At 65.3% G+C, this 56,726-nt stretch carries 47 protein-coding genes, 1 tRNA gene, 6 pseudogenes and 1 riboswitch (1 of these 55 only partly in view); of the genes and pseudogenes, 18 read left to right on the plus strand and 36 right to left on the minus strand.

Annotated elements, in window-relative coordinates; all coding sequences use genetic code 11:
• Positions 1-163 precede the first annotated feature (163 nt).
• Entirely contained in the window at positions 164-751 is a 588-nt protein-coding gene (locus tag ACTGJ9_RS03320; protein WP_456675914.1) for a PadR family transcriptional regulator, read from the plus strand.
• Positions 752-1,090: 339 nt separating this feature from the next.
• Positions 1,091-4,592 (plus strand): annotated as a pseudogene (locus ACTGJ9_RS03325) (tetratricopeptide repeat protein).
• A gap of 129 nt (positions 4,593-4,721) precedes the next feature.
• Here ACTGJ9_RS03325 and ACTGJ9_RS03330 read toward each other — a convergent pair.
• Both ACTGJ9_RS03330 and ACTGJ9_RS03335 read right to left on the minus strand, forming a co-directional pair.
• Positions 4,722-5,495, minus strand: coding sequence for an MBL fold metallo-hydrolase (locus ACTGJ9_RS03330; RefSeq protein WP_456675915.1), 774 nt, complete (start codon positions 5,493-5,495; stop codon positions 4,722-4,724).
• Between the two features lie 13 nt (positions 5,496-5,508).
• Complete coding sequence (locus ACTGJ9_RS03335) at positions 5,509-6,417, minus strand: DMT family transporter (protein WP_456675916.1); 909 nt, start codon at positions 6,415-6,417, stop codon at positions 5,509-5,511.
• A gap of 99 nt (positions 6,418-6,516) precedes the next feature.
• Here ACTGJ9_RS03335 and ACTGJ9_RS03340 point away from each other — a divergent pair, with 99 nt between their 5' ends.
• On the plus strand, positions 6,517-7,377 hold the full coding sequence (locus tag ACTGJ9_RS03340) for a LysR family transcriptional regulator (RefSeq protein WP_456675917.1): 861 nt from the start codon (positions 6,517-6,519) through the stop codon (positions 7,375-7,377).
• Positions 7,378-7,418: 41 nt separating this feature from the next.
• Here ACTGJ9_RS03340 and ACTGJ9_RS03345 read toward each other — a convergent pair whose 3' ends face one another.
• The 5 genes and pseudogenes from ACTGJ9_RS03345 to ACTGJ9_RS03365 form a co-directional block, all read right to left on the minus strand.
• The gene (locus tag ACTGJ9_RS03345) at positions 7,419-8,849 is read right to left on the minus strand and encodes an IS110 family RNA-guided transposase (RefSeq protein ID WP_456675918.1); all 1,431 of its coding nucleotides are present in this window, start codon (positions 8,847-8,849) and stop codon (positions 7,419-7,421) included.
• 321 nt (positions 8,850-9,170) lie between these two features.
• Entirely contained in the window at positions 9,171-9,842 is a 672-nt protein-coding gene (gene pdeM, locus ACTGJ9_RS03350) for a ligase-associated DNA damage response endonuclease PdeM (RefSeq protein ID WP_456675919.1), read from the minus strand.
• A gap of 53 nt (positions 9,843-9,895) precedes the next feature.
• Positions 9,896-12,459 (minus strand): annotated as a pseudogene (locus tag ACTGJ9_RS03355) (ligase-associated DNA damage response DEXH box helicase).
• A gap of 172 nt (positions 12,460-12,631) precedes the next feature.
• Entirely contained in the window at positions 12,632-13,861 is a 1,230-nt protein-coding gene (locus ACTGJ9_RS03360) for an ABC transporter substrate-binding protein (RefSeq protein WP_456675920.1), read from the minus strand.
• A gap of 118 nt (positions 13,862-13,979) precedes the next feature.
• Positions 13,980-14,906: a methyltransferase domain-containing protein gene (locus ACTGJ9_RS03365; protein ID WP_456675921.1), complete on the minus strand. Its 927-nt coding sequence runs from the start codon at positions 14,904-14,906 to the stop codon at positions 13,980-13,982.
• Between the two features lie 64 nt (positions 14,907-14,970).
• Here ACTGJ9_RS03365 and ACTGJ9_RS03370 point away from each other — a divergent pair.
• The 4 genes and pseudogenes from ACTGJ9_RS03370 to ACTGJ9_RS03385 all read left to right on the plus strand — a co-directional run bounded on the left by ACTGJ9_RS03370 (position 14,971) and on the right by ACTGJ9_RS03385 (position 19,594).
• Positions 14,971-16,007 (plus strand): annotated as a pseudogene (locus tag ACTGJ9_RS03370) (ligase-associated DNA damage response exonuclease).
• Positions 16,004-17,665 carry an ATP-dependent DNA ligase gene (locus tag ACTGJ9_RS03375; RefSeq protein ID WP_456675922.1) on the plus strand — a complete coding sequence of 554 codons (1,662 nt, stop codon included), beginning with the start codon at positions 16,004-16,006 and terminating at the stop codon, positions 17,663-17,665. The pseudogene ACTGJ9_RS03370 and the gene ACTGJ9_RS03375 overlap by 4 nt, the downstream one beginning before the upstream one ends.
• A 219-nt stretch (positions 17,666-17,884) precedes the next feature.
• The gene (locus ACTGJ9_RS03380) at positions 17,885-18,187 is read left to right on the plus strand and encodes a DUF6460 domain-containing protein (RefSeq protein ID WP_456675923.1); all 303 of its coding nucleotides are present in this window, start codon (positions 17,885-17,887) and stop codon (positions 18,185-18,187) included.
• Positions 18,188-18,268: 81 nt separating this feature from the next.
• Positions 18,269-19,594: an MATE family efflux transporter gene (locus tag ACTGJ9_RS03385; RefSeq protein WP_456675924.1), complete on the plus strand. Its 1,326-nt coding sequence runs from the start codon at positions 18,269-18,271 to the stop codon at positions 19,592-19,594.
• 101 nt (positions 19,595-19,695) lie between these two features.
• On the opposite strand, the gene ACTGJ9_RS03390 is transcribed toward ACTGJ9_RS03385, so the two are convergent.
• Both ACTGJ9_RS03390 and ACTGJ9_RS03395 read right to left on the minus strand, forming a co-directional pair.
• Entirely contained in the window at positions 19,696-20,793 is a 1,098-nt protein-coding gene (locus ACTGJ9_RS03390; RefSeq protein ID WP_456675925.1) for a quinone-dependent dihydroorotate dehydrogenase, read from the minus strand.
• Complete coding sequence (locus tag ACTGJ9_RS03395; RefSeq protein WP_456675926.1) at positions 20,790-21,134, minus strand: DUF952 domain-containing protein; 345 nt, start codon at positions 21,132-21,134, stop codon at positions 20,790-20,792. The genes ACTGJ9_RS03390 and ACTGJ9_RS03395 overlap by 4 nt, the downstream gene beginning before the upstream one ends.
• A gap of 281 nt (positions 21,135-21,415) precedes the next feature.
• On the opposite strand from ACTGJ9_RS03395, the gene ACTGJ9_RS03400 reads away from it, so the two are divergent.
• Positions 21,416-22,069, plus strand: a complete 654-nt coding sequence (locus ACTGJ9_RS03400; RefSeq protein WP_456675927.1) for a S24 family peptidase — start codon at positions 21,416-21,418, stop codon at positions 22,067-22,069.
• Between the two features lie 148 nt (positions 22,070-22,217).
• Here ACTGJ9_RS03400 and ACTGJ9_RS03405 read toward each other — a convergent pair whose 3' ends face one another.
• The 5 genes from ACTGJ9_RS03405 to ACTGJ9_RS03425 all read right to left on the minus strand — a co-directional run bounded on the left by ACTGJ9_RS03405 (position 22,218) and on the right by ACTGJ9_RS03425 (position 26,521).
• Positions 22,218-23,861 (minus strand): lysine--tRNA ligase, encoded by a 1,644-nt coding sequence (locus ACTGJ9_RS03405; protein WP_456675928.1) that lies wholly within the window; start codon positions 23,859-23,861, stop codon positions 22,218-22,220.
• A 190-nt stretch (positions 23,862-24,051) separates the two neighbouring features.
• Positions 24,052-24,954: a transporter substrate-binding domain-containing protein gene (locus ACTGJ9_RS03410; RefSeq protein ID WP_456678430.1), complete on the minus strand. Its 903-nt coding sequence runs from the start codon at positions 24,952-24,954 to the stop codon at positions 24,052-24,054.
• Between the two features lie 124 nt (positions 24,955-25,078).
• Entirely contained in the window at positions 25,079-25,669 is a 591-nt protein-coding gene (locus tag ACTGJ9_RS03415) for an SCO family protein (RefSeq protein ID WP_456675929.1), read from the minus strand.
• 24 nt (positions 25,670-25,693) lie between these two features.
• Positions 25,694-25,888: a hypothetical protein gene (locus ACTGJ9_RS03420; RefSeq protein ID WP_456675930.1), complete on the minus strand. Its 195-nt coding sequence runs from the start codon at positions 25,886-25,888 to the stop codon at positions 25,694-25,696.
• Positions 25,889-25,999: 111 nt separating this feature from the next.
• Positions 26,000-26,521 carry a hypothetical protein gene (locus ACTGJ9_RS03425; RefSeq protein ID WP_456675931.1) on the minus strand — a complete coding sequence of 174 codons (522 nt, stop codon included), beginning with the start codon at positions 26,519-26,521 and terminating at the stop codon, positions 26,000-26,002.
• 251 nt (positions 26,522-26,772) lie between these two features.
• Between ACTGJ9_RS03425 and ACTGJ9_RS03430 the strand changes: the two genes are divergently transcribed.
• The 3 genes from ACTGJ9_RS03430 to ACTGJ9_RS03440 all read left to right on the plus strand — a co-directional run bounded on the left by ACTGJ9_RS03430 (position 26,773) and on the right by ACTGJ9_RS03440 (position 29,504).
• Entirely contained in the window at positions 26,773-28,443 is a 1,671-nt protein-coding gene (locus tag ACTGJ9_RS03430) for an FAD-binding dehydrogenase (RefSeq protein ID WP_456675932.1), read from the plus strand.
• Between the two features lie 187 nt (positions 28,444-28,630).
• Positions 28,631-28,981, plus strand: a complete 351-nt coding sequence (locus ACTGJ9_RS03435; RefSeq protein ID WP_092289080.1) for a RidA family protein — start codon at positions 28,631-28,633, stop codon at positions 28,979-28,981.
• Between the two features lie 157 nt (positions 28,982-29,138).
• Positions 29,139-29,504, plus strand: a complete 366-nt coding sequence (locus ACTGJ9_RS03440; RefSeq protein WP_456675933.1) for a nuclear transport factor 2 family protein — start codon at positions 29,139-29,141, stop codon at positions 29,502-29,504.
• A 102-nt stretch (positions 29,505-29,606) separates the two neighbouring features.
• Here ACTGJ9_RS03440 and ACTGJ9_RS03445 read toward each other — a convergent pair whose 3' ends face one another.
• From ACTGJ9_RS03445 to ACTGJ9_RS03515, 15 genes and pseudogenes are all read right to left on the minus strand, one after another.
• The gene (locus ACTGJ9_RS03445; protein ID WP_456675934.1) at positions 29,607-30,455 is read right to left on the minus strand and encodes an amidohydrolase family protein; all 849 of its coding nucleotides are present in this window, start codon (positions 30,453-30,455) and stop codon (positions 29,607-29,609) included.
• Between the two features lie 187 nt (positions 30,456-30,642).
• Positions 30,643-31,575, minus strand: coding sequence for a sugar-binding protein (locus tag ACTGJ9_RS03450; RefSeq protein WP_456675935.1), 933 nt, complete (start codon positions 31,573-31,575; stop codon positions 30,643-30,645).
• A gap of 93 nt (positions 31,576-31,668) precedes the next feature.
• Positions 31,669-32,739 carry an ABC transporter permease gene (locus ACTGJ9_RS03455; RefSeq protein WP_456675936.1) on the minus strand — a complete coding sequence of 357 codons (1,071 nt, stop codon included), beginning with the start codon at positions 32,737-32,739 and terminating at the stop codon, positions 31,669-31,671.
• Positions 32,739-33,497 carry an ATP-binding cassette domain-containing protein gene (locus ACTGJ9_RS03460; protein ID WP_456675937.1) on the minus strand — a complete coding sequence of 253 codons (759 nt, stop codon included), beginning with the start codon at positions 33,495-33,497 and terminating at the stop codon, positions 32,739-32,741. Before ACTGJ9_RS03460 ends, ACTGJ9_RS03455 begins: the two co-directional genes overlap by 1 nt.
• Positions 33,498-33,505: 8 nt before the next feature.
• On the minus strand, positions 33,506-34,828 hold the full coding sequence (xylA, locus tag ACTGJ9_RS03465) for a xylose isomerase (protein WP_456675938.1): 1,323 nt from the start codon (positions 34,826-34,828) through the stop codon (positions 33,506-33,508).
• Positions 34,829-36,283, minus strand: a complete 1,455-nt coding sequence (gene xylB, locus ACTGJ9_RS03470; RefSeq protein ID WP_456675939.1) for a xylulokinase — start codon at positions 36,281-36,283, stop codon at positions 34,829-34,831. It abuts the gene before it with no gap.
• A gap of 123 nt (positions 36,284-36,406) precedes the next feature.
• Positions 36,407-37,450, minus strand: coding sequence for a LacI family DNA-binding transcriptional regulator (locus ACTGJ9_RS03475; protein ID WP_456675940.1), 1,044 nt, complete (start codon positions 37,448-37,450; stop codon positions 36,407-36,409).
• An 85-nt stretch (positions 37,451-37,535) separates the two neighbouring features.
• Complete coding sequence (locus ACTGJ9_RS03480) at positions 37,536-38,000, minus strand: GNAT family N-acetyltransferase (protein WP_456675941.1); 465 nt, start codon at positions 37,998-38,000, stop codon at positions 37,536-37,538.
• A gap of 2 nt (positions 38,001-38,002) precedes the next feature.
• Entirely contained in the window at positions 38,003-38,515 is a 513-nt protein-coding gene (locus tag ACTGJ9_RS03485) for an N-acetyltransferase family protein (RefSeq protein WP_456678431.1), read from the minus strand.
• Positions 38,515-38,799: a cupin domain-containing protein gene (locus ACTGJ9_RS03490; protein ID WP_456678787.1), complete on the minus strand. Its 285-nt coding sequence runs from the start codon at positions 38,797-38,799 to the stop codon at positions 38,515-38,517. The genes ACTGJ9_RS03485 and ACTGJ9_RS03490 overlap by 1 nt, the downstream gene beginning before the upstream one ends.
• Positions 38,800-38,941: 142 nt before the next feature.
• Positions 38,942-39,250 (minus strand): annotated as a pseudogene (locus ACTGJ9_RS03495) (helix-turn-helix domain-containing protein); the annotation flags it as partial.
• Positions 39,247-39,636, minus strand: a complete 390-nt coding sequence (locus ACTGJ9_RS03500) for a hypothetical protein (RefSeq protein WP_456675942.1) — start codon at positions 39,634-39,636, stop codon at positions 39,247-39,249. The pseudogene ACTGJ9_RS03495 and the gene ACTGJ9_RS03500, both read right to left, overlap by 4 nt.
• A 418-nt stretch (positions 39,637-40,054) precedes the next feature.
• Positions 40,055-41,118, minus strand: a pseudogene (locus ACTGJ9_RS03505) (TAXI family TRAP transporter solute-binding subunit).
• A gap of 25 nt (positions 41,119-41,143) precedes the next feature.
• Positions 41,144-41,598, minus strand: a pseudogene (locus ACTGJ9_RS03510) (DsrE family protein).
• A 366-nt stretch (positions 41,599-41,964) separates the two neighbouring features.
• Positions 41,965-42,037: transfer RNA gene (locus ACTGJ9_RS03515), tRNA-Gly, on the minus strand.
• Positions 42,038-42,212: 175 nt separating this feature from the next.
• On the opposite strand from ACTGJ9_RS03515, the gene ACTGJ9_RS03520 reads away from it, so the two are divergent.
• From ACTGJ9_RS03520 to ACTGJ9_RS03540, 5 genes are all read left to right on the plus strand, one after another.
• Positions 42,213-42,791 carry a methylated-DNA--[protein]-cysteine S-methyltransferase gene (locus ACTGJ9_RS03520; RefSeq protein ID WP_456675943.1) on the plus strand — a complete coding sequence of 193 codons (579 nt, stop codon included), beginning with the start codon at positions 42,213-42,215 and terminating at the stop codon, positions 42,789-42,791.
• Positions 42,792-42,800: 9 nt separating this feature from the next.
• Positions 42,801-43,640, plus strand: a complete 840-nt coding sequence (locus ACTGJ9_RS03525) for a helix-turn-helix transcriptional regulator (RefSeq protein ID WP_456675944.1) — start codon at positions 42,801-42,803, stop codon at positions 43,638-43,640.
• A 56-nt stretch (positions 43,641-43,696) separates the two neighbouring features.
• Positions 43,697-44,056 carry a VOC family protein gene (locus ACTGJ9_RS03530; protein WP_456675945.1) on the plus strand — a complete coding sequence of 120 codons (360 nt, stop codon included), beginning with the start codon at positions 43,697-43,699 and terminating at the stop codon, positions 44,054-44,056.
• A gap of 118 nt (positions 44,057-44,174) precedes the next feature.
• Positions 44,175-45,338 carry an IS110 family RNA-guided transposase gene (locus ACTGJ9_RS03535; protein WP_456675946.1) on the plus strand — a complete coding sequence of 388 codons (1,164 nt, stop codon included), beginning with the start codon at positions 44,175-44,177 and terminating at the stop codon, positions 45,336-45,338.
• A gap of 598 nt (positions 45,339-45,936) precedes the next feature.
• Entirely contained in the window at positions 45,937-46,338 is a 402-nt protein-coding gene (locus tag ACTGJ9_RS03540; protein WP_456678432.1) for an SRPBCC family protein, read from the plus strand.
• Between the two features lie 105 nt (positions 46,339-46,443).
• Here ACTGJ9_RS03540 and ACTGJ9_RS03545 read toward each other — a convergent pair whose 3' ends face one another.
• The 3 genes from ACTGJ9_RS03545 to ACTGJ9_RS03555 all read right to left on the minus strand — a co-directional run bounded on the left by ACTGJ9_RS03545 (position 46,444) and on the right by ACTGJ9_RS03555 (position 50,432).
• Positions 46,444-47,883, minus strand: coding sequence for an MATE family efflux transporter (locus tag ACTGJ9_RS03545; protein WP_456675947.1), 1,440 nt, complete (start codon positions 47,881-47,883; stop codon positions 46,444-46,446).
• 165 nt (positions 47,884-48,048) lie between these two features.
• Positions 48,049-49,098, minus strand: coding sequence for a hypothetical protein (locus ACTGJ9_RS03550; protein ID WP_456675948.1), 1,050 nt, complete (start codon positions 49,096-49,098; stop codon positions 48,049-48,051).
• A gap of 197 nt (positions 49,099-49,295) precedes the next feature.
• Entirely contained in the window at positions 49,296-50,432 is a 1,137-nt protein-coding gene (locus ACTGJ9_RS03555; RefSeq protein WP_456675949.1) for a 2'-deoxycytidine 5'-triphosphate deaminase, read from the minus strand.
• 79 nt (positions 50,433-50,511) lie between these two features.
• Positions 50,512-50,591, plus strand: a riboswitch (SAM riboswitch).
• 70 nt (positions 50,592-50,661) lie between these two features.
• Here ACTGJ9_RS03555 and ACTGJ9_RS03560 point away from each other — a divergent pair.
• A complete protein-coding gene (locus ACTGJ9_RS03560; protein ID WP_456675950.1) occupies positions 50,662-51,858 on the plus strand; it encodes an O-succinylhomoserine sulfhydrylase in 1,197 nt (398 codons plus the stop codon).
• A gap of 123 nt (positions 51,859-51,981) precedes the next feature.
• Here the strand turns inward: ACTGJ9_RS03560 and ACTGJ9_RS03565 are convergent, their stop codons facing one another.
• From ACTGJ9_RS03565 to ACTGJ9_RS03575, 3 genes are read right to left on the minus strand one after another with little or no spacing between them, the layout of a single operon-like run.
• A complete protein-coding gene (locus ACTGJ9_RS03565) occupies positions 51,982-52,983 on the minus strand; it encodes an SGNH/GDSL hydrolase family protein (protein ID WP_456675951.1) in 1,002 nt (333 codons plus the stop codon).
• Between the two features lie 12 nt (positions 52,984-52,995).
• The gene (locus ACTGJ9_RS03570; RefSeq protein WP_456675952.1) at positions 52,996-53,766 is read right to left on the minus strand and encodes an SGNH/GDSL hydrolase family protein; all 771 of its coding nucleotides are present in this window, start codon (positions 53,764-53,766) and stop codon (positions 52,996-52,998) included.
• Complete coding sequence (locus tag ACTGJ9_RS03575; protein WP_456675953.1) at positions 53,766-55,016, minus strand: OpgC domain-containing protein; 1,251 nt, start codon at positions 55,014-55,016, stop codon at positions 53,766-53,768. Before ACTGJ9_RS03575 ends, ACTGJ9_RS03570 begins: the two co-directional genes overlap by 1 nt.
• A gap of 195 nt (positions 55,017-55,211) precedes the next feature.
• On the opposite strand from ACTGJ9_RS03575, the gene apaG reads away from it, so the two are divergent.
• Positions 55,212-55,604 carry a Co2+/Mg2+ efflux protein ApaG gene (apaG, locus tag ACTGJ9_RS03580; RefSeq protein ID WP_456678433.1) on the plus strand — a complete coding sequence of 131 codons (393 nt, stop codon included), beginning with the start codon at positions 55,212-55,214 and terminating at the stop codon, positions 55,602-55,604.
• 138 nt (positions 55,605-55,742) lie between these two features.
• Here apaG and ACTGJ9_RS03585 read toward each other — a convergent pair whose 3' ends face one another.
• Positions 55,743-56,726 carry the 3' portion of an Hsp33 family molecular chaperone gene (locus ACTGJ9_RS03585; RefSeq protein WP_456675954.1) on the minus strand. It continues 24 nt past the right edge of the window, so 984 of the gene's 1,008 nt are visible here — the last part of the coding sequence; its start codon lies off the right edge, out of view; its stop codon occupies positions 55,743-55,745.

Consider the following 56,726-nt stretch of genomic DNA (forward strand, 5'->3'; position numbering starts at 1 on the left):
ACTCGAAAACAACCCCATGCACAGTAGCGAGGAGTTGATTCCGCTGGCTTTTCCGGTCGGTTCTGCGTCCCGACCCTGGATCGTCGCATATGCACATTGACGCATATGCGTCGATACGCATAAAGTCAAGCTGCTTGGTTAAAGTCACAGGGAGGCAAGTCACATGGCGCTGGGCGACGCGATCCTCGCATGCCTGACGGAACGTCCGATGACGGGCTACGAGCTCGCCAAGACGTTCGATTCCTCGATCGGCTTCTTCTGGAAGGCCGACCACCAGCAGATCTATCGCGAGCTCTCCAAGCTGCGCGACCGCGGCTACATCCAGGGCCGCGAGGTCGTCCAATCCGGCAAGCCCAATAAACTCATCTATACGCTCACTTCCGAAGGCCGAACAGCGCTGCGGCACTGGGCCGCGCGGCCGAGCACCCCGCCCTCGATCAAGGACGACCTGCTGGTGCGGCTGCATGCGCTCGACAGCCTCGACATCGAGCCAATCCGCACCGATCTGATGGACCGCCTGGAGCATCACCGCGACCGGCACGAGAATTACGAGCGGATCCTGAAAAAGCGTTTTCCCGAAGGGACGGCGTCCGATGTGCTCGACCTCGGCAATCTGCTGCTGCTCCGGCTCGGCGCGCGGCATGAGCAGATGGTGGCCGATTTCTGCGAGGAAGCGCTCGAGGCACTGTCGTCGATGAGCGGCAAGGGCACGGTGGTCCCGCTGGACGACAGCAAGCGGGAGAAGAGCTGAGGGGCCCAACCCTGCGCGAGCTCTCGCCATTTCCTCCGCTGTCATCGCCCGCGAAAGCGGGCGATCCAGTATTCCAGAGGCGGCGCGACTAGAGCCGGGGAGCCGCGGCGTACTGGATGCCCCGCTTTCGCGGAGCATGACACCGGTGGGCGCTCGCCGGTCCCCCCGCCCAACTTTAAGACACCGGGACTGCGTTCCTTAACCCGTTATTTACCGTAACGGACAAAAGTCGGTTTTCGAGGCAGACGACCCGCGCCGAATTCGATTGTCTTGCAACCGGGACGCGTGGGGAGACTGGAGGCGTCGGGTGGGGCGCCGGAGTCGGAACCGGACAGAGTCATGAATTCGCGCGTATCGTGGAGTGTGGACGGCATCGATCCATCCGTCAGGGAGCGGGCCGAGGCTGCTGCGCGTCGTGCCGGCATGTCACTCAACGATTGGCTGAATTCCACGCTCGGCGAAACTGCCCCGCCGAACTTTCGCGGGCCTTACGAGCAGCGCCAGGACCAACGTCAGGATCATTGTCCCGATCCGCGCGCGCAGCAGATGCCGGGCCAGGGATCGAGCCAGGAGAGCCGCGAAGTCGCCGATATCCATCAGCGCCTCGACGCGATCACCCAGCAGATCGAGCGGATTTCAAAGCCCGCCGCCCCGCGCCAAGAGGCTTCACGACAAGACGCTTCACGACAGGACGTGTCGCGCGAGCAGGGCGTCGCCCGCCAGCTCAATGACGCGATCTCGCGGCTCGATGCCCGCCTGTCGCAGATCTCGCGGCCTCCTCAGGCGCAGCCGCCGCAGCCACAGCGCGCCGCACCGGTCGAGACGCGCCAGCGCCAGGCCGACGCGGTCGAGCGCGCCGCCGCACAAGTCTATCGCAGCTCGCCGCCCCTGAGCCCCGCGTCGTTCGACGTCGCCGTCGCCGAGATCACCGCACGGCAGAGCGAGCTCGACGGCTTCACGCCGCGGCAGATGCCGCCGCGCGCCGCGCCGTCGATTGCGCCCTCGGCAGCTCCCCATGCGCCACCGATGGCGCCGCCCGCGCCTGCCTATGCTCCGCCGCCACCGCAGCCGGGGCCGGATTTTTCGTCGCTCGAACGCCATCTGCTCAAGATCACGAGCCAGATCGAATCGCTGCAGCGTCCTGACAATACCGAGCAGGCGATCAACGGCTTCCGCGCGGAGCTCGCCGAGATCCGCAACGCCATCACCGAGGCGATGCCGCGCCGCGCGATCGAATCGATCGAGAACGAGATCCGCTCGCTGCACCGTCGCATCGACGAGACCCGCTCCAACGGCACCGACGTCCAGGTGCTCTCAGGCATCGAGCGCGCGCTCGCCGACATCAAAGAGGTGCTGCGCACGCTGACGCCGGCCGAGCAGCTCACCGGCTACGACGAGGCGATCCGCAATCTCGGCGCCAAGCTCGATCTGATCCTGCGCGCCAATGACGACCCCTCGACCGTGCGCCAGCTCGAAGGCGCGATCTCGGCGCTGCGCGGCATCGTTTCGAACGTCGCCTCCAATGAAGCGCTGGCACGGCTTTCCGAGGACGTGCAGCTGTTGTCGTCCAAGGTCGACCAGGTCAATCGCTCCTCGGACCGCGGCGACAGCTTTGCCGTGCTGGAGCAGCGCATCGCCGCGCTCACCGCTGCGCTGGAAACGCGCGAGCGGCCGCAACCGGCCGAGAGCACCGAACATCTGGAAAGCGCGATCCGCGCGCTGTCCGACCGTTTCGACCGCATGTCGGTCGGCAACGACTCGGCCTCGACCTTCGCGCATCTCGAGCAGCGGGTCTCCTATCTGCTGGAGCGGATCGAGAGCAATTCCGATACGCGCGGCGGCAATCTGAGCCGTGTCGAGGACGGGCTGCACGACATCCTGCGGCACCTGGAACGGCAGCAGGCGACCTATTCCGCGCTCGCCGAGAGCCGAAACCCGGCGCCGTCTCCCGATTCCGGAATGGTCGATCTCGTCAAGCGCGAGCTGTCCGACATCCGCTACAGCCAGGCCGAAACCAACCGCAGCACCCAGGATTCGCTGGAAGCCGTCCACAACACGCTCGGCCATGTCGTCGATCGTCTCTCGATGATCGAGGGCGATCTGCGCGCCGTGCGTACCGCGCCGCCAGCCCCTGCGCCGATGCCGATGGCCGCGCCCATGCAGATGGCGGCGCCGGTCGAGCCGGCGCCGATGGCGCTGGAGCAGCGGCCGCCGCAGCAGCCGAAATACGATCCGAAACCCGAGCTGCCGAATCCCGCCGCCGCGCAGCAGCCGGCGCACTCCACCTTCGTCGCCGCGCCGCGTGAATTCCATGCCGCCGCGCCCGCAGCGCCGCCGGTGCCGATGGCGCCGGTGCCGCCGCGTGCGATCAGCGAGATCCTCGAGCCGCACACGGCGCCTGCCCGCGCCGCGATCGCGCCCGAACTGCCGCCGGATCATCCGCTTGAGCCCGGCACGCGTCCGAACGGCCGCCCCGCCACGCCGTCCGAGCGTATTGCCGCGTCCGAGAGCGCGATCAGCGAAATTCCCGCCGCGCCGAAGGAGCCGGTGTCATCGTCGAGCTTCATCGCGGCCGCACGCCGGGCCGCGCAAGCTGCCGCCGCGCAGCCGCCGGAGAAGCCCGCCCGCGGCGTCAAGGCCGCGATCGCCGCCCGCACCAAGGACAAGGGCCAGGAAAGGGACAAGCACAGGCACAAGCCCAGCAAGGCGCCTCGACGATCACCTCGAAGATCCGCTCCCTGCTGGTCGGCGCAAGCGTGGTCGTGATCGTGCTCGGCACCTTCAAGATGGCGATGAACCTGCTCGAAGGCGGCAGCGCGCCGCCGGCGCCGCAGGCGATGGAAAATTCGTCGAGCCAGCCCGCGCCGCAGGCGCCGCCGCCGGTCGAGAACAAGTCCGCCGCGCCCGAGCAGGTCACGCCGTCGATGACCTCGCCGACGCCGATCGGGAAGCAGTCCCTGAACAATGCCGCACCGGCGCCTGCGACGAGCTCCGGCAACACGGCTTCAGTCGAAATTCCGCCCGCTCCCGCCGCAGCGCCGACCCGCCCGCTTCCTCCAGCGACGTCACCGGCGCGCTGTCTGGCATGAGCCGCGCACGGCTCGGCACGGTCCAGGTGCCGCCGAGCGAGAAGCTGCCTGACGGCATCGGCGGCCCGGGCCTGCGCACCGCCGCGATGAAAGGCGATGCGACCGCGGCCTACGAGATCGGGGTGCGCTTTGCCGAGGGCAAGGGCGTGGCCGCGAACTACGACGAAGCGGCGAAGTGGTACGATCGCGCGGCCCAGGCCGGCGTGGTGCCCGCGACCTTCCGTCTCGGCACGCTCTACGAAAAGGGCCTGGGCGTGAAGAAAGACGCCGACATCGCCCGCCGCTACTACACGCAGGCCGCCGAGCGCGGCAGCGCCAAGGCGATGCACAATCTCGCCGTGCTCGACGCCGACGGCGGCGGACGCGGCGCCAACTACAAGAGCGCGGCGCAGTGGTTCCGCAAAGCGGCCGACCGCGGCGTCGCCGACAGCCAGTTCAACCTCGGCATCCTCTATGCCCGCGGCATCGGCGTCGAACAGAACCTCGCCGAGTCCTACAAATGGTTCACCCTCGCGGCCGGACAGGGCGACGCGGACGCAGCGACCAAGCGTGACGACGTCGCCAAGCGCCTCGACCCGCAATCGCTCGCCGCCGCCAAGCTCGCGATCCAGACCTTCAGCGCCGAGCCGCAGCCCGACGACGCCGTCAACGTTCCGGCCCCGAACGGCGGCTGGGACACCGCACCGCAGGCGAACGGCAAACCCGCGCCGAAGCCGGTCGCGACGAAGAAGTCGGCGTCGGCCGCGCATTAAGACGTTTCTTCAAGCACGGAAAGTGTCTCCGCTCGTCACTGCGAGCGAAGCGAAGCAATCCAGAATCCCTCCGCGGAGACAGTCTGGATTGCTTCGTCGCTTCGCTCCTCGCAATGACGGCTGTGGCGGCTACGGGGCCTCGATCACCGTCGGCACGCCGGGCTCCAGCAGCCGCAGCCGCGTCCCGAACCCGAGCACGTCAAAAGTCTTGCGCAGGTCCTCGCCGTTCTGGCGAAAATGCGCCCAGCCCTCGGTATGCAGCGGCACGATCATCGCGTCGGGGAAGGCGCGCGCGGTCTCGATGGTATCGTTGGTGTCCATGGTGAGGTGGAACGGCCCGCGCGTTTGCGCGGCGCCAGCGAACGGCAGCACCACGCCGCATTTGAAGCGGCGCGCGACCTCGGCGACGCCGTCGAACCAGGTCGTGTCGCCGCTGATATAGACCGGGCGCGTGTCCTTGCGGCTCGATTGCACCACGAAGCCGATGACGTCGCCCGACAGCGGCTCGATGCCGGCCGGACCGTGGCGCGCCGGCGTCGCGGTGACGGTCAGCGTGTTGCCGTCATCGTCCTTCAGGTGCGCGGTCGCCCAGGGCGCAAGGCCCTCGACATGACCGCCAAGACGCCTGGCACCGGCCTCCGTCGTCAGCGCACGCGGCGCTTTCAGCAGATATTCACGGCCGGAATTGTCGAGATTGTCCGAATGCTGGTCGTGGCTGAGCAGCACGGCATCGACCGGGCCGATCGAATCGGCCTTCATCGCGGGACCGATGGTCTTCTCCAGCTTCACATGCGGCAGCTGATAGGCGCCGGGGGCATCGAAAGTGGGATCGGTGAGCAGGCGAAAGCCGTCGATCTCGATCAGCGCGGTGGGGCCGCCGATCAGGGTGATGGAAACGGGCATCAGGGATCTCCTCTTACACGACGGGCTTTGCGGGGCGCGTCACCAGGTAAATGCCGAGCGCCACCGGAACGATCCCCAGCAAGTCACGCGCTTCGACGTGTTCACCGAGCACGATGAAGGCAAACAGCATGCCGAGCGGCGGCATCAGGAAATGATAGGCACTGGCAGCGGTCGCGCCACACACTTTCAGGAGATGAAACCAGAGCCAGTAGGCCAGGATCGAGCCGCCGAGCACGAGAAACGCGAAGGCGCCGATCAGGCTCGGAGTGAAATCGATCGCGTGAAGATCAGCGAAGGTGAGCGCAACCGGCGTCAGCACGATGCCGGCGGCGAGATTCTGCACGCCATTGCCGATCCACAGCGACCCCTTGGGCGCGAGCAGCTTGAAGAGGATGGTGCCGGTGACGATGGACGCGAGCGAGGCCAGGGTGAAGAGGATGCCGTGCAGGCTGTCGGTGCCGACCGAGAGGCGATGCCAGACTATGAGGGTGACGCCGACGATGCCGAGCAGGAGGCCGCTCGCCTTGCGCCAGGTCATGCCCTCGCCGAGCAAAAGCGCCGCGAGCGCGGCCGTGAACACCGGATTGGCCGAGACGATCAGGCCGCCGAGGCCGGCGGAGACCGATTGCAGGCCGGTGTAGCCGAGCCCGAGATAGAGCGCATTGTTGGCGATGCCGAGCACGGCAAAGATCACGGCATCGCGCCACGACAACGACCAGTCGCCGCGGATAGCCGTAGCGCCGAGGATCAAGACGCCCGCGAGCGAGAAACGCGCGGCAAGCAGGATCAGCGGCGGACAATGAGTGACGCCGATCTTGCCGGCGACAAAGGCATAACTCCAGAGCAGGCAAAACACGCCGATCGCGAGCGGCAGGGTGTTGAAGCGGTTGCGGGGGAGCGGGATTGAGGGGGCGAGGGACATTGGGGGCATTCTCCTGAGCCCTCGATCTAGGGATCCGGCTTGTCATTTGGAAATTAAATGATTAACTCGCAGTCAGTGAATTTTCGAATGGAGGTGCCGATGCTCGATCTGGAGCTCCTGCGCAGCTTCGTCTCGGTGGTCGAGGCCGGCGGCTTCACCCGCGCCGGCGAGCGCGTCCACCGCACGCAATCGACCGTCAGTCAGCAGATCAAGCGGCTGGAGGAGGATGTCGGTCAGGTGCTGCTGCACCGGGACGGCAAGGATGTGCGCCCCACTGAGGCCGGCGAACGGCTGCTGTCCTATGCGCGGCGGCTGCTCACGCTCGCCGAGGAGGCGCGCGATGTGCTGCGCGACGAAGGCGAAGGCGCGATCCGGCTCGGCATCCCCGAGGATTTTGCGGCCTATCGGCTGGCAAAATTGCTGGGCGCGTTCTCACGCTCGCATCCGAACCTGCGGCTCGATGTGCGCGCCGACCAAAGCAAGAATCTCGCCCGCGATCTCGAACGCGGCGAGCTCGATCTTGCGCTCTTCAAGCGCGAGGCCGGCGCAAAGGGCGCGATCGCGGTATGGCCGGAGCGGGTGCACTGGGTCACCAGCAAGAGCCATCCGGTCGACGTCAACGCACCGTCGGTGCCGCTGATCGGCTTTCCGCTCGGCTGCCTCTATCGCGCCGGCGCGATCCACGCGCTGGAAAGCGCCGGCCGCGCCTGGCACATGTCCTATTCGTCATCGAGCCTCGCCGGCATCCAAGCCGCGGTCGCCGCCGGCATGGGGCTGAGCATTCTGTCGGAGATGTCGATCCAGGCCGACCATCGCGTGCTGACCGCCAAAGACGGCTTTGCGCCGATCAACCGCACCGAGGTGGCGCTGATGGCCGCGCCGAACGCGAGCTCCGCGACGCTGCGGCTGGCAGATCGGCTCGCGGAATTTTGCGAGGACGTGCAAGCGAAGGCGGCGTGAGTTTGCGAAGTGCGTAGATTCGTAGGACCTCCTACCGTCCGTCAAGGGGAAGTGTCCTTGCTGAACCCAGCATAGCGCCGTGCTCGACGCAGTCCAGGACGCTGCGCGCCGGCTTTGCCGGTGCCTTCGGCATCCTGGACATCGTCTGCGCGCGACGCTTGGCGATCGTCAGGTCGGGACGAAGGAATGGTCCGCGCCCGGCCGAACAAAGGAATGAGATTACGCTGTCGCGGTGATGTTTTCGCTGTTGTAGTCCGCATCGTAAGGGGTCTGCCGCCTGAGTGTCGTGCAGAGGGCAAAGAGCAAACGATCCCCGACGCTGCGCAGGCGCGCGCGTGGCCATGTCCCCGCGCCCGCAAGGCATCATACCGTTTCCGGGTGGCCGCATCGTGTTGCATGGCGACACGAGACCAGTGATGGACCGCGCTCTGCAGCCGCCTGTTGCAGGCGAGGCGACGGACCACGAAGCGCTGCTTGCCGCTTTGCCGCGTCACCGGGGCAGCTCCTGCCAAAGCGCGCAGAGCATGGTAATCTCGTCTGCGCAGGGGCTCTGCGGCCTCGGCGAGCAGTGTGGCGAGATTGATCCTGCCGATACCTGGCCAGGAGCGTAGGATCGTCACGTCGCACTGCGCCGGGCTCTGCCCCGAGGCGCTCTCCTCTGCTTCGAGCTCGGCACAGAGACGGTCCAGGCTCTGATGAGCCTCCTTGATCTGCCGATTGACCAGATGCAGGCGCGCCGCCAGGCTGCGGATGTGGGCGCAGGCGGCCTCGGTCGTGCCCGACGCCACGAACAGCGGGGTCTCACGCAAGATCTTGAGCGCCGCCGCCGCATCGAAACGGCGGATACGATATGCACTCAGGATGCGCGCGATGGCCTTCTCGCTGGCCTTGGCCGCCCTGTCCGGGGTCGGCACCTTCTGCCAAAGGGCCAGGAACCATTCGTCGGCGACATCGTCGGTCAACTTGGTGGCTTGGGGATAATAGCGCCACAACTGCTGGCGAAGACGGTTGGCGAGACGCGTGCGCTCCTGCTGCAGTTCGTCGGCCAAGCGCGACCACTCACGCAACTCGATCATCGTGGGATCATCAACCACAAGCCGGCGGAAGGCCGCGCGATCCGTGCGCAGCGAGCCTGCGAGCACATGGGCATCGCGGCGGTCGTCCTTGGCACCAGCTGCCGTGAAACGATCACGGAAGCGGTCGAGCTGCTTGGGATTGATGGCAAACACCGCAAACCCGTGTTCGAGCAACATCTCCACCACCGGGCCGTGCGGCATCTCGATCGCCACGGCGATCTGTCCCGGTGCGGCCTTGGTCTTCTCAAGCAGCCAGTCACGCAGCTCCGTCAGCCCAGCGCCGTCATGGGCGAACTCGCGCCGAGCAACCTGTCTTCCTTCGGCATCCAGCAGGCAAACGCTATGGCTCTGCGTTGCCCAATCGATCCCGGCGAACCAGTGTGCATCTTCGATCATTTTGGGACCTCCTTGCTCTCAAAAGCGGGCCACCGCGATCTCGATCAATCCCTGTACTGGCGCTCTCGGCGCAAACCTCCTACTGGATATCGACCGCGGCCGCTCTGCCGGGGCGCGGCTCCTACGTCGGTGTTCAAGACACAGGTGGGCAAGGCTGCTCCCGGCGGATCGGCCCGCACTCCCAGTCTACACCGTTAGACTGGCTGCGAACCCCAAAGGGTACAGGGTGGGCAAAGGCGCGGAGCGCCGTGCCCACCATCTTTCAGCGCCTGTTGTAGATGGTGGGCACGCTACGCTTTGCCCACCCTACGAGAGCGCGGCCTAGTAACACCTTGACGCGGCGATGGCGTGGACGCGGCGGTCGCCGAGCAGGTGCGCGACAAAGCCGTTCTTGGGAAAGATCTTTGCGAACGCGGCGTCGCGGATGCTGAGGCCGCCCGCATAGGCGCCGAAGGCGGGCATCACCGCGCGCATCCCGTCGCTGGCGAAGCAACGCCGCTCCATCGAACGGCCGCGGGCGGAGACGCGGGCCTTGGGATGGAGATGGCCGGCGATCTCGCCAGGCGCGCCGGTCGGCTCGTGGCGGAAGGTGATTTGGCCGATCGCGACTTCATCGGCGACAGTGCCGCCGAGGTCGCGCGGCAGCATGGGATCGTGATTGCCCGAAATCCAGATCCAGTCGCGCCCGCTCTGGAGCGCGGCGACGGCATCGCGGTCATCCACGGAGAGGCGCTCATGCGCGGAGCGATCATGAAAGCTGTCGCCGAGCGCGACGACGATTTTGGGATCATGGCGGGAGATGACAGCAGCGAGCCGGCTCAACGTCGCCAGCGTATCGTAGGGCGGCAGCAGCACGCCGCGCGTGGCGAAGCTGGAGCCCTTTTCGAGATGAAGGTCGGACACGACCAGCAGGCGCTGCTCGTCCCAGAACAGGGCGCCGGAGAGATCGGCCGCAAAAGTCACATCGCTGATGCTGACCCTGGAAACGCGCATGTCCTCGACATCCCCTGCAACCGGCGCGCCCAAAGTCACGTCAAAACCTGCTCTTATCCCATCGCCTCTTTGACCAGCTCGTCGGCGGCTTCCGCCAACAGCTCGTCGCCAGCTTCGCCATAGACTGACTCGCGGCCGATTTCCAGCATCACGGGGACGGCGAGCGGAGAGACGTGGTCGAGTTCCCGGTGGGTGATGCGGCCTTGGATGCGGCTCAGCATGTCGCCGAGGCGGCGCAGATCAAGCAGGCCGGTGGCGGCATCGGCGCGCGCGGCGCGCAAGAGGACGTGGTCGGCCTGATGCTTGCGCAGCACGTCGTAGACGAGATCGGTCGAGAACAACACCTGGCGGCGGCTCTTCTCCTCGCCGGTGTGGCGGCGCGCGATCAGGCCGGAGATGATCGCGCAATTGCGGAACGTGCGCTTCATCAGCGCGGATTCGGCGAGCCAGGCCTCGAGATCGTCGCCGAGCATATCCGGGTCGAACAGCACGTTGAGATCGAGCTTGCCGTTCCGGATCATCAAGGACATGTGGCCGAGCGCCCAGATCGCCACCGCGTACTCGTTGGCGACGAAGCCGAGCGGGCGGGCGCGAATGCGTTCCAGCCGCCGCGTCAGCAGCATGCCGAGGGTCTGGTGGGCGAGGCGGCCCTCGAAGGGATAGCAGACGATGTAGTGCTTGTTGGCGCGCGGAAAACTTTCCACCAGCAGCTCGCGGACCGCAGGCACGCGCGAGACGTCCTTTTGCAGCGACAGCCAGTCGCGCACCTGCTCCGGCAAGCCCTGCCACGCGCGCCCGTCGTCGAGCAGGCGGCGGACACGCTCGGCGAGATAGGTCGAGAGCGGAAACTTGCCGCCCATGTAGGAGGGCACCTTCGGGTCCTTGTCGTGCGCGCGCGAGACGTAGACCTGGTCCTCGACAAGGGTTTCGTAGCGCACCACCTCGCCGCTGAACACGAAGGTGTCGCCCGGACTGAGGCCCTCGATGAAGGCCTCCTCGATCTCGCCGAGCAAACGGCCGCCGCGGGCGATCACGCCGGTCGAGCCCGAACCGCCGCCGCGCGAGCGCACCAGCCGCACTTTCAGCATGTCGTCCTCGACGATGGTGCCGACATTCATCCGGTAGCTCTGCCGCACCTTCGGGTTGGCGACGCGCCAGCGTCCCTCCTTGTCCTGCTTGATGCGGGCGAAGCGCTCATAGGTCTTTAGCGCGTAGCCGCCGGACGCGACGAAATCGACGACGTGGTCGAAATCCTGACGCGAGAGATCGGCGTAGGTCGCCGCGGTGCGAACCTCGGCATAGAGTTCGTCCGGGAAAACGGCTCGCCGCAGGCGCAGCCAAGCACGTGCTGGGCCAGCACATCGAGGGCGCCGGTACGCAGCGGCGGCGTGTCCTGCGCATTCTCGGCAATGGCGTCGATGGCGACGCGGCACTCCAGCACCTCGAAGCGATTGGCCGGAACCAGCACGGCGCGCGAGGCCTCGTCGAGGCGATGGTTGGCGCGGCCGATCCGCTGCATCAGGCGCGAAGATCCCTTGGGCGCGCCGATATTGACGACGAGGTCGACATCGCCCCAATCGACGCCGAGGTCGAGCGAGGAGGTGCAGACCACGCCGCGCAATTTGCCGGCCGACATGGCGTCCTCGACCTTGCGGCGCTGCGCGACGTCGAGCGAGCCGTGATGCAGCGCGATGGCGAGATTGTCGTCGTTCATGCTCCAGAGGTTCTGGAACAGCATCTCGGCCTGGCTGCGGGTGTTGACGAAAACCAGCGTGGTCTTGTTCGCCTTGATCATCTGGTAGATTTCCGGAAGCGCGTGGCGCGCGCTGTGACCGGCCCAGGGCAGCCGCTCGCTTGTGTCGAGCATCTCGACCTGCGGCGGCGCCGCGCCGCCGGCGATGACGATGTCGGCCGATACGGCCTGGTCCTTCGGTTGCGGCACCAGGAAGCGGGCCAGCGATTCCGGCTCGGCGACCGTCGCCGACAGCCCGATCGCACGCATCTGCGGCGCCAGCCGCCACAGCCGCGCAAGGCCGAGCGACAAGAGATCCCCGCGCTTGGATGTCACCAGCGCATGCAGCTCGTCGAGCACGATGCGCTTCAAGGACGAGAACAGGAACGGCGCGTCGTCGGACGAGAGCAAGAGCGCGAGCTGCTCCGGCGTCGTCAGCAGGATGTCCGGCGGATAGCGCCGCTGGCGCTGACGCCGCGATACCGGCGTATCGCCGGTGCGGGTCTCGATCTTGATCGGAAGGCTCATCTCGGCGACCGGCCGCTCCAGATTGCGCGCGATGTCGACCGCGAGTGCCTTGAGCGGCGAGATGTAGAGGGTGTGCAGGCCGCCGCTGCGTTGCACGGCGCGGCCGGTGGAGACGACAGATTTCGCGGGAGAGGCTGGCGGGGCGCTCAGCTCCACCAGCGTCGGCAGAAATCCTGCGAGTGTCTTGCCGGCGCCGGTCGGCGCGATCAGCAAGGCCGAGCGGTCCTCGCGCGCCTTCTCCAGCAGTGCGAGCTGATGCTCACGCGGCGACCAGCCGCGCGCCGCAAACCACTTCTGGAAGCGGTCCGGCAGCAGCGTGGCCGGCTCGGCCGGGATTTTGCGGATGCGGGGCGGCACGGCATCACAGGTAAGCCGTGGCGGCGGGTTCGTCGAGGGGTGGGAGCGGTCACGACGAGGTCTCGTAGGGTGGGCAAAGCGAAGCGTGCCCACCATTCGCGCTGGGATGTTTGGAGCGATGGTGGGCACGGCGCAAGCGCGCCTTTGCCCACCCTACAGCACCAGCCTGTTCCTACTCCGACATCGGCTTGTCCGAGATGTCCCAGTCCTTGCCGCTGAAGATCGAGATGTAGAGCGTCTTCATCGGTGTGTAGTCCTCGGGCGTGTAGTCGTAGGTGACGCCGTCGAGGAAATAGGGCGAGTGGAAGCCTTTCAGCGTGGAGGCCTGCTTCAACACATTGGCCCGGGTAAGCTCGTCGCCGCAGCGGCGCAGGATCTCGCCCATGGTCACGGCCTGGCCGTAGCCGGCGAAGGCGATGGTGTTGTCCTGATCGATCGCCGGCGTGTATTTCTTGCGCAGCTCCTCGAACGCCATCACGTCGGGGTCCTTCTCCCATTTCGGCAGGCCGACCTCCTTGTTGTAGCGGATGGCGACGATGCCGGCGGCGTTCTCCAGTCCCGCGGCATTGAGGATCGAGCGGCCAGTCGAGCCGGCCGACAGCAGCTGCAGCGGCTTCCAGCCGAGCTCGGCGACTTTCCGGATCGACTGCGACGTCGCCTTTCCGGTGGTGATGTTGTAGAAAACATCCGCGCCCGATTTCGAGAGATTGATGAGCTGGGAATCGACGGTGGGATCAGTGAGATCGTAGGTCTGCTCCATGATCACCGATGCGGTGCCGCCGGCATCGGCCAGCACTTTCTTGAACGGACCGAGGAAGTCGCGGCCGAAATCGTCGTTCTGGTAGAGGATGCCGACCTTGGCATTCGGCTTCACGGCTACGACATGCCGCGCCAGGATGCGCGCCTCGGTCGGATAGAGCGGCAGCCCCGCCATCGTCCACTTGAACTCTTTCGGGTTATTCCACTTCGACGCACCGGTGTTGAGCAGCAGCTGCGGCACGCCCTTGGCGTTCAGGTATTTGTGCACGGCGGTCTGCGGTGCGGTGCCGAGCGAGCCGTAGAGCGCGAGCACCTCCTCCTGCTCGACCAGACGCCGCGTCGCCTCGACGCATTTCGGCGCGCTGTAGGCGTCGTCCATGGTGAGAAACTTGACCTTGCGGCCGTTGATGCCGCCCTTCTCGTTCAGCATCTGGAAATAGGCCTCGCCGATGCGCCCCAACACGCCGTAGAGCGAGCCGGGACCGGAATGCGGCACGGTCTGCCCGATCTTGATCTCGGTGTCGCTGGCGCCGGAATCGTATTTCTTCTCGGCGGCCCGGACATAAGGCGCGGGCAGAACGGATGCGGCAATGGTGGCGAGCGCGGCGGCGCTGACATCGCGCCGCGATGGATTTGTCGTCATTGTTGTTTCTCTCCCTGGTGCGCGCATTGTGCTGGCTTCGCCGCACGGCTCGCAAGTGGGAAGTTCGTCGCTGGGCGGCGCAATGACGCTCAAACTGCAGAAAGATTAGCGCCTAGACTCAAGTTTTCTCGGCGACGACCACGAGGCCCCGCACCGGCTCGTTGTTCTCGATGCGCGGCGACGCCGGCTCCAGCGTCAGCAGCTTCAGTCCGGCCTTCGCGATCGCGCCGCGGACATATTCCGCCGAATGGGCATAGCGCAGGCCTTCGCCGAGAACGATGCCATTGCCGTCATGCGTCTCCAGCGTGAAGGCGAGCACGCCGCCGGATGCGAGCACGCGCCTTGTCTCGGTCAGCACCGGCGCGAGATCGGAGAGATAGACGAACGCGTCCGCGGCGACGACGAGGTTGGCGCTCGCGTCGGCCTTGCCGCGCAGGCCTTCGATCATGTCGGCGACTTCGAGCTCGGCGTAGAGCTCGGTGGCACGCGCCTCCTTGATCATGCCGGGCGACAGATCGATACCGATGAACTCATCGACCTGTTTCGCGAACGCGGCCGCCGCGAGTCCCGTGCCGCAGCCGAGATCGATGGCGCGCTTGAACAGGGCCGGCTTCTTCGCGGCGACCCGGGCGGCGAGCACCGCCTTGAAGATCAGCGAGGGCGCGCGGTAGCCGAGATCGTTGATCAGCACGTGCTCGAAGCGCGGCGCGTATTGATCGAACAGCGCCTGCACATAGGCTTTTGGCATCTCCGCCATCTCTGTGTCGCCGAGGCGGATCAGATGCAGGCCGGCGCCGTGCTGATCCCCAGGGTCGCACCGGCGCGATTCGCGAAATGCTGCGATGGCCTTGTCGCGCTCGCCGAGCTGCTGGCGGATTTCGCCGAGCGTGAACCAGGCCGAGGTGAAATTCGGCGCCAGTTCGAGCGCCTGCTCGATGAGATCGGCGGCGGCGGGCAGATCGCCCTTGAGCTGGAGGTCACGCGCGAACTCGAAGCGGCGGTCGGCCATGAGATCGCCGGAAGTCAGGAACAGGCGGAGCGGCATTGGGAACCAGAAAGCGAGGCGGGCGGTGACTCGAAGATGCGGTGGAGCGGCCTATATATCAGGCATGCGCCCGCAAGACATCCTGTTGCCAACTGCTGACGGCCTGTGCTGCAGGCCCGGCGGCTTCCATATCGATCCCATCCGCCCGGTCGAGCGGGCCGTGATCACCCACGGCCATTCCGACCATGCCCGCGCCGGCCATGGCGCCGTGCTGGCGACGCAGGAAACGTTGGACATGATGCGGCTGCGCTATGGCGATGATTTTGCCGGATCGACGCAGGCGATCAGCTATGGCGAGGAAATCCGGCTCGGCGACATCAAGCTCAAGTTTCACCCGGCCGGCCATGTGCTGGGGTCGGCGCAGATCGCGGTGACCTGCAACGACACCTGCATCGTCGCCTCCGGCGACTACAAGGACGCGCCCGACCCGACCTGCGTGCCGTTCGAGCTGGTGCCCTGTGATGTCTTCATCACCGAGGCCACGTTCGGCCTGCCGGTGTTTCGCCATGGCGATGCCGCGGACGAGGTCAAGAAGCTGCTGGCCTCCGTCGCTTTGTTTCCCGAGCGTGCGCATCTCGTCGGCGCCTATTCGCTCGGCAAAGCCCAGCGCGTGATCGCACTGCTGCGCCGGGCCGGCTATGACGCGCCGATCTATCTGCATGGCGCGATGGAGTCGATCACGCACTATTATCAGAGCCGCGGGGTCGACCTCGGCGAGCTCAGGCCGGCGATGGGCGTGAAGAAGGCGGCGCTCGCCGGCACCATCACGCTCGCGCCGCCCTCGGCGACCGCCGACCTCTGGACGCGGCGCTTCCCCGATCCCGTCACTGCGTTCGCATCGGGGTGGATGCGCGTGCGGGCCGCGCGCGACAGCGCGGCATCGAATTGCCGCTGGTGATCTCCGACCATGCCGATTGGGACGGCCTCACCGCAACGATCGCTGCGACCGGTGCCGGCGAAATCTGGGTCACCCATGGCCAGGAAGATGCGCTGGTGCATTGGTGCAGGTCCCGTGGCTTGCGGGCGCGGCCGCTCGACCTCGTCGGCTATGGCGAGGAGGAGGAGAGCGAGACGCCGGTTCAGAACGAGGCCGAGGCATGAACCGCTTCGCCGAACTCCTGGACCGCCTCGCCTATGAGCCCGGCCGCAACAACAAGCTGCGGCTAATCACCGGCTACTTTCGCGAAGTCGGCGATCCCGACCGCGGCTACGCGCTGGCCGCGCTCACGGGCGCGCTGAGCTTCAAGCACGCCAAGCCGGCATTGATTCGCGATCTCATCGCCTCACGCACGGATGAGGTGCTGTTCGGGTTGTCGTATGATTACGTCGGCGATCTCTCGGAGACGGTCGCGCTGATGTGGCCCAGCGCGGCGATGGCCGTCCACAACAACCCACCGCCCCCGGCCCTCACCGAGGTCGTCACCACGCTCCGCACGCTCAGCAAGACCGAGCTGCCAAAGCAGCTCGAGCGCTGGCTGGACGAACTCGACGAGACCGGCCGGTGGGCGCTGCTCAAGCTCGTCACCGGCGCGTTGCGCATCGGCATCTCCGCGCGTCTGGCAAAGACCGCGGCCGCAGCGCTCGGTGGCAAGGACCCGCACGAGGTCGAGCTGATCTGGCCCGGCCTCGCGCCGCCCTATCTCGGCCTGTTTGCCTGGCTGGAAGGCCGCGCCGAAAAGCCGGTCAATCGCGATCCCGCGCCGTTCCGCCCCGTGATGCTGGCGCATGCGATCGAGGACAGCGATTTCGCGAGCCTCGATCCCGCCGACTACGTCGCCGAATGGAAATGGGACGGCATCCGCGTGCAGGCTGTCGCCGGCCGCGACGAGCGCGGCCAGATCACGGCGCGGCTCTATTCGCGCACCGGCGAGGACATCACCGGGAGCTTTCCGGACCTGGTGCCATCTTTGCGCCTGCCGGGCGCGATCGACGGCGAGCTGCTGATCCTGCGCGAAGGGCGCGTCCAGAGCTTCAACGTCCTGCAGCAGCGGCTCAACCGCAAGGTCGTGTCGCCAAAACTGATGAAGGAATTCCCGATCCATCTTCGCGCTTACGATCTGCTCAGCGACGACGAGAACGATCTGCGCGAGCTGCCGTTCGCCGACCGGCGCGAGCGGCTGGAGAGGTTCGTCGTAAAGCTCGGCGATCCCCGCATCGATCTGTCGCCCACCATCGACTTCGCAAGCTGGGGCGCACTCACCGCCGCCCGCGCCGATCCCGCGAGCGCCGGTGCGGGCGAGGATGCCGACGCCGTCGAGGGCGTGATGCTGAAGCGGCGCGATGCGCCTTATCTGCCGGGACGGCCGAAAGGCCAGTGGTGGAAGTGGAAGCGAGACCCGCACATCATCGACGCGGTGTTGATGTATGCGCAGCGCGGCCACGGAAAGCGCTCGTCCTATTATTCCGACTACACCTTCGGCGTCTGGACCGAAGGTGAAGCCGGCGACGAGCTGGTGCCGGTCGGAAAAGCTTATTTCGGCTTCACCGACGAGGAGCTGCTGCAGATCGACCGTTTCGTCCGCCGCAACACCACTGAAAAGTTCGGGCCCGTCCGCCATGTCGTGCACGAGGGCGACAAGGGACTTGTGCTGGAGGTCGCTTTCGAGGGGCTGCAACGCTCGCCGCGGCACAAATCCGGCGTCGCCATGCGCTTTCCCCGCATCAGCCGGCTGCGCTGGGACAAGCCGCCGCGCGAGGCCGACCGGCTGGAAACGCTGGAAAAAATGTTGAAAGCGGAGGCGGCGGAGATTGAGGCTTGAGGTGTGCCGCGATGAACCTCGATCGTGCCACAGCGGAAGTGCGCTCCCTCTCCCGCTTGCAAGCGGGAGAGGGAGCCTTCGGCGCGACCGATTTCGCCAGATCTATCTTCTCGAGCCGCCCGAATTAAAACGCGGTAAGCTGATTGACGGTCGGGTCGGGGTTCCCCATGTCCCCCGCCGTGACCTATAATCGGGGCGAATCCGCCCAAGGAGTTTGAGATGGCCCACGACGTCAGAGATTTGCCGGCCGGCCACAGCGATGGCCTGCATCGCTTTCTCGGCGGCTCGCCGCTGACGGTCGCATTTCGCCTGGTGCTGCTCTCGATCCTGGTCGGCGTCGTGCTGGCCGCGATCGGCTTCGATCCCTGGAATATCCTCATCAGCATTCGTCTGCTGTTCCAGCGGCTGTGGGATCTCGGCTTCGATGCCGTGAACTGGCTGTGGCGCTACTTCCTGCTCGGCGCGGTCATCGTGATCCCGATCTGGCTGCTGTCGCGCCTTTTCGGTTCGCCGCGCCGCTAGCGGTGGAGCGCGCGGCCGATGCAATTGCGCCATGTCGGCCATGATGGTGCAATCGGGCGGGTCGTCGGGTAGACGCAGCTGATGCACGCGCCCGTTCATCCCAAGGTTGGCTCCCGCCAGGTCTTCGCCATCGCGGGTCCCGCGATGGTCGCGAACCTCACCACGCCGCTGATCGGGGTGGTTTCGACCACCGCGATCGGCCGGCTTGACGATGCCGCGCTGCTCGGCGGCGTCGCCATGGCCTCAGTCATCTTCGACTGCCTGTTCTGGCTGTTCGGCTTCCTGCGCATGAGCACGCTCGCCTTCACTGCGCAGGCGCTCGGCGCCGGCGACACGCGCGAGCAGACAGTGATCCTGGTGCGCGGCTTCATCATCGCCGGCCTGATCGGCGGTGCACTGATTGCGGTGCAATTGCCGCTGGCCGCCGCGCTGTTCGACCTGATGGGCGGCAGCGCGGGCGTGACGCGCGCCGCAAAAGCCTATTTCACGATCCGGATCTGGTCGTCGCCGTTCGCGTTCGCGAACTACGTCATTCTCGGCTGGCTGGTCGGACAGGCCCGCGCCAATCCGGCGCTCGCGCTCCAGGTGGTCATCAACCTCATCAACATGGCGGCGACGATTCTGCTGGTGCTGGTCTACGACACCGGCATCGCCGGTGCGGCGATCGCCGCCCTGCTGTCGGAGGGCATCGGTCTCGTGCTCGGCGTGATCGTCTGCCGACGCCATGCGCATGGTGGCTTTGCCGTTGCCCGCGCAACGCTGTTCGATCGCGCAAAGCTGATGCGGCTGCTGGCGGTCAACTCCGACATCATGATCCGCACCGCGGCGCTGATCACCGTCTTCCTGTTCTTCACCGCCAAGGGCGCGCGCGCCGGCGACGTGACGCTGGCCGCGAACGCCGTGCTCAACAATTTCCTGCTGGTCAGCGCCTTCTTCCTCGACGGCCTCGCCAACGCCGCCCAGCAGCTCTGCGGCCGCACCTTTGGCGCCCGCGACGCCAATGGTTTTTCCGATTCAACCCGGCTGGTGCTGCTGTGGGGCCTCGGCTTCGCCATGATCGTCGCCGTACTGTTCGCGCTGTTCGGGCCGAACCTGATCAACTTCATGACCGCGAGCGAGGATGTCCGCCGCGCGGCGCGCGAATTCCTGGTGTTCATCGTGCTGGCGCCGATCCCCGGCGTGTTCGCCTTCGGCTTCGACGGCATCTATGTCGGCGCCACCTGGGCGCGCGAGATGCGAAACCTGATGCTGACCTCGCTCGCGATATTCCTGGGCGTGTGGTGGGCGCTGCAAGCGTACGGCAATACCGGGCTGTGGTGCGCGCTGATCGCGTTCTACGTCGCCCGCGGCGGCTTGCAGGGCGCAAGGTATCCGGCGCTGCATCGGGCGACGTTCCTGAAATCGTAGAAGAGTCGTAGCCCGGATGGAGCGAAGCGAAATCCGGGGTCTTCGTGCACGCGGAAAGAATCCCGGATTGCGCTTCGCTCCATCCGGGCTACCAGCCTCGGCTACATCCCCGGCCAGTCTTCCGCCGTCAGCGTCGCCGCATCGGCGCCGACGATCTCGGACAGCGAATCCCGGCCGGTGCGCAGCAGCGTCGAAGTCAGATCGCGCTTGATCTCCTCGACGAGACCGAGGCCTTTGTAGATCAGAGACGAGTAGAGCTGAACAAGGCTCGCGCCGGCGCGGATTTTCGTCAGCGCGGCGCCGCCGGAATCGATGCCACCGACACCGATCAGCGGGAACGCGCCCTCGACGCGCACATAGGTCTCCGCGACCATCCGCGTCGACAGGCGGAACAGCGGCCGGCCGGACAGGCCGCCCTGCTCCCTCGACCGCGTTTCCTCGCGCAACGTGCTCGGCCGCGCGATGGTCGTGTTCGACACGATCATGCCGTCGACCTTGCGCGAGCGAGCGACCTGCACGACGTCGTCGAGCTGGGCGAGGCTGAGATCAGGCGCGATCTTGAGCAGCACCGGCGTATCGCCGGCGCTCTCGCGCACCCGCTCGCGTGCATCGATCACGTGCCCGAGGAGATCGTCGAGCAGCGCGCCTTCCTGCAGGTTACGCAGGCCCGGGGTATTGGGCGAGGAGACGTTGACGGTGAAATAGCTCGCAACCGGCGCAAAGGTCTCGATCAGCTTGACGTAGTCGGCGACGCGATCCGGCGAATCCTTGTTGGCGCCGACATTGACGCCGACGATGCCGCCATGCTGCGCCCGGGCAGCCAGCCGGCGCAGCGCGACTTCCGCGCCGTCATTGTTGAAGCCCATGCGGTTGATGACGGCTTCGTCACGTTCGAGACGAAACAGTCGCGGCCGCGGATTACCTGCCTGCGGCTTCGGCGTGACCGAGCCGATCTCGACGAAGCCGAAGCCCAGTCGCAGCAGCGCGTCCGGCACTTCCGCACTCTTGTCGAAACCCGCGGCCATGCCGATCGGGTTGGGAAAGTTGAGCCCGAAGGCGCGCACTGCGAGTTTCGGATCGTCCGGCCGCGGCTTCACCGGCGGCAGGAAGCGCAGGCCCTGGATCGCAAGGCGGTGCGCGTCCTCCGGATCGAGCCAGCGCAACACCGGCAGCGAGAAGGCATCGAAAGCGCGGATCACGGGGCCAGCTCCGGGGTGTCGTGGCCGCCATCGGAGCGAATGTTGAGATTTATCACCGAGAGCACCGCGCCGAGATCGAGCTCGCCATAGAGATGCGGAAACAGCTCGTCATTGCGCGAGCGCTCCCAGCGGAGCTCGGCTCCGAGCGCGTCGCCGTCGACCTCGACCAGGAACAGCGCACGCTGGCCGACATAATGCTTGCGCAGGGTCTCGGGAACCTGGGCGGCGGTCGAGAAGTGGATGAATCCGTCGCGCTCGTCATCCGCGCTGCCCCGGTACACGCCCTGCCGTTCCGCCTCGCGCCAGGCCGAGGCCGGACAGATTTTGTAGATCTTGACCAATGTTTACTGGAGCCCTTTAAATCTCTTGGGGTTTTCGTCTCTAACGGGTCTGAAAACCCGGGCGCGACCGTAGAGGCCACACCTCCCGAACTCAAGACTTAGAGCCAATTCCGTTCCGATTTCATCGGAACGGGGCTCAATTCTTGTTTTGGCGCGTTTTCTTGACGCGAACCGATACCCACTTCGCTTGAAAGCGCTTTGCTCGTGGCCCCTTGCGCGAAAAACGGAAAACCGGTTGATTTGAGGACAGTTTTCCTGAGTTGCGACGGGCTGGACCTTCCATGGTCAAACAGGCCAAAGCGCAGAGGATGCTGACCCACGACCAGATCTGGGCCGCGCTGGACCGACTGGCCGCGCGCGCCGGGCTGTCGTCGTCCGGCCTTGCCAGGCGGGCCGGGCTCGATCCCACCACCTTCAACAAGTCCAAGCGCGTCACCTCCGACGGCCGCGCGCGCTGGCCCTCGACCGAATCGATCGCGAAGGCACTGGCCGCCGCGGAGTCCTCGATCGACATTTTCGCCAGGCTGATCGACGACGATACCGGCGACGGCCGTGCCGTGCCGCTGCTCGGCTTCGCTCAGGCAGGCCTCAGCGGCGCGTTCGACGAATCCGGATTTCCATCCGGCAAAGGCTGGAGCGAGATCGCGCTGCCGACCACCGAGGACAACCACGCTTTTGCGCTGGAGATTTCCGGCGACGCGCTCGCGCCCGCCTATCGCGACGGCGACGTCATTCTGGTCTCACCAACCGCACCGGTCCGCAAGGGCGACCGCGTGGTGGTGAAGGCGAAGGCGGGCGACATGATGCTCGCGATGCTGAAGCGCCGCACGGCGAAGGCGTTGGAATTGCAGCCGCTCGATGTGACCCAGGGCGAGCGGACGATGGCGGCAGGTGACGTGGCGTGGATCGCGCGGATCGTGTGGGCGAGCCAGTGAAACTTGCGCCGCTGTCATTGCCCGCGAACGCGGGGAATCCGGTACGCCGCGAGCTCTCGACTCTATAACGGCTGCCTCTGGAATACTGGATCGTCCGCTCCAGTGCGCAAGTGCGCACAAGGCGGACGATGACAGTGAGCGTTGCACTCTACGCACTCCGCGCCAGCGCACCGTCGATCATGTTGACCGCGTTCTGCACGCCATAGACCGCCACGAACGAGCCGAAGCGCGGGCCCTTCTCCTGGCCGAGCAGGACCTGATAGAGCATGTTGAACCAGTCCAGCGTGACGCCGGGGCGGCCGTCCTTGCCCTTCTTGACCTGGTCGAGGAACGGCTCGCGGCGACCGATTTCGTAGACGACGTTCTGGATGTCTTCGGCTGACGCGTCCGCCGGAAGCTGCGACAGCGCATCGCGCAGATCTTGCAACGCGGCGCGCTCGACGTCGGTCGGCTGGCGGAACTGCTTCGTCGGCGCCACGAAGTCGCGATAATAGTTGATGGCATAGCCGACCATCGCATCCAGCTTCGGGTGCGTCTGCGGGCTCACGCCGGGACGGTAGCGGCCAATAAAGCCCCACAGCGTCTCGGCGTTTTCCGCGTTCGACGACGACACCAGCGTCAAGAGCAGCTGGAACGTGACCGGCATGTCGGCCTTCGGAGGATGGCCGTAATGAATGTGCCAGACCGGATTGCCGAGCTGCTGCTTGTCGTCCTGCCTGGCAAAGCTGTCCGAGAACTGCTGATAGTCGTCGACATTGCGCGGGATGACATCGAAATACAGCCGCTTCGCCGCCTTCGGCTCGCGATACATGAACAGCGTCAGCGATTCCGGCGAGGCATAGCGCAGCCATTCATCGATGGTGAGGCCGTTGCCCTTCGACTTCGAGATCTTCTGGCCCTTCTCGTCGAGGAAGAGCTCGTAGTTGAAGCCTTCGGGCGGCGTGCCGCCGAGTGCCCTGGCGATCGCGCCGGACAGCTTGACCGAATCGATCAGATCCTTGCCAGCCATCTCGTAGTCGACGCCGAGCGCAACCCAGCGCATCGCCCAGTCGGCCTTCCACTGGCATTTGACATTTCCGCCGGTCACCGGCGTCTCGACTTCCTCGTTGGTGTCGGGATCGACATAGGTCACGGTGCCAGCCGCAACGTCGCGGCGGACCATCGGCACCTGGAGCACGATTCCGGTGGTTTTGCTGATCGGCAGGAACGGCGAATAGGTGGCGCGGCGATCGGGCCCGAGCGTCGGCAGGATGATCGCCATGACCTGGTCGTAGGCCGCGAGCATCTTGAGCAGCGTCGCGTCGAAGCGGCCGGACTTGTAATAGACGGTCGAGCTTGCGAACTCGTAGTCGAAGCCAAAATGATCCAGGAACGCGCGCAGGCGCGCATTGTTTGCATCGCCAAACGACGGATGCTCGTTCGAGAACGGATCGGGCACGGCGGTCAGCGGACGCCCGAGATACTGCGCCAGCATGTCCTTGTTGGGCACATTGTCAGGCACCTTGCGCAGGCCATCCATGTCATCGGAGAAGGCGAGCAGGCGCGTCTTGATCTTGTCCTCGGTCAGCACACGAAAGGCATGGCGCACCATCGAGGTGCGCGCGACCTCGCCGAACGTGCCGATATGCGGCAGCCCGGACGGCCCATAGCCGGTCTCGAACAGCACCTCGTCCTTCGGGCTTTTCTTGAGCCGCGCGACAATGGCCTTCGCCTGCTCGAACGGCCAGGCGTTGGATTGTTCGGCGAGCGCACGAAGATCGCTCGGGCTCATGTTGGGATCGATAACGGACATCAAGGGGCCTCCGGGCCGCGGAAAATAGCGATTTCCGGGCAGAATGCAATTTGTGGGGCGGTGTTGCCTCTCACACCGTCATTGCTGTCACTGCGGAAACAGTCTGGATTGCTTCGTCGCATCAGCGCAAAATTGCTACGCAATTTTGTCGCGAGCTCCTCGCAATGACGGCGGAGAGGGCAGCGAAAAACTAAAACGGGCTCACCGAGAAATAGCGCAGCCACAGATCGGTGTAGCGGCCTTTTTCCCAGACGCGGAACAGGGCCCAGTTCAGGGCCTGGCGCAGCACGTCGTTGCCCTTGCGGACGGCGATGCCGATGCCTTCACCGAAGAAGCGGCTCTCGACGAAGGGGCCGCCGGAGAAGGCGCAGCAATCGCCGGAATCGGTGCCGTTGATCCAGAACGCCAGCGAGATGGCATCGCCGAAGATGAAATCGACCTCGCCCTTGCGGAGCGCGGCGCGCAAAGCATCGTCATTGGGATAGGCGTGCAGCTCGGCGTCGGTGAACATCGCCTTGAGATAGGCTTCATGCGCGGAGCCCGCGATGACGCCGACCTTCTTGCCTTCGAGATATTCGGGCCGGATCTCCGGCATCACCGCATCCTTGCGCGAGACGAAGCGCGCCGGCACGCGGTAATAGGGATCAGTGAAATCGACGCGCGCACGAAGCTGCGGGCTCACCGCCATCGACGCGATGATCGCATCGCCCCGGTTCGAGGTGAGCGCATCGACCAGCGTCTCGAAGCGGCGCATCTGCACCGTGCAGGTGACCTTGATCTCGTCACAAAGCGAGCGGGCGAGATCGACGTTGAACCCGGCCGGATTGCCGTCGGCGCCGGTGTAGTTGAATGGCGGGTAATCGGTCTCGGTCAGAAAGCGGATCACGGTCAGGCGCGACAGGTCCGGCCGCTCCGGGCGCCGCCGCGGGTCCCAGAAGCCGGGCACCGCCTGGGGGCAGCTTGAGGCGCGACCTGGGTCGTGGCTTGAGGCGCAGCCGGCGGCTGCCTGGCCGGAGCCTGCGCGCGTGCGCCGGGCAAGCCCGCGAGCAGGCACGCGGCAACGGCCAGCCCTGTCAGCAAGCCACGGGCAGATTTGGACGATTTCGCCTGTTGCGATGGAGCCATCGGCCGGGGATGAACGAATTTCGTTGGGATCGGAGGGCCTTATAGACCATCCGGCCGGGAACGCGAGCGCCGATTGCGGTTAGCCAGAGGCCTCAGAGATACCGCTTCAGCTCGCTCGCGGCCTGTTCCGGAGGCTGCTTCAGGTTGAACGGCGAGACGAAACGGCCGTCGCGGTCCATCAGATAGATCAGCGCGGTGTGGTCCATCGTGTAGTCGCCGTCCTTGGTCGGGACCTTCTTGGCATAGACCCGGTAGGAGGTGATCACCTTGGCGGTCTCGGCGGGATCGCCGCTCAGTCCCTCGAGATGCGGATCGAAGCTCGAGAGATAGTCCTTCATGGTGGCTGGCGTGTCCCGCTCGGGATCGACCGAGATGAACACGGCGTTGACCTTGTCGGCATCCTTGCCCATCGCGCGCAGCACTTCCGATAGCTCGAACAGCGAGGTCGGACAGACATCGGGGCAATGAGTGTAACCGAAGAAGATCAGGGTCGGTTTGCCCTTGAGGCTGTTGTCGGTAACGATCTTGCCGTTCTGATCGGTGAGCTGGAATGGGCCGCCGATCGCGGCCGGCTGCGCAACCTTGCCGACCCCGCCCATGGCCCAGAACAGCACCAGCAGACCGACGACGAGGCTCGAGGCGAAGGCGGTCGCAATCACCAGCGGACGGGCGGTAGAGCTCATGAGCGGAAAACTTCCTGTCGCGGGTCAGAAGCAGGCGGCAAAGCCGGTCCTGAGCATTTCGAAGAACACCTGGGAGCCGTAGTGGAACCAGAGCGCCAGTGCGCCGATCACAACGAACCCGGCAACACAGGCGCCGGCCAACAGCAGCACGGACGGCATTCGGCCGGCAGTGGGCGAATTGTCCGATACCGGATCTACGGTGTGCAGCGGTTGAGCCATGACAATGATCGGAGCGAAGGCCCCGGTTCCCTGGCCTTCAGATAGGCTTTGAGCCGCCTGCGAGCAAGGCGCCGCTGGCGGGCCAAAGGGATCACGTCATGCTGAGGGATATCAGTGCAGGAGCTGGCCCCGGGCGGACTCGAGCTGTTCCGGTTGCGGGAGAGGCGCGCGCGACGGCTTGATCGCCGAGGCCTGCGCGTCGAGGTAGCAGGGCTTGTACATGGCCTGAAGCTGCCTGCCTCTCAGGAACAGCATGTGCGGCGTGAGGCCGCCGCGCTGCGAGATCCAGCGCCTCACCTGCGAGGGATACATCGAATACAGCATCTGGGTTGCTTCGGCATTGGTCACGGCCCGACCATTGGTGCCGAAATCCCAGGCGGCGTGGAAGCCGAGCGTCGCGTGCGAGGTGACGCAGATGCGATTGTGCGGGATGGCGCCGAGAACGATGGTGCAAGCGGAAGCGCAGAGGCCGTCGATGATGACGGTGTCGCCTGATTGGCGCAGGTCCTGGTATTTGTCGACGTAGGTTCCGATCCGGCCGCCACGGTCATCCGCAATCCGAACCACCGCGTGAGACGCCCCCATGCACGCGACCAGGATGATCGCCGCAAGCAACCCCGTCAGAAACTTCATTGGCCCCCGCCCCAGTCGTTTGCGAATCTGCGTGTCAGGTGGTGATGCTCGTCTAGCGTCGGTCGTAACCGTGGTTTTGTCTAGGCAGGCGGGCTTACTCAAAACAAATTCAAGTCCAGTGTTGCGTCCGCGCTGCACTCAGACCCGCTGCGATCCCAAAGCGGAACAAGTTAACGATGTCTTACGCGACAAGCCCTTGATCTCAGTTGCAACCGCTGGCTTCAATCCCGGACAACTACAGGGGGGAACTCATGGCCGGGCATTCGACTGAGCAGGCGGACGTCATTGTCGTCGGCGGAGGACTATCGGGGCTGGTCGCGGCGACCGAGATCGCCGACGCCGGCAAGCGCGTGATCGTGGTCGACCAGGAAGGCGAGCAGTCGCTCGGCGGCCAGGCGTTCTGGTCGTTCGGCGGATTGTTTCTGGTGAACTCGCCGGAGCAGCGACGGCTCGGCATCAAGGACTCCTTCGAGCTCGCGATGCAGGACTGGCTCGGCAGCGCCGGCTTCGACCGCGACGAGGATTTCTGGCCGCGCCAATGGGCCGAGGCCTATGTGGCGTTCGCGGCCGGCGAGAAGCGCGGCTGGCTGCGCGCGATGGGGCATCGCATCTTCCCCGTGGTCGGTTGGGCCGAGCGCGGCGGCTATGACGCGATGGGTCATGGCAATTCGGTGCCGCGCTTTCATGTCACCTGGGGCACCGGGCCTGGCATCGTCGAACCGTTCGAGCGCCGCGCGCGCGAAGCGGCCAAGAGCGGCCGGCTGATCTTCAGGTTTCGCCATCGCGTCGATGCGCTCTCGATCACCAACGGCACGGTGGACGGCGTCAGCGGCGCCATTCTCGCGCCCGACGGCGTCGAGCGCGGCAAGAGCTCGTCGCGCAGTGTCGTCGGCGAGTTTGCGCTGAAGGCGCAGGCCGTGATCGTGGCGTCCGGCGGCATTGGCGGCAATCATGACCTGGTGCGCGCGAACTGGCCGAAGCGGCTCGGCGAGCCGCCGAAATTCATGATCTCCGGCGTGCCCGAGCATGTCGACGGCCGCATGATCGGCATTACCGAGACAACAGGCGCGCGGCTGATCAACCGCGACCGCATGTGGCACTATGTCGAGGGCATCCAGAACTGGTCACCGATCTGGCCGCGCCACGGTATCCGCATCCTGCCCGGCCCCTCCTCGATGTGGTTCGACGCCACCGGCACGCGGCTGCCGGCGCCGCTATTCCCGGGCTCCGACACGCTCGGCCAGCTCAAATACATCATGTCCACCGGCTATGATTATTCCTGGTTCGTGCTGACGCAGGCCATCATCAAGAAGGAGTTTGCGCTGTCGGGCTCGGAGCAGAATCCGGATCTCACCGGCAAGAGCTGGCGCATGACCTTGCGCCGCGCCACCAACAAGGGCGCGCCGGCGCCGGTCGAGGCGTTCAAAAGCCATGGTGTCGACTTCATCGTGCGCGACAAGATCGAGGACCTGGTCGCCGCCATGAACAAGCTCGCCGGCAACGACCTGCTCAAGCTCGCGCAAATCAGGATGCAGATCGAGGCGCGCGACCGCGAGATCGCCAATCCTTACGTCAAGGACGCGCAGGTGATGAACATCCACAATGCGCGGCGTTACATCGGCGACAAGCTGATCCGCACCGCCGCGCCACACCGCATTCTCGATCCCGCGCAGGGGCCGCTGATCGCGGTCAAGCTCAACATCCTCACCCGCAAGACGCTGGGCGGTTTCGAGACCGATCTCGACTCCCGCGTGTTCGGCGCGGAGGGGAGTGTCATTCCCGGCCTCTACGCGGTGGGCGAAGCCGCCGGCTTCGGCGGCGGCGGCGTGCACGGTTATCGCTCGCTGGAGGGCACCTTCCTCGGCGGCTGCCTGTTTTCGGGTCGCAATGCCGGGCGCGCGGCGGCGAAAGCGGTCGGATAGATCATGCTGTAGTGGATGCGCGCCGGCATGCTCGTTGCGGCCTCGGAGCAGCCTCAGCCGCACCTGCCGAGACGATCGCCGTCAACGGGACACGCATGCGTGCCGGGCAACGCATGCGTGCCGGGGGTGGCACAGCGCGAGGTGCTGCGCTAGACAGGGCCGCCATTCCCATCAGGAGATCCCGTCAATGAGCATCCAGCGTTTTGAAACCGGCCCGCGCATGAGCCAGGTCGTCGTGCACGGCAACACCGTCTATCTCGCCGGCGTCGTCGCCAGCAACGCGGCCGGCGAAAGCGTGACCAAGCAGACCCAGGATATCCTGAAGACCATCGACGGCCATCTCGCCAAGGCCGGCACCGACAAGTCGAAGCTGCTGTCGGCCACGATCTACATCACCGACATGAAGACGTTCCAGGAAATGAACGCGGTGTGGGATGGCTGGGTGTCGCCCGGCAACACCCCGGCCCGCGCCACCGTCGAAGCCAAGCTGGCCGCGCCGCAGTACACCGTCGAGATCATGGTGACCGCGGCGAAGTAAATTCGCGTAGAACCGACATGCGACAGGAGCGCGATGAGACCCTCATCGCGCTCCTTTTTTTTTGCGGACGCATGATCTCCGAGGTAATCGATCCCGGCGCGCGAACCTTCGATAGTCAGGTCAGCCGACCCACACGGCGCTATCGAAGGAGAGTCTCATGACCGACCACATCACCATCGCCCGCCGCTACATCGATCTCTGGAACGAGCGCACACAAGATCGCCGCCGCGAACTGCTCAGCGAGAACTGGACCGCGGATGCGAGCTATGTCGATCCGCTGATGAAGGGTGACGGCCGGGAGGGCATCGATGCCCTGATCGCCGGCGTCCAGCAGCGCTTTCCCGACTTCAGGTTCAGGCTGATCGGCGAGCCCAACGGCTATGGCGACCATGTGCGTTTCAGCTGGGGCCTTGGGCCTGATGGCGTCGATAGCCCGATCAAGGGCACGGATTTCGCCGTGCTGAAGGACGGGCGGATCGGGAGCATCACCGGATTTCTGGACCAGGTGCCTGCGGGCGTGTGAGCGACGTACGCATCTCACGCTCAGTCGTCGTCCCGGCGCCCCGTGGGCAATTGCGCACCAGGCCGGGACGACGCCCGTGGTTTGGCCGCGAGTTTGCGCCCGTCAGCCCGCGACCAACCGATACGCAGCCTTCGCATTCGCCCCAAACGCCTTGTCGCGAACGCCCGCACCTAGCTTCGCGAGGCACACCTCCAGCGCGCTCTTGATCTCGCCGTAGCTGCCCGCCAGCAGGCACACCGGCCAGTCCGAGCCGAAGATCAGGCGGTCCTCGCCAAAGCAATTCGCGACGTGCCGGACGAACGGAAACAGCCGCTCCGCGTCCCAATCGCTCCACTTTGCCTCCGTCGCGAGCCCCGAGACCTTGCACCAGACGTTGCCGCAGGCCGCAAGCGACGCGATGCGCTCGGACCATTCGGCGCTGCCGCCATCGGCGATCGGCGGTTTTGCGGCGTGGTCGAGCACGAAGTGTGCCTGCGGAAAAGCTTTTGCGGTTGCGATCGCGGCGGGCAATTCGCGGGTGCGGACGAGCAAGTCGTAGGCGAGATCGCGGGCGAACACCGCCGCCAGTCCGCGCTGGACGTCCGCACGCAACAGCCAGTCGGGATCGGCCTCGTCGTGGACCTGGTGGCGGATACCAATCAGCTTTGCGCCGCCCGGCAAGGCGCGTAGCCGATCGAGCGTGTCGCCGAGCGCGGCATCGGTCAGATCGGCCCAGCCGACGACACCGATGACGGAGGGCGTGGCATGCGCGACCCGCAAAAATTCTTCGGTCTCCTCTAGCGCAGAGCGGCATTGCACCAGGATGCTTGCGTCAATGCCGTTCGCCTTCAGCAGCGGAGCAAGGTCGGCGGGCCCGAAGGCGCGGCGGATCGGCGTGAGCTCAGGCGCGTCCATCCAGAGATAGTCGGCGCGCGCGGGATCCCAGAAATGCTGGTGCGCATCGATGATCATGTCTCACGCTCCGCCCGGCAGCGGCGCCCGCGCGTCGTCGAGATTGTTAGCCAGCCGCGCCTTTTTCATCTTATTCACCTTGCGGGACTCGCGGACAAAACCCCTCACCCGGCTTCGCTATGCGAAGCCACCCTCTCCCACAAGGGAAGAGGGTGGTCGGCGCAGGAACGTCGGGCTGGTAACGTTCCTACTTCAACAATTGAGCGACGTTGTCCTTCGTCACCAGGTCGAGGCCGGTATAGATCACTTCCGGAACCTTCTGGCCCTTCTTGATCGCCAACAGCGTGTCCATCGACTTCTCGCCCATCTCGAACGGACGCTGGCCGGTGAGCGCGTTGGAGTAGCCGTCGCGCAGCAGCTCAAGCTGCATCTTCAGCGTATCGGCGACGACAAGCGTGAACTTGCCGGCATCGATATCCTTCTTGTTCTTGTTGACGAAGGCCTTGTAGCCTTCGGGCGCGAACATCGGCCAGCCGCCGACCGGCACGATCGCACCGAGGTCGGGCGTCGCGGTACGGAGATCCGACATCTGCTGGATCGCAAGCGCAGAATCGTCATTGCAGAAGGTCGGCGAACCCTGGACCTCGACCCATTTCGAGCCCTTCAGCGCTTCTCGGACACCATCGACACGTTCGGCAAGGTTCTTTGCACCGGGGCCGCCGGAAACCATGGCATATTTGCCGCCGTCGGGCCGGAGCTGGAGCAACTGCTTGCCGAGCGCGAGGCCGAAGTCCTTGTTGTTGGTGCCGATATAGGCAAGCCGCTTGGAACCCGGCGCATCCGCGTCAAACGTAATGACGGGGATGCCGGCTGCAGTCGCTGCATCGATCGACTTGGTCATGGCTGCGACGTCGGCAACCGAGATTGCCAGCCCGTCCACCTTCTGGGTGATGAAGTCCTGGATGATCTGCGCCTGCGTCGCGGGTTCGTGCTCGATCGGTCCCTTGTAGATGCACTCGACATTGCCGAGTTCCTTGGCGCGCTTCATGCAGCCGTCACGCGCCACGTCGAAGAACGGGTTGTTCATCGCCTTGGGCACGACCACGAACTTGTAGGTCTGGGCAAATGCCGGGCCCGCCATCATTGCGATGGTCACGCCGGCCAACAGAAGCTTCTTCATTTCTTCCCTCCACATTTTGTTGCCTATCCATTGGTGATATGATGCTCCGGCAGGCGGATAGACGATCTTTCGTTGTCCTTCCGGAGTAACTCGTTAAGTCATGCGCGAGCGGATACGGTCGACCAGCACGGCAAGAATGATGATCACGCCCACCAGCGTCTGCTGCCAGTAGGAGTTGACCTGCGCGAGCACGAGGCCGTTGCGGATCACTTCGAGCAGCACGCAGCCGACGATGGCGCCGAGCGGACCGCCGATGCCGCCGGCCAGATTGGCGCCACCGATCACGGCGGCCGCAATCACGTTGAGCTCGTAGGAGGTCGCCATGTTGGCCGGCGCCGAGCCGAGCCAGCCGGAGATGATGATGCCCTGGAGCCCCGCGGCCAGCGCGCAGATCACGTAGACCTCGATCTTCACCGGCACGACCGAGATGCCGGTCAGCTCCGCCGCCTTTTCGTTGCCGCCGAGCGCGAAGACGTGGCGTCCGAAACTGGTGTGATGCAGCACGACCGCCATCACGGCGGCGAGTATCAGCAGATAGATGAAGGGAGCGGGCACGCCGAGCACGTCACCCGATGTCAGCGCATAGAAATAATCGGCATCCGGTCCGCCGGGAAAGCTGCCGCGGCCGTTCGAGACGACATAGGCGAGCCCCCGCACGATCGAGAGCATGCCAAGCGTGGTGACGAAGGGCGACAGCCCGAGCACTGCAATGCAGAAGCCGTTGACGATCCCGACGATGAACGCGGCGCACAGACCTGCAAGCACCGAGATCACGAGGATCAACCCGGGCACATTGGCAACGACGGTCTTGCCGTCGGCAGCCAGATGGACGAACGCCGATCCCGGGGCCGACAGCTCGACCATGACCATAGAGGTGATCATCGCAGAAAAACACATCATCGAGCCAACGGAGAGATCAATGCCGCCGGTGATGATGACGAAGGTGATGCCGAGGGTCGCAATGGCGATGAAGGAGAAGTTCTTCGCCACGTTCTGCATATTGCCCTCGGTGAAGAAATAGGGGCTGGCAAAATGCATCACGACCATCAGCACCAGGAGCGCCAGGATGACGTAGCCGGTCTGCGAGGCGAAGATGCCGCGCCGCCACCATTTGATCTTGCCGACGTTCGAGAACGTGACGGGAGATTCCAGGGGCATGGCCATCACGCCGCCTCCTTCGCGCCGGTGATGAGGGCTGTGACTTCCTCGGGAGAGGTCTCGTGGATCGGCTTGTCGGCCCGCTTCTCGCCGCGGCGCATGACGATGACGCGGTCGCACACCGCAAACACGTCGGGCATGCGGTGCGAGATCAGCATCACGGCGACGCCCTGCTCCTTCAAGCGGTGGATCAGGCTCAACACCTGCTCGACCTGACGGACCGAGATCGCGGCCGTCGGCTCGTCCATCATTACCAGCCTGGCATTCGAGAGCCGCGTCCGCGCGATCGCGACCGCCTGGCGCTGGCCGCCCGACATCTGCTTGACGAGATCGTCGGGACGGGTCTCGGAGCGCAGCTCGCCGAACAGCTCCAGCGCGCGCGATGCCATGCCCTTGTGGTCGAGCAAGCCGATGGGTCCGAACTTGCGCTTCAGCTCGCGGCCGAGAAACACGTTGGCGGCAGCGGTCAGATTGTCGGCGAGCGCGAGGTCCTGATAGACGACCTCGATCCCGACCGCGCGGGCATCGATGGGCCGGCTGAAATGGACCGCATCGCCGCCGAAGCGGATTTCGCCATGGCTGGGGCGGAAATTACCGGCGATGATCTTGACCAGCGTCGACTTGCCGGCGCCGTTGTCGCCCATCAGGCCGACCACTTCGCCCTGGTGGACATGCATATCGACACCATGCAGCGCGCGGATGGCGCCGAACTCCTTGCCGATGCCGGTCAATTCGAGCACCGGTGTTGCGTCAGCACTTGTCATTGGCGACCTCAGACGTAGCGGTTAACGAGAGATTCCAGATATTCCTGCCGTCCCGAGCGCGGCTGCGGGTCGAAGCCGGGATCCAGCGCGCGATCGGCGAGATCGGCGAGCGAGCGCTGGCCGCCGAGAATGGCACGACCCTCGGCTCCCGCCCATCCACCGTAGCGATCGGCAAGCGGCGCCGTGAGCGCGCCGGCATCGAGCATGTCGGCGGCAGCGAGGAACGCCCGCGCGCAGGCATCCATCGAGCCGACATGGGCATGGATGAGGTCATCAGGATCGATCGACTGGCGGCGAATCTTGGCGTCGAAATTGAGCCCGCCCGTGGTGAAGCCGCCGCGGTTCAGCATCTCATGGAACACCAGCGCCAGCTCGCCTGCGTTCATCGCGAACTGATCGGTGTCCCAGCCGAGCAGATCGTCGCCGCGGTTGATATCGAGCGAGCCGAACACGCCGAGCGCCTCGGCGAGCGCGACCTCATGATGGAAGGAATGGCCGGCGAGGATGGCGTGGTTCTGCTCGATGTTGAGCTTGACGTCGTCGAGCAGATCGTAGCGCGCGAGGAAACCGTAGCAGGTGGCGACGTCGAAATCATACTGGTGCTTGGTCGGCTCCTTCGGCTTCGGCTCGATCAGGATCGGGCCCTTGAAGCCGATCTTGTGCTTGTGCTCGACCACGAGCGAGACGAAGCGGCCGAGCTGGTCGAGTTCGCGCTTGAGATCGGTGTTGAGCAGCGTCTCGTAGCCCTCGCGGCCGCCCCACAGCACGTAGTTCTGGCCGCCGAGCCGGTGCGTCACCTCCAGCGCGGCCCGGACCTGGCCGGCGGCATAGGTGAAGATCTCCGGGTCCGGATTGGTCGCGGCACCCGCCATATAGCGGCGATGCGTGAACAGGTTTGCGGTGCCCCAGAGCAGGCGGACCTTTGCCGAAGCCATCTTCGCTTCAAACAGATCGGCGATGGCGTTAAGGTTGGCGACGGATTCGCTGAGCGAGGCGCCTTCGGGCGCCGCATCGACGTCGTGGAACGTGAAGAAGGGCACATCCAGCAGCCGGAACAGCTCGAAGGCAACATCGGCCTTGGCACGCGCCATCGCCATCGGATCAGAGCCGTGGTGCCATGGCCGCATAAACGTCTCGCCGCCGAAGGGATCGCCGCCCGGCCAGCACAGCGAATGCCAGTAGCACACCGCAAAGCGCAGATGCTCCTCCAGCCTGCGGCCGTGAACCATGCGGTCCTTGTCGTACCAGCGGAAGGCGAGCGTGTTTCCCGCGTCCTTGCCGGCAAAGGCTATGGGTGCGCTGGTATCGAAGAATTTGACTGGCGCGTTCACTTAGATCGTCTCCTTTAAAGCGGGGTAAAGCTCGCGCCAGCGGCGATAGGCCTCGTCATAGGCCGACGCTGCGGAGGCGCGGGGCACAAAACTGGCGAGCCGTCGCGCCCGGGTGCACACTTGCGCGGGATTCTCGCCGGTGGCCGCAAGCCGGCCGAGCCGCGCGGCGCCGAGTGCAGCGCCGACCTCGCCCTCCTCGACGCGATGCACGGCAATGCCGAGCACGTCGGCGCAAATCTGCGCCCATAGCGGCGAGCGCGAGCCGCCGCCGACCAGATCAAGCTCGGCGATCGCGCCACCCGCCGCGCTCAGCGCCGCCAGATTGTCGCGCGCGGCGAAAGCCACGCCTTCGAGCACGGCCTGGACGATCTGGCTGCGGCCAGTGGCAGCGCGCAAGCCGACGAAGGCGCCGCTCGCGACGGCATCGTTGTGCGGGGTGCGCTCGCCGTCGAGATAGGGCAGGAATTTGACCGGGCTCGACCCGTCGACGCGCTCGCCGAGCGGCGCCAGCAGGGCCGCTGCAGGCGTCTCCATCACGCCGGCAAGCCAGGCGAGCGAGGCCGCCGCCGACAGCATCACGCCCATCTGGTGCCAGAGACCCGGCAGCGCGTGGCAGAACGCATGCACCGCCGAGGCCGGCGCCGGCGCAAAGCGATCGGTGACGCGGAACACCACGCCGGAGGTGCCGAGTGACAGGAAGCCGTCGCCGGGCGCGATGGCGCCGAGCCCGATGGCGCTCGCAGCGTTGTCACCGGCGCCGCCGGCGACCACGACGTTCTTCGCCATGCCCCAGCGCTGCGCGAATTCGGGCGCAAGCACTGCGCTCGCCGCGCTGCCCTCGACGAGGCGCGGCATGTGATGCAGATCAAGCCCGGTGGCATGCAGCAGTTCCGCGGACCAGCTGCGCCGGCCGACATCGAGCCACAGCGTGCCGGCGGCATCGGACATGTCCTCGGCCATCTCGCCGGTCAGCCGATAGCGGACATAGGCCTTTGGCAGCAGCACTTTTGCAACGCGCTCGAAAATGTGGGGCTCGTGGCGCGCCACCCAGAGCAATTTTGGCGCGGTGAAGCCGGGCATCGCCAGGTTGCCGGCGATGGCATGCAGCGAAGGGCAGCGGTGCTCGAGCTCGATGCATTCGGCGTGCGAGCGACCATCGTTCCAGAGGATCGCAGGCCGCAGCGGGCGTCCGTCCGCGCCGAGCAGAGTCGCGCCATGCATCTGGCCCGACAGCCCGACGCCGCGCACCTGCGTGAGCTCGCGCGGATGATGTTGCGCGAGATCGTCGACCGCGCCGATTGCCGCATCGACCCAGGCGTCGGGATCCTGCTCGGACCACAGCGGCGCGGGATGCGACAGCGCGAGCTCGCGCGCGGCCGTCGCGACGACCGCGCCGGCTTCGCTCACGAGCACCGCCTTCACACCGGACGTGCCGATGTCCAATCCGAGATACAAACGCGTCCCTCCCTCTTCGTTTGAGCGTGATCTGTTCCGGATCACGCTGTCGCGGTGCACGAACTGACGTCGCGCTTTCCGCAGTCACTCACTTCAAAAGACAAAGCACCGCGCGCCTTGCGGCTACGGCAGATTGTCCCGCATCAGGATGTCGATGCGGATATTCTCCTGTTCGCTCAAGATCGGCTCGTTGCGCGCGAGCGACAGCAACACGCGCACGGCGGCGCGCGCCTCGTGTCCCGGGTTCTGCGAGATCGCGACATCCAGCGTGCCCTGCAGCAACAGCTTTCGCGTCATCGCCGTGAGATCGTGGGCGATGAACACGATCTGCTTCTCGCGGGCCGCCTCGGTCAGGGCCTTGGCCACGCCTTGCGTGCCGGCGCCGACATTGTAGAGGGCGATGATGTCAGGATGCTTGCCGAGCAGCCGCGATATCAGCTGCTCGGAGCGGTCGTCCTCGTCGCGGCCCTCGAGCAGAGGCAGGATGTCGAGGTGCGAAAATTCCGACGCCATCACCTGATTGAAGCCAAAAATGCGCTCGGCATGGTCGCGCAGGCCCCGCGATCCCGCGATGATCGCGATCTTGCCGGACCTTTGGCTGACCAGCCGCCCGACCAGCGCGCCGGCGGTGCGGCCCGCGGCGATGTTGTCGATGCCGACATAATGGTGGCGGCGCGACGACGGCACATCCGAAACCAGCGTCACCACCTTGGTGCCGGCATCGACGAGATCGTTGATCGCTGCGCGAACGCCGGGATGATCCAGCGCCACTACGGCAACGCCGTCATAGTCGCCCGAGAGCGTCTCGAGCGTTACCGCGAGCACAGACGGATCGAACACGTCCGTATTGACCATCTCGACGCTGAGACGCCGTGCCGACAGCCAGCCGGACATCTCGCCGAGATAGGCCTCGATCTGCTGCATGAACGGGTTCGTCCCGGACGGCATGACGAAGGCAAACCGGCGGGCGCGGCCGCGGGCGAGCTCGGCAGCAGCCACATGCGGCTGAAAGGCATTGCGCGCGATCGTTTCCTGGACGCGGCGGACCGTATCGGACCGCACACCGGGCCGGTTGTGCAGGACGCGATCGACCGTCGCCAGGCTGACACCCGCCTCGCGGGCGATGTCCTTCAGCGTCAGCGCGGCGGAGACGGTCTCTTCGGCCATGCCTGAAGGCTAGCAGAGGTGTTTTGAGGTACGCAACTCATTTTGAGGGGCAAGACGATGTTTTCGAGCCGCGGTTGCGCCGGGGTCAGCGGCCGCTCAGATCGAGTGTCAGAAACAGGCTGTTGGGGTCCTCGACATAGCCCTCGAACGCCGCGCAAGGCACGAAGCCGTGCGACTGATAGAGCGCGTGCGCCGGCTTGAAGTAGTCCCACGAGCCGGTCTCGAGGCTCAGGCGCTTGATGTCGCGCTTGCGCGCCTCGGTGATGATGTGGCGGAGCATCAGACCACCAAAGCCGCGGCGGCGCGTGGTCTGGAGCGTGTGCATCGACTTCACCTCGCCATGGTCGGCCGAAAGCGTCTTCAGCGCGCCGGTCGCGACTAGCGTCTCGCCGTCCCAGCCGGTCCAGAACGCGACGTCGCTGGCGCGAAGGCCTGCGAGATCGAGCGCATGCGCGCTGCCCGGCGCCGTCTGCGCCCGCGCCGCCGTGACATGATAATCGAGCAGTGCGATGACGCGCGGATCGAACGTGTCGCCAATGCGGATCTGCATCGTCAGGGTCTCACGTCAGTTGCCAATTGCTTCTGCATGAAGACGAGATCGAGCCAGCGGCCGAACTTGCAGCCGACCTCCGGCATGCGGGCGACCTCGGTAAAGCCGAGCGAGGCGTGCAGGCCGATCGAGCCGGCATTGAGGGCCTCGATCCCGGCAATCATGGCATGCTTGTTCAACTCCGTCGCGCGCTCGATCAAGGCGGCCACCAGGCTGCGGCCGATACCTGCGCGATGATGCCGCTCGTCGACATAGACCGAATTCTCCACGGTGTGGCGATAGCCGGGAAAGGGACGGAAGTCGCCGAACGAGGCGAAGCCGACGACGTCCCTGCCCTTCATCGCAACCAGCACGGGATAGGCCGCCTGCTGCCGCGCGCGGATCCAGTCGCGCCGGGAGTCGAGATCAGCCGGCCCGTCGGTCCACACCGCCGTGGTGTTGATCGCGGCGAAATTGTAGATGGCGAGGATATCCCCGGCGTCCTCGAGCGTAGCGTCCCGTACGATCAGCGACATCACATCTTCCCGTAAGAGGTGCCGCGCCGCGTGATGATGACGTAGCGCGCGTCCTGTTTGGTTTCGTTCTCGAAGATGACTGCGCGCATCACGTCGAAGTCGAGACAGTCGCCGTCGCGCAGACGCACCGCCTTGGCGTCGATATGCACGCAGACCGCGCCCTCCAGCATCAGAAGCTGCTGGGTGAAGGCGTTGCGGCCCCAGGGACTGTAGGACACGCGCGCCGGCCGGCAGGTCGACGACGATGATCTCGATCCCGCTCGCCGCATCGGCCGGCGAAGCATGGCGACGTCGGTAGCCGCTGTCGGGATCGCGCCATTGCGGCTGGTCGGCAAGTCGCGTCAGCCGTTCCGGCGGTTTCTCGGAGAGCGCGACGACGTCGCTCAGCGAGACATCGAGCGCAGCACAGACTTTGTTGAGCAGCGCTGCCGTCGCACTGCTCTGCGCCCGCTCCACCCGCCCGATCATGGCCCGGCTGACACCGGAGCGGCTAGCGAGTTCGTTCAAGGTCATGCCGGCCTGCGTCCTCAAGGTCTTCAAGCGGCGACCGATCGCCTTGTCGAGTTTTTGCTGGTCCATGGCCTCTGATCCGAACATCGCGGGGCAGCCGGACCGCACCTGCCAGAACATGAGGGAGCTTAGCGCTGGGTGATGCGAACGCCGGGAGCGAGAGGCTAATATATTAGAACCTTTTGCGCGCGGCGATCTGAAAGGCAGCCGCGCTTCCCGCTTCATCGCCCTCTCGATTCGACTGCCGCATTCGGCCAGTGGCAGGCGCTTCCGAGCCTGGCACGAACGACATCGATACCGGCGAGCTCGAAAATCGCGCTGGTGTTGCGGTCCGCGCCGTCGATCACGGAAATCATGGTCCTTCCGCCATTTAGCGCTCGCACCACATCGGCGGCGTCCTCCGGCATGAAGGCCGTGCGACCATCGGCCGCCAATCGCCAGCGCCGTGGCCTTGCCGCCGGTTGACCGGAGGAGACCGTGACCTCGATGTCTCCACCGCGCAAAGCGTGCCAGGCGCCGTTGACGCCGAGGGACATCTCGGTCCGCTGGCTCCGGCAGCGCAGCACGAGGATCGCAGGCGCATCGGTTGCGACCGGGGGAAGCGCGTACAATTTGGCGACGAAAAGCGGCGAGAAGTCTCTCGGGGATGTGGTCTCACCTATCAGCCAGCCATTGACCGCCGGAGTCCCGCGACCGTATCGTCCCGGCTCGGCTCTGTCGCTGTCGGCGCCGGTTCGGATGCGGGTGGCGCCGGCGGTGCGCGGGAGCGCGGGTTGGAAGGCATATCGTTCGGTTGCGTGATCTCGTCTCTCTTCGCGAATATGCCGTCGAGACACTGCTTCTCCGCGCTGTGCACCTTCAGCCGGCACGTCAGACGGGCTGTGGTTCCGTTGTCCGCCTGATCGCAGGCGGATTCCGCCACGCGTGTCCGGGCAAAGCACTCGTCCAGGCTTTTGAGGGTGCTGGATGCGGATTGAGCGCGAGCTTCCCCGATCGCAAGACTGCCGAACAAGACGGCGGCGAGCCGCTTCATCGACGTCCTGCCCGATTGGCGACCTGGGCGTCTTGCCAGCTCTCGGCCGCCTTCAGACGTTGCAGTCCGGGGACACTGGCGGCGGGATTGGCATCCTTCCACTTCGGGTCGAACCCGGGGAGCGCAACTGGTCGAGCCCGCTGAACAGTTCGTTCACGAAGGCGGTGACGCGGTCATAGCGCGGAGTGCCCGGATTCCAGTTATAGGCGACCAAGACCGTAGGCACCGCGATTGTCTCGATATTCTGCCCTGCAGGCACGAGCGCCGGGTAGTCGGCCGACGTCAGTGAGGCCGATACGTAATAATCAGCCAGCTTGGGACCCAGCGGCACCGGCAGGAACTTGAAGCCCTCGTCCCATTTGCGCTTGACGAAGGCATCCACCGGCTTGGACGTGACGAAAACCACGGCAGCCATCTCGCCCTTGCGCATCTGTTCCAGCGCGATCGGATGCGGCACGAAGGTCTTCTCCACCTCGATACCGAGACGACTGAAAATAAGTGGACCCGAATACGCGGCGGCGGTGCCTTGCGTGTTGAAGTTCACCTTCTTGCCGGCGAGGTCGGCGAGCGAGTTGATCTCGGGACGCACGAAAACGTGCAGCTCGGACGGGAACAGATTCATCACGTGCACGATGCGCTTCTCGATCTCGGGCACCTGCGCGCGATACTCGTCGAGGGAATCGCTGTTGATGATCGCGATGTCGATGCCCTTGAGATAGAGCAGGTCATTGACGTTTTCGGTCGGCCCGCGCGTCACGATCGGAAGCACGTGCACTTTCCCGCTTTCATTGACAACGCGAGAGATCTCGGTGGCGAAGCGGAGCGGCGCGCCTTCCAGGAGTCCGGCGGCGAGTCCGACCGTGCCTGCATTGACGCGGTCTTTCACCTCTTCCTCTGCGGACCGGGATTGGGCGGGTCGAGCGACGCGGCTCCCGCGCGCTGCTGCAGGTCCGGCCGATTCCGCCGACCGTTTGTCACCGCCGGTCCTGCTGGCATTCTGGGCGGAGGCGGGCAGGGCGAGCAGCGACAATGCCAGCGCGAATATCAGCTTGCCTATCATCGCAGTCTCCCGTCGTTGCACCTGCCTACGGCCGGACGTAGCTCCACCCCTTCTCCTGCAGCTCCATCATGCGAACCACACCCGAGGGAACCATGGAGGCCTCCGGCAGCAATTCCAGCGGCTTGCCTTCCTTCTTTTCCATTCCCTCCTGGTGACGCCGCACGCGGCGAAGCGAACCTTGTTCGGGAAGGCGAGGTCCTTCATGGCGTGAATGCGCTCGGCGACCGGGGTCGTGTCCTTGCGCAGCATGTGCAGCCCCGGACCGAAGGCCACGATCTCGACGTCGGCCTCTTCACCCTTCTTGCGGTAGTATTCGAGCACGTTGGTGGCATTGTTGAGCGCGAGATTCATCACGGCGGGGTCGTTCTGGTTGACCTGGATCACGAGCCGATGCGGCGCCGGCCTGACCGGGCGCACTGCGGCCTGCTGCTTCGGCATCATCGCGCGTGCCGAACCCGCAGAAACCATTTCCTGCTGCATCGAGGCCACGGCGTGCGCCGGGCTCAGCGCGAATGTGGCCAGCAAGGCTGCCGCGATCTGGATTCGTGGATCTGGCATGGACCATTTCCCGTCTGCGCTTTGCGCTCTAGATGCGGTGCAGCTTGCTTGATCTCGATCCGGCGTTCGGCTGACCCGCTCATGTTGCGCTTCGGTTTGCGCTTCGCGCCGCACCCGCACCGAGAAACATGAACTCCCCGCGGGTCCCTCGACAGCCTGCAGTTCGTGCTAGGCTCAATGGATTAAGCGCAAAGACGGTCAGCTCAACGCGCTGTTGCGCCGCGGTTGAGCATGACCGAGAAATTCAAGCCCTGAGGACAACAAGGCGGTCGCGGCGCGATAAGGCGTTGGAGCGGGCGAAGGAATCGAACCCTCGTATGCAGCTTGGGAAGCTGCCGTTCTACCATTGAACTACGCCCGCGGATGCGCGTGTCCCGCGTCGGTCCTGATTAGCCGAGACGGTGTCCGGCGCCAAGCGCTTTGGCGCGTCAGGCCGGACGGTTGTTAACGTCCCGCTAAGATTCCAGGTGCGCCGAATTGTGGCGGTGTTATGATGGCTGCCGGGTTGAGCAACGTACAGCGTGTGGGGCGTGCGCATGGTGGGGCGTGCTTACGCGATGTTCGACACGGCCATAGGCCGTTGCGGGATCGTCTGGAGCAATTCCGGTGTGGTGGCCGTGCAATTGCCGGAGGTGCGGGAGATCGACACCCGCCGCCGGATTTTTCAGGTCCATCCCGAGGCGCGCGAGCAGGCGGTCCCGCTCAACACCGAGCTTGCGATCGAGGGCATCCTGACCTTGCTGCAGGGCAGCGATCCCGACTTTGCCGACGTCAGCCTGGATGCCGGCGGCGTGCCTGCTTTCGACCGGCGGGTCTACGAATATGCCTGCACCATCCCGCGCGGGGAGACGCGCACCTATCAGGAGATCGCCAAGGCGCTGGGCGCTTCCGGCGCCGCGCATACGGTGGCGCAGGCGATCTCCCGAAATCCCTACATGATCATCGTGCCTTGCCACCGGGCGATCGAGGCCGGCGGCTATGCCGACCGGATCTCGCCTTATGGCGGGGTGATTTCCAAGCGGCGGTTGCTGGCGCTCGAGGGCGCTCGTCCGATCGCCAGCAAGACGCTGTTCGAGGTGCTGCTGCCCGTTGCCTCGCCGCGTTCACCCACCTAGATAGGTGAGATGGATGCGACCACGCTGCTGACGTCACAAGCGATGACGGTCTCCGAGTTTCGCTGCGACGCGGGACCGGACGACAAGCCGTTTGCCGAGTGCCGCACCGGTCACTCCATCGCCTATGTCCGCTCCGGGAGCTTTGGCTGCCATTGCCGCGCCGGCTTCTTCGAGCTGGTGGCGGGCTCGCTGCTGGTCGGCGCGCCCGACGACGAATACACCTGCACGCATGAGCATGTCTGCGGCGACGTCTGCCTGTCGTTCTTCTTCAGCGAGGACATGGTCGAAGCGCTCGGCGGGCAACGCGAGACGTGGCAGGTCGGCGCGACACCGCCGCTGCCCGAACTGATGGTGCTGGGCGAGCTCGCCCAGACGGCGGCAGATGGCAACAGCGATTTGGGCCTCGACGAGGTCGGCCAGATTCTTGCGAGCCGCTTTGTCGATGTGGTCTCGGGCAAACCGCGCAAGCCGGCTACGCCGACCGCGCGCGACCGCCGCCGCGCGGTCGAGGCGGCGTTGTGGATCGACGACAACTCGCATGCCGAGATCGACCTCGAACGGACCGCGCACCTGGCCGATTTGAGCCCGTTCCATTTCCTGCGGCTGTTTTCCAACGTGCTCGGCGTCACCCCGCACCAATATCTGGTGCGCTCGCGGCTGCGTCACGCGGCGCGCCTGCTCGCTGACGACGGCATCGCCGTCACCGATATCGCCTACGACGTCGGCTTCGGCGACCTCTCCAATTTCGTCCGCACCTTCCATCGCGCCGCGGGTGTGTCGCCGACCAAGTTCCGACAGGCGTCAAAGGGGAAGCGCAAGATTCTCCAAGAGCGGCTTGCCCTCAACTGACTAGGTTCGTCTCCGGCGCGCGCCACCACGCGGCGCGCTTTGCAATGGAGATGACCATGTACGACCACATCGGACTGCGCGTTGCCGACCTCGATGCCGCCACGCGTTTCTACACCGCGGCGCTGGCGCCGCTCGGCTACGTCCTGTGTTCGAGCGGCGACGGCTATGCCGGCTTCGGGCCGAAGGACGCGCCGGCGCTCTGGCTGCATCTCAACAAGGGACGCAAGGCCGACGGCGCGCATATCGCGTTTCGCGCCAAGGACCACGACGCGGTAAAGGCGTTTCACAGCGAGGGCCTGAAGAGCGGCGGCCATGACAATGGCGGCGCGGGCTCGCGCAAGGATTACAGCCCGACCTATTACGCGGCGTTTTTGATCGATCCCGATGGTAACAATGTCGAGGCGGTTTGCGTGTGAGCTTTGGCCGCGGATTCCGTCATTGCGAGGAGCTCTTGCGACGAAGATTCCATGGGGAGTGGATAGCAGCCAAGTCTGAGGCCAGACTGAGGTTGCTGAAACACTCAACCTGGAGACAATGATGTTGCTCGATCATCCTTCCGACGGACTGGCCGCTATCCGCACGCAGTTTGGCGCAATTTTCGTGTCATTGGAACTGAGCCGCTCGACATGGCTGGTGACCTCGCTGTCGCCCGGCAAGGGCGAGAAGATGTCGAAGCGCAGCGTGGAGGCCGGCGATCTTGCGGAACTCTTGAAGCTGTTTGCGGAGCTGAAGCGCAAGGCACAGGCGCGAACGGGTGAGAGCTATCCGATCATCACGATCCAGGAGGCGGGGCTGGACGGGTTCTGGCTGCACCGCGCCTTGCAGCAGGAAGGCATCGAGAGCCACGTGGTCGATCCGGCCTCGATTGCGACGCCGCGCCGGCGCAGGCGGGCCAAGACGGATCGGCTCGATGGCGAGACGCTGTTGCGGGCGCTTCTGGCCTATAAGCGCGGCGAGCCGCGGGTCTGCGCGATGGTGGTGGCGCCCTCTCCGGAAGCGGAGGACCGCCGCAGGCTTTGCCGCGAGCGGCGGACATTGATCGCCGAGCGGATCGAGCATGTGAACCGGATCAAGGGCGTTCTGTTCGCGCAAGGGATATTCGGCGACGTGCCGCTGCGGCGCGATCGACGGGCACGGCTCGAAGCCTTGCGGACCGGAGATGGGCGCATGCTGCCGGCGCATCTGAAGGCCCAGATCAGCCGCGAGCTCGATCGTCTCGAACTGCTGCTCGACCAGATCGCGGCGGTGGAGCGCGAGCAGGAGGCGTTGCTGGTCGTGAGCAAGCCAGCCGGGGAGAAGGCGGATCCCGTCACGATGCTGCTCGCCCTGAAGAGCATGGGCCCGAACTTCGCGGCCGTTCTCTGGACGGAGGCGTTCTGGCGGCAATTCGCCAACCGCCGTCAGGTTGCGTCCTATGCCGGTCTTGCGGCCACGCCATGGCGGAGCGGCGGCATCGAGCGCGAACAAGGGGTGTCGAAGGCCGGCAATCCGCGGCTGAGGACCACGATGATCCAGCTCGCCTGGTTGTGGATACGCCACCAGCCTCAATCGGCGCTGACCCAGTGGTTCAAGGCCAACAGCCAGCGCGGCCGCAAGCGCACGATCGTGGCGCTGGCCCGCAAGCTGCTCGTGGCCTTGTGGAAGTACGTGACCGCCGGCGTCGTGATCGAGGGAGCCGTGATGAAGACCGTCGCCTGATGCAACGCTTCCCGCAGCCTTAAAACCAATCAGCCGAGGAACGATCAGCCTCAGCCGATCCGGGGTGGACGAACCGATGGATTGCATGGCTTCAAACGCCGCAACGAAGAATGGTCCCGTCCTCTCGAGCCTGCCCGCCGCAAGCGGAATGTTGGTGCAGTCGCTACCGCGCGACGACCGGATGAGTTTGATCTGGCACGCAAAACCAGATTGTCAAAACCGGCTCGACCCTGAGATCGCTGAACCATAAGGAGGAGTTCGCCCGCGGCCTCCCGACCACACAAGCCTGATGGCGTGCTCGATCACGTCAAGTTCAAGCCGCTGCGCGGCGGCTCTAACGAGCCGACCTTGACGCGATCTCCGCGCGCCATCCGAAACATCCCGCGGTCGGGACGAAGAGCTGGCCTGCAATCGAACAAAGAGCTGAACAACCGCCTTGACACACCTAATCCCCATGTGAGCAATCCAGACTGTCTCTGCGGAAACATCTCTGGATTGCTTCGCGGAGCCTGTCATCGGGCCGCGCTTCGCACGGACCCGGTGGCTCGCAATGACGATGTTCGTGGCAACCATCTTCGAAATCAAGGACAGCTTCCCCATGGCCTCCATCCACAACGACGTTCCCCTCTCCGTCCCTGCCCGCGACGTCTGGGACGCGGTGCGCGATTTCGGCGCGCTGCATCAGCGGCTGGTGCCGGGCTTTGTCACAGCCTGCACGCTCGACGGCGACGCACGCATCGTCACCTTCGCCAATGGCTCGGTCGCGCGCGAGGTGCTGGTCGGTTGCGACGATGCGCGGCAGCGGCTGGTCTACGCGATCAACAGCGAACGGCTGACGCATTACAGCGCTTCGGTGCAGGTGATCGCCGACGGCGAGGCGAAATGCCGTCTCGTCTGGATCATCGACATGCTGCCGAACGAGCTTGCGGCTTATGTGCAGGAGCAGACGAAGGCAGCCGTGATCGCCATGCACAAGGCGTTTGGAGCTCCTTCTAAGTGATCTTTCCCACAGAGCGTCGCCGTTCGGCGACATGATGGCGATGATCCTGCAATTGATGTGGCTCGCCAACGTCGGCGGTTACAGCCATCGCCGTCACAAACATCGCTAGTCCACAACTGACAGCGCCGGGCGCACGGCCGGCTTGGCTTCGCGCGGCCCCCAGCGGGTCAGCACCACGCTGGAGCATGAGAGCAGGCCGAGCACGACCATCGAGCTCGCGGCGAGCCAGAAGAAACTTTGCGCGGTGGCATCATGCGTCGACAGCCACCAGCCGCAGGTCGCGATATAGATCAGCCGCGCGGTCTGCGCCAGCACGGGGCCGATCACCTTGGCCGCGCCTTGCGACGAGAAGTACATCGTCGAGGCGAGGCCGATGAAGGCGTAGAACGGCGCCACCGTCGACAGATATTGATGGCTGGTCGCGCGCACGGTGGCGCTGTCCGTAAATATGTTGACCCAGAGGTCGGGGAACAGCGCAACGAGACAGGCCGGCGTGCCGACAGCTGCGAAAGCACTCGCGCCCGCGATCCAGGCGATGCGCCGGGCACGGGCGATACGGCCGGCACCAACCGCCATGCCGATCATCGGCACCGACGCGATGCCGAACGAGAATGCGATCGAGGTCAGCAGGAATTCGAGCCGCGCGCCGATGCCATAGCCGGCGAGGACCGCAGTGCCGAACTTCGCCAGCATGTGGGTGAAGATCGAGATCGTCAGCACCGACTGCAGCGGCGAGAAGCACGCGATCGCGCCGACCTTCAGGATGTCGAAGAACATCGTCCATTGGATGCGCAGCCCGCGCAGTTTTGGAACCACGCGCGCGCGACCGGAAAACAGATACCAGCCCATCACGCAGATGTTCATGGAGTAGGCGATCAGCGCGCCGGCGGCGACGCCGCGCATGCCGAGTTGCGGCATGGGTCCGAGCCCGAGGCCCAGCGTGCCACCGAGCACGATCTGCCAGACCGCGGAGTTGAGAATGAGAAGCGACGGCAGCTTCATGTTGCCGGTGCCGCGCAGCACGCCCGCCATGGTGTTGAGCAGCCAGGGCAGCACCGCGCCGCCGAAAAACACCTGCGTGTAGGCGATCGCATGGGTCAGCACGTCACCACGTCCGCCGAGCATCGTGAGCACCTGAGGCCCGAAGATCAGCATGCCCAGCATGAAGACGAGGCCAAAGGTGATGCCGATCAGGAGCGCATGCGCGGCCAGCGTCCCGGCGCGCTCGCGGTCGCCGGCGCCGAGCGCACGTGCGATGGCCGAAGCCACGGCACCGCCCATGGCACCGCCCGACATGGTCATGGTCAGGATCACTGTCGGAAACACCAGCGCCATCGCGGCCAGCGCTTCCACACCGAGACGCCCGATATAAGAGGTCTCCGCGATCACCACGCAGGTGCCGGCGGACAGCGCGACGACGTTAGGCCAGGCGAGACTGAGCAGCGTGCGCAGGATCGGACCGTCGGTCAGCGCGCTCCTCACGGGGCGCAGAGGCGGCAGCGCACGCTCCTGCTCATCAACCGGGATCTCGGCGATGTCCGTCATTTCCTCTCCCGGGGCAAAGCGCCGTTTGCGGCGTGGCAATGCATAGGTGTGCCAATGAATTTACTCGCGCGAAAGGCGCGTCTGGCGTTGTTAGCACGGCGGCGGGCGATTCCCCCTGCGTCAGCTGCAGGCGTGCCCTGCGGCAGCGCATTTCAACTGGTGGAATTACCCGACGGTCCAGACCAGCGGCGGCCGGCCGCCCGCTGTCGGACGCAAATGCACCGCGATGTGCCGGCCGCATCCCGCGGCGAGCCCTTCGAACAGCCCTTCCAACACCCTGGCGCAGGCGCGATGATGATCGGGAACGTCATCCATCAGCTTCCAGCTCTGCTGGCTGATCTCGAAGCCGCCTTCGGACGTCGTGATCTCCGCTGCGTCGTCCTGCGCGGCGAGCAGCGCGTTGAGGAACGATGCGAACTCGCTCGCGCCACCGCGTGTCGCTGACAGCGCGGCTGCGACCTCGTCGAAATACTGCATGCCGATCAGCTTGCCGGTGAGATGCAGGAGATGACCGGCATCTTCCGGCCCGAACAGTTGCACCATCACGGGCGCGGCCGTGCGCACATACTCCATGGCATAGTTGCGATACGCCTTTTCAAGCCGCGGCTTCGGCCAGCTCGACACTGGCAGAGCCGGTGCGGCCTTCGCGTCGAACAGCGGCGCTTCGAGGTGTCGCGCGAACACCAGGCGCTGGTCGAGCTCGAGCGGATGGTCGTATTGATGGTAGTAGCCTTCGAGCCCGCCCTGGCCGTCAACGCTCTGCTTGGTGCAGACGAAGCCCAGGCGGAGATCACCGAGCGCAGCGCCGTTGTTGGCGTGCCAGCCGCGCAGCATCGCGCGCGAGACCTCGCCGGGCACGCCGCAGATCGCGGTGCCCTTCCAGATCCAGCGCGGCGGCGGATACCGGATCCAGGCTTTGGTATCGCTCTCGTACATGTATTCGACGTGGACGCCGCCGATCCAGTTGGAGAGATAGTGATATTGCGCGGCCGCGACCGCCGGCGGCAGATGGCTGAGCCCAAGCTTTTGCAAGCCCGGCAGGAAGCGCTCCTGCTGCTGACGGCGGAACACGCGAAAGACGAATTCGGCAGCGTCCGCCACGCCGCGCCGCGTGACCACGGTGAGGATGAGGCCGGTGAAATAGGCGTGGTAGAGGTCGGCGACCGCGCGCCAGCGTTTCCATTGGGCATCCTGCCCGGCGTCTGCTGCGGTCATGCTCACTCCCGGCTTGTTGTTTTGCGGGAGTGTGTCATCGCGGATGGGGTGACGCAACCAGGCACGCACTCGCTGTCATCGCCCGGCGAAGACCGGGCGATCCAGTATTCCAGAGAGGGCTGTGATTGAATCGAGAGGCCGCAGCGTACTGGATTCCCCGCCTTCGCGAGGAATGACAGCGAAGGACGCGGATACAGCTACACCCGAAAGTGCTTGCTCAGCTTGAGGCCCTGCGCCTGGTAATTGGAGCCGATGCGCTGGCCGTACATGGCGTCGGGGCGGGCCAGCATCTTCTCGTAGACGAGGCGGCCGACGATCTGGCCGTGCTCGAGGATGAACGGCACTTCGCGCGAGCGCACTTCCAGTACGGCGCGCGCGCCCTGGCCACCGGCGCCGGCATAGCCGAATCCGGGATCGAAGAATCCGGCATAGTGCACGCGGAATTCGCCGACCAAAGGATCGAACGGCACCATCTCCGCGGCGTAATCGGGCGGCACCTGCACGGCTTCCTTGGAGGCGAGAATATAGAACTCGCCGGGATCGAGGATCAGGCTGCCGTCGGGACGGGCCGAGATCGGCTCCCAGAAATCTTCCACCGCGTAGCCGGAGCGACGATCGACATCGACCACGCCAGTGTGGCGCTTGGCGCGGTAGCCGACGAAGCCCGTGCCGTTTGCGCCGGAGAGATCGACCGAGACGGCGACGCCGCCGGCAAGATCCGCATCGTCGACATCGACGAGGCGCTCGGACGCATGCAACGCATCGAGCTCGTCGGCATCGAGGATGGCGTCACCGGTTCGAAAGCGCACCTGCGACAGCCGCGAGCCCTCGCTGACCAGCACCGGAAACGTCTTCGGGCTGATCTCGGCATAGAGCGGGCCGTGATAGCCGGCGCCGATCATGTCGAAACGGCGGGTACCGTCGGCGATCACGCGGGTGAAGACGTCGAGCCGGCCGGTCGAGCTCTTGGGGTTCGCAGCCGCGACGATCTCCGGCGGCAGCGCGAGGCTTTCGAGCAGCGGCACGATGTAGACGCAGTTGGTCTCGAGCACCGCGCCGTCGGCAAGGCTGAACTCGTGCAGCTTCAACTCGTCGATGCGCTCGGCAACGGTGGCGCCGGGGCCGGGCAGGAAGCTCGCGCGCACGCGGTAGGCGACGTCGGCGAGACGCAAATCGAGGCTCGCCGGCTGGATCTGGCTTTCGACGAAATCGTAGGCGGGCAGGATAAGCCCCGCCTCCGCCATCGCCGCGATCATGCGGTCGGGCAGGATACCATTGGCGTCGGCGGCAACCGTGAACGTCAACCGGGGGTCCTCATCAGGGGTCGAATGCATCCGGACATGCCGAAGATACAGTTTTTTACGGCTAGCCGATGGCTGTCTTGACGGAAAGGGCATTGCGGAATATGAGCATGACTTATCCCGTGGTGATTTGAGCCGGCCGGCTTGCAGCCACGTTAAATAAGTCGCTAAACAGGCCGGGGACCTCTGTGATCCCGGCCCGTGGAGATATCCAGGCCGGTTTTTTTGTGACCATTTTCGATGGTCACGCAGAGGAGGTTCTATGTTGAAGTCCCCGGCGTCCGCCACCCAATATCGTCCCGAAACCCGCCTGGTTCATTCCGGCACCCTGCGCTCGCAATATGGCGAGACGTCGGAATCGCTGTTCCTGACCCAGGGCTACGTCTACAACACCGCCGAGGAGTGCGAGGCGCGGTTCAAGGGCGAGGACCCCGGCTTCATCTATTCGCGCTATTCGAACCCGACGATTGCGATGTTCGAGCGGCGCATGATCGAGCTCGAAGGAGCGGAGGCCGCCCGCTCGGCCGCAACAGGCATGGCCGCGGTGACGACCGCCATCCTGGCGCCGTTGAAGGCCGGCGATCACGTCGTCGCATCGCGTGCGCTGTTCGGCTCGTGTCTCTACGTCATTCAGGATCTGCTGCCGCGCTACGGTATCGAGACCACGCTGGTCGACGGTTTCGATCTCGACCAGTGGCAGCGTGCGCTGAAGCCGAACACCAAGACGTTTTTCCTGGAGAGCCCGACCAATCCGACGCTCGACGTGCTCGATATTCCCGGGATTGCCGAGATCGCGCACAGCGGCGGCGCGCGGCTCGTCGTCGACAACGTGTTCGCCACCCCGATCTGGCAGAGCCCGCTCGCGCTCGGCGCCGACGTCGTGGTCTATTCCGCGACCAAGCACATCGACGGCCAGGGCCGTTGTCTCGGCGGCATCATCCTGTCCTCGGAAGCCTTCATCGCCGAACACATTCACAATTTCATGCGCCAGACCGGACCGTCGATCTCGCCGTTCAATGCCTGGGTCCTGCTCAAGGGCCTGGAGACGCTCGGCGTGCGCGTGCGCGCGCAGACGGAGACCGCGGCGCGCATCGCCGACGTGCTGGCGAGCCATCCGAAAATTTCGCGGCTGGTCTATCCCGGCCGCGCCGATCATCCGCAGGCAGCGCTGGTGAAGAAGCAGATGCGCGGCGGCTCGACCCTGGTCGGCTTCGAGGTCAAGGGCGGCAAGCAGGGTGCGTTCCGCGTGCTCAACGAGCTCAAGCTCGCGAAGATTTCCAACAATCTCGGCGACGCCAAGAGCCTCGTCACGCATCCGGCGACCACGACGCATCAGCGGCTGAAGCTCGAAGATCGCGCCGCGCTCGGCATCAGCGAAGGCTTCATCCGCTTCTCGGCCGGGCTCGAGCATGCGGATGATCTGATCGAGGATCTGACGGCGGCGCTGGAGAAGGCGTGAGCGAGCCAGGAGCTCGGTTTCGCAGGATGGGCAAAGCGAATGCGTGCCCTCCGTTCACGATCATACTGCCGATAGATGGTGGGCACGGCGCGCGAAGAGCGCGCCTTTGCCCACCCTACGAGATCACATCGGCCGATACGTCCGCACGTCCGCGGGCACGTTCACGCCCAGCTTGATCTGGCCGACGGAGCGGATGATGTCGTCGCCGAGCAGCTGGGCGAAGCAGGCATAGCCCCAATCGTTCATGTGCAGGCCGTCGGCAATGACAAAGCTCTCGACCGGGAGCGCCTGCTTCTCGTGCCAGTCGCGCATCACCTGGAAGCGCGGGAAGATGCCGACGTGACGAAGCTCGGCGATCTTGCCGAGCAGCTTCACCATCTTGCTTGCGCTTTCCGGACGCTCGGTGACGCGCGGTGAATATTGCGGGTCGACCAGCACGACGTCGGCATCGCCGGCGGCCTGGATACGGGTGATGCCGTCCTCGACGATCTTGGCGGTATCGCCGGGATCGAGGTTGCGCAGCACGGCGTTGGTGCCGACCTGCCAGATCACGAGATCCGGATGGACGTCGATCACCTGCTTCTGGAGCCGCTTCATCATCTCGGGCGCATCCTCGCCGCCGACACCGGCATTGATAACGGTGATGTCAGCGGTGGGATATTGCCGGCGCAGCTGCGCGGCGAGACGGTTCGGATAGTTGAAGTCCGGCGAGCTCGCGCCGTAACCCGCCGTCGACGACGAGCCGAACGCAACGATGACGACGGGCTGTCCGGCCACGAGCTTGTTCGCGACATGCGGCAGCGAGCCCATCGTCTTGGAGCCGCCCCTCGGCGCGAGACACGGCACGCGGCTGAAAATGTCGCCGGCGGATTTCGCGACCTGCTTCACCTTGTCGATGGCGCGCGAGGTGAGGCCGCGCTGATCGGTCGCCTGCTGACCGGTCGCGGCGACCGTGGTCTGGGACGGTGATGCCGGTGCGGGATTAGCAGTCTGCTGCGGCGCGGGCGTCGCCTGGGCAGCCTGAGCGTGAGCAGGTGCCTGCTCCACAGGCGTCAGCATCAGCAGCGCCGCCGCTGCGGGCGCGGCCAGCCATGTCGACCGGCCAAAAGGGCGGAGAGAACTCATTAACGCTAGACCTCAATTTTGCTGCTGGGCCGGCCCCAGATGGGCAGCGTCGATCACGAACTGTGCCAACGCCCGGCCGATGCAATCATGGACCTGTTTCGCCAGCTCAGGGCCCCGGGAGGGGCTGAACAGGTCGAACTGACCCTGATCATTCCACTGCCGCATCATCGCGAAACGGTCGAACAGCGGGACATCATGCTCCTGCGCCACCACCCGCATATTGTCGAGATAAGGCGGCGCCGAGATCATGGTTTCGGTACGCGGGCTGTACTGCAAGTTCATCAAGACGACGTCAGCCCCAGCATTTTGCAACGCAGCAACCCCTTCTGTCACGGCGCCGCGGAAATCGTCGGGATCGATGGAGCGGATAGCATCCACGGTCCCGGTCTGCCAGATAACCAAAGTAGGTGTTTTTGCTTCCATCAGCTTAACGAAGGTTGCGGCGGCTTCCTCCGCAGTCTTCTTGCTCTGTATTTCTACGGATACGTGCACGGTCTCCGCAGGCGGCAGCTTCTCCTTCAGAATGGCCTGCATCCGCGCCGGATAGGAGCTGTCCTCCGAGGAGGGAATGGTGGTGGAGCGGCTGCCGATCACCAGGATCTCGAGCGGCTTGCCGGCCTTGACGGTCTCGGCGACCTTGTGGAGCTGGCTGTCGGTGGCAAGCAGATAGGGCGGCAATTCGCAGGCTGCGGGCGCGGCAGGCACGGCATCGTCCGCGCGCGCCGGAGGCGCGGCGAGGCACCCGCAAAACAGGATCAGGCTCAGGAGAACCTTCGCCTTCATCAGCCCCCTCCCGCCAGATCGGCGTTGCCGACGGCGTTTTTGGTTTTCGCACCGCTCTTGTCAGCCACGCGCTTGTACCACGAAATCACCCAGGCAACGCCCCACATGATCAGGATTCCGGAGAGACTAATGAGCGCATGCATGCCCGGTCCACCGGAGACCTCGGCCAGGATAAAATGGCCGGCAAAGGCCAGGAAGACGCCGAGGCAGAATATCTCCAGCGAATGCTGGCCGCACAGGATCAGCGGCCGTAACCACGGCGATTTCAGGCCCGGCCATTCCCGCGGCAGGAAGCGCACAGTGAGCGCAGCCAGCGCCAGGAAATGCGTGAAGCGCAGTACGTCGAGGTCGGTCTTGTCGATCGGATACATCCACTGCTCGAGCCGCTTCGGCATGAAATGCGAGAGCTGCGGCACGTACCAGGTCAGCGTCACGTAAAACGCCGCCACGATATAGGCGATCGAGATCCACATCGTCACGGGCGACGCCAGAATGCGCGACATGCGTCGCGCACCTCCGAGCGCGCACCATGCCCCGAACACGAACAGCAACTGCCAGGCGAGCGGATTGAACGCCCAGAAGCCGTTCGGATAGGCGGAGAAGTAGAGGTCGAATTCCCAGGTGGCCGCATAGAGCAGGGCCGAGAGCGCGAGCGTCACGTCGGGCCGCCATTTCATCGACCACAGGATCAGCGGCAGCGCCAGCATCAAGACGATATACAGCGGCAGCACGTCCATGTTGACGGGTCGGAAGCGCAACAGCAGCGCCTGCACGATGGTGACGTCCGGCTGCTTGAGGAAATCCATGATCCCCATCTCTTCGGTGTAGAGCGGGTTCTCGAAACTGGTCGCGACGTAGGAGATCTCGGCGAGGAAGATCGTGAACAGGAAGACGTGGGCGACATAGATCTGCCAGACCCGGCGCAGGATGCGCGCGGTAGCGATGACGAAGCTGCTCTCCAGCATGGCGCGGCCATAGACGAAGGCGGCGGTGTAGCCGGAGATGAAGATGAATATCTCGGTGGCGTCGCTGAAGCCGTAATTGCGGATCGTGAACCAGGTCAGCAAGTTCGGCGGCAGATGGTCGATGAAGATCAGCCACAGCGCGAGGCCCCGGAACAGGTCGAGCCTGAGCTCGCGCTCGCCGATGGCGGGCAGCGTGATCGCGGGTGCACGCGGTTTCGCTGCCACGGGTTTGGCACCCGCAGTACCCGCAATCGTCGATCCCGTCACTTGATCGGCAATGGTCATCGGGGCCCAAAAACCCTTCCGCAAATCGCGACGTTCGAGGAGTGTACCGGTCCAGGCGCCGCCTCGCAAAGCGGCCGGATCACATCGGGGTGTATTCCCTGGGGGTGTACTTCCCTGTCAATTCTGGCGGGACGATGTCGCGAAAGCCGCCTGCGGCGTTTGGTTCCCGGCGCGGATTTCGTTATGATGGCAATCATGTACCGCGCCGTGACCCGCCAGATCGAAGTGACCGTCGAGCCGAACTTTGTTCCGGAGCAGTCGTCGGCCGAGCGCTCGCGCTATTTCTGGTCCTACACCATCATCATCACCAATTCCGGCGACGAGACCGTGCAGCTCAAGACGCGGCATTGGATCGTCACCGACGCCACCGGCCGGCAGCAGGAGACCAAGGGCGAAGGCGTGGTCGGCGAGCAGCCGACGCTCGCCCCCGGCGAGCGCTTCGAATACACATCCGGCGTGCCGCTCTCGACCGCCTCCGGCTTTATGACCGGACGCTACCAGATGGTCAGCGAAAGCGGCGAACGCTTCGAGATCGACGTGCCGACGTTTTCGCTCGACAGTCCGGACAACAAGCGGGTGTTGAATTAGGAGGCGGGTGTGACGGTGCTGTAGGGTGGGCAAAGGCGCGAAGCGCCGTGCCCACCATTCCGGTCACGACACGCAAGATGGTGGGCACGCTTCGCTTTGCCCACCCTACGATAGCTCGCAATGACGAAGGGTAGCCGCTTACGCGTCCTCCACGCCCGCCTCATCCGGCGTGAACTGGTAGACCGAGCTGCAGAACTCGCAGGTCACGACGACCTTGTCGTCCTTGACCATCGCCGAGCGGTCATCCGGCGAGAAGCTCTTCAACATCGCGGCGACCGCGTCGCGCGAGCAGGAGCATTGCGCTTTCAAGACAAGCGGATTGAACACACGCACGCCGCGTTCGTGGAAGAGGCGGTACAACAGCCGCTCGCCTGAGAGATCGGGGTCGATCAGCTCGACATCCTCGACGGTTTCGATCAGCGAGCGCGCCTCGACCCAGGCATCGTCCTCGGCGACGGCGTGCACCTCGGCACCCTCAGGCGCATCGCCGGGATGGAGATCCGCCTGCCGCGCGCGCTCCGGCGCCTTCGGCAAAAACTGCATCAGCATGCCGCCGGCGCGCCAGCGATGCCTGCCGCCGTCGCCGGACCGCCACTCCTCGCCGACCGCGAGGCGCACGCGCGTCGGGATCTGCTCGGAGCGCAGGAAATATTCGTGAGCGGCGTCTTCCAGGCTGCCTCCGTCGAGCGCGACCAGACCCTGGTAGCGGCTCATATCGGGCCCCTGGTCGATGGTCATGGCGAGATGGCCGTGGCCGAGCAGCGCGCCGGAGTCCTTGGCGTCACCGAGGCGCTCGGCGTCAAAGCGCGCATAGGCGCGCAGGCGATCCGGTGCCTGATAGTCCACCACCAGAAATGACACCGGCCCGTCGGTCTGGGCCTGGAGGATGAAGCGGCCCTCGAATTTCAGCGCCGAGCCGAGCAGCGTCGTCAGCACGATGGCCTCGCCGAGCAGCTTGCCGACAGGTGCCGGATAATCGTGCTTGGTCAGGATCTCGTCGAGCGCGGGGCCAAGCCGCACCAGACGCCCGCGCACGTCGAGCGCGTCGACCTCGTAGGGCAGCACGGCGTCGTCGATCGGAACCGCGGATGGCGCGCGAACCGGGCCTTCGAGCCCGGTTTT

This window comes from Bradyrhizobium sp. RDM12, from assembly GCF_051917485.1.
Lineage (GTDB): Bacteria > Pseudomonadota > Alphaproteobacteria > Rhizobiales > Xanthobacteraceae > Bradyrhizobium.

Excerpts from the sequence above, each read along its gene's own strand:
- ACTGJ9_RS03320 (WP_456675914.1), top strand. The coding sequence starts at position 164 with ATGGCGCTGGGCGACGCGATCCTCGCATGCCTGACGGAACGTCCGATG.
- ACTGJ9_RS03330 (WP_456675915.1), bottom strand. The coding sequence starts at position 5,495 with ATGCCCGTTTCCATCACCCTGATCGGCGGCCCCACCGCGCTGATCGAG.
- ACTGJ9_RS03335 (WP_456675916.1), bottom strand. The coding sequence starts at position 6,417 with ATGTCCCTCGCCCCCTCAATCCCGCTCCCCCGCAACCGCTTCAACACC.
- ACTGJ9_RS03340 (WP_456675917.1), top strand. The coding sequence starts at position 6,517 with ATGCTCGATCTGGAGCTCCTGCGCAGCTTCGTCTCGGTGGTCGAGGCC.
- ACTGJ9_RS03345 (WP_456675918.1), bottom strand. The coding sequence starts at position 8,849 with ATGATCGAAGATGCACACTGGTTCGCCGGGATCGATTGGGCAACGCAG.
- pdeM (WP_456675919.1), bottom strand. The coding sequence starts at position 9,842 with ATGCGCGTTTCCAGGGTCAGCATCAGCGATGTGACTTTTGCGGCCGAT.
- ACTGJ9_RS03360 (WP_456675920.1), bottom strand. The coding sequence starts at position 13,861 with ATGACGACAAATCCATCGCGGCGCGATGTCAGCGCCGCCGCGCTCGCC.
- ACTGJ9_RS03365 (WP_456675921.1), bottom strand. The coding sequence starts at position 14,906 with ATGCCGCTCCGCCTGTTCCTGACTTCCGGCGATCTCATGGCCGACCGC.
- ACTGJ9_RS03375 (WP_456675922.1), top strand. The coding sequence starts at position 16,004 with ATGAACCGCTTCGCCGAACTCCTGGACCGCCTCGCCTATGAGCCCGGC.
- ACTGJ9_RS03380 (WP_456675923.1), top strand. The coding sequence starts at position 17,885 with ATGGCCCACGACGTCAGAGATTTGCCGGCCGGCCACAGCGATGGCCTG.
- ACTGJ9_RS03385 (WP_456675924.1), top strand. The coding sequence starts at position 18,269 with ATGCACGCGCCCGTTCATCCCAAGGTTGGCTCCCGCCAGGTCTTCGCC.
- ACTGJ9_RS03400 (WP_456675927.1), top strand. The coding sequence starts at position 21,416 with ATGGTCAAACAGGCCAAAGCGCAGAGGATGCTGACCCACGACCAGATC.
- ACTGJ9_RS03405 (WP_456675928.1), bottom strand. The coding sequence starts at position 23,861 with ATGTCCGTTATCGATCCCAACATGAGCCCGAGCGATCTTCGTGCGCTC.
- ACTGJ9_RS03415 (WP_456675929.1), bottom strand. The coding sequence starts at position 25,669 with ATGAGCTCTACCGCCCGTCCGCTGGTGATTGCGACCGCCTTCGCCTCG.
- ACTGJ9_RS03420 (WP_456675930.1), bottom strand. The coding sequence starts at position 25,888 with ATGGCTCAACCGCTGCACACCGTAGATCCGGTATCGGACAATTCGCCC.
- ACTGJ9_RS03425 (WP_456675931.1), bottom strand. The coding sequence starts at position 26,521 with ATGAAGTTTCTGACGGGGTTGCTTGCGGCGATCATCCTGGTCGCGTGC.
- ACTGJ9_RS03430 (WP_456675932.1), top strand. The coding sequence starts at position 26,773 with ATGGCCGGGCATTCGACTGAGCAGGCGGACGTCATTGTCGTCGGCGGA.
- ACTGJ9_RS03435 (WP_092289080.1), top strand. The coding sequence starts at position 28,631 with ATGAGCATCCAGCGTTTTGAAACCGGCCCGCGCATGAGCCAGGTCGTC.
- ACTGJ9_RS03440 (WP_456675933.1), top strand. The coding sequence starts at position 29,139 with ATGACCGACCACATCACCATCGCCCGCCGCTACATCGATCTCTGGAAC.
- ACTGJ9_RS03445 (WP_456675934.1), bottom strand. The coding sequence starts at position 30,455 with ATGATCATCGATGCGCACCAGCATTTCTGGGATCCCGCGCGCGCCGAC.
- ACTGJ9_RS03450 (WP_456675935.1), bottom strand. The coding sequence starts at position 31,575 with ATGAAGAAGCTTCTGTTGGCCGGCGTGACCATCGCAATGATGGCGGGC.
- ACTGJ9_RS03455 (WP_456675936.1), bottom strand. The coding sequence starts at position 32,739 with ATGGCCATGCCCCTGGAATCTCCCGTCACGTTCTCGAACGTCGGCAAG.
- ACTGJ9_RS03460 (WP_456675937.1), bottom strand. The coding sequence starts at position 33,497 with ATGACAAGTGCTGACGCAACACCGGTGCTCGAATTGACCGGCATCGGC.
- ACTGJ9_RS03475 (WP_456675940.1), bottom strand. The coding sequence starts at position 37,450 with ATGGCCGAAGAGACCGTCTCCGCCGCGCTGACGCTGAAGGACATCGCC.
- ACTGJ9_RS03480 (WP_456675941.1), bottom strand. The coding sequence starts at position 38,000 with ATGCAGATCCGCATTGGCGACACGTTCGATCCGCGCGTCATCGCACTG.
- ACTGJ9_RS03485 (WP_456678431.1), bottom strand. The coding sequence starts at position 38,515 with ATGTCGCTGATCGTACGGGACGCTACGCTCGAGGACGCCGGGGATATC.
- ACTGJ9_RS03490 (WP_456678787.1), bottom strand. The coding sequence starts at position 38,799 with ATGCTTCGCCGGCCGATGCGGCGAGCGGGATCGAGATCATCGTCGTCG.
- ACTGJ9_RS03520 (WP_456675943.1), top strand. The coding sequence starts at position 42,213 with ATGGTGGGGCGTGCTTACGCGATGTTCGACACGGCCATAGGCCGTTGC.
- ACTGJ9_RS03525 (WP_456675944.1), top strand. The coding sequence starts at position 42,801 with ATGGATGCGACCACGCTGCTGACGTCACAAGCGATGACGGTCTCCGAG.
- ACTGJ9_RS03530 (WP_456675945.1), top strand. The coding sequence starts at position 43,697 with ATGTACGACCACATCGGACTGCGCGTTGCCGACCTCGATGCCGCCACG.
- ACTGJ9_RS03535 (WP_456675946.1), top strand. The coding sequence starts at position 44,175 with ATGATGTTGCTCGATCATCCTTCCGACGGACTGGCCGCTATCCGCACG.
- ACTGJ9_RS03540 (WP_456678432.1), top strand. The coding sequence starts at position 45,937 with ATGGCCTCCATCCACAACGACGTTCCCCTCTCCGTCCCTGCCCGCGAC.
- ACTGJ9_RS03545 (WP_456675947.1), bottom strand. The coding sequence starts at position 47,883 with ATGACGGACATCGCCGAGATCCCGGTTGATGAGCAGGAGCGTGCGCTG.
- ACTGJ9_RS03550 (WP_456675948.1), bottom strand. The coding sequence starts at position 49,098 with ATGACCGCAGCAGACGCCGGGCAGGATGCCCAATGGAAACGCTGGCGC.
- ACTGJ9_RS03555 (WP_456675949.1), bottom strand. The coding sequence starts at position 50,432 with ATGCATTCGACCCCTGATGAGGACCCCCGGTTGACGTTCACGGTTGCC.
- ACTGJ9_RS03560 (WP_456675950.1), top strand. The coding sequence starts at position 50,662 with ATGTTGAAGTCCCCGGCGTCCGCCACCCAATATCGTCCCGAAACCCGC.
- ACTGJ9_RS03565 (WP_456675951.1), bottom strand. The coding sequence starts at position 52,983 with ATGAGTTCTCTCCGCCCTTTTGGCCGGTCGACATGGCTGGCCGCGCCC.
- ACTGJ9_RS03570 (WP_456675952.1), bottom strand. The coding sequence starts at position 53,766 with ATGAAGGCGAAGGTTCTCCTGAGCCTGATCCTGTTTTGCGGGTGCCTC.
- ACTGJ9_RS03575 (WP_456675953.1), bottom strand. The coding sequence starts at position 55,016 with ATGACCATTGCCGATCAAGTGACGGGATCGACGATTGCGGGTACTGCG.
- apaG (WP_456678433.1), top strand. The coding sequence starts at position 55,212 with ATGTACCGCGCCGTGACCCGCCAGATCGAAGTGACCGTCGAGCCGAAC.